Source organism: Paenibacillus puldeungensis (assembly GCF_042678945.1).
GTDB classification, from domain to species: domain Bacteria; phylum Bacillota; class Bacilli; order Paenibacillales; family Paenibacillaceae; genus Fontibacillus; species Fontibacillus puldeungensis.
In genome coordinates, this window is record NZ_JBHTLM010000007.1 from 1 (window position 1) to 57,671 (window position 57,671).

Annotated in this window: 54 protein-coding genes, 1 pseudogene and 1 riboswitch (1 of these 56 running past the window's edge); of the genes and pseudogenes, 11 read left to right on the forward strand and 44 right to left on the reverse strand. The window is 48.6% G+C overall.

Annotated features, from left to right (window positions below):
* On the forward strand, positions 1 to 191 hold a 191-nt coding region (locus ACFQ3W_RS11295; protein ID WP_379319338.1), incomplete at its 5' end, for an IS3 family transposase.
* A gap of 351 nt (positions 192 to 542) precedes the next feature.
* On the opposite strand, the gene ACFQ3W_RS11300 is transcribed toward ACFQ3W_RS11295, so the two are convergent.
* The 5 genes from ACFQ3W_RS11300 to ACFQ3W_RS11320 form a co-directional block, all read right to left on the reverse strand.
* On the reverse strand, positions 543 to 746 hold the full coding sequence (locus ACFQ3W_RS11300; protein ID WP_379319339.1) for a hypothetical protein: 204 nt from the start codon (positions 744 to 746) through the stop codon (positions 543 to 545).
* Positions 747 to 847: 101 nt separating this feature from the next.
* The gene (locus tag ACFQ3W_RS11305; RefSeq protein WP_379319340.1) at positions 848 to 1,189 is read right to left on the reverse strand and encodes a hypothetical protein; all 342 of its coding nucleotides are present in this window, start codon (positions 1,187 to 1,189) and stop codon (positions 848 to 850) included.
* 214 nt (positions 1,190 to 1,403) lie between these two features.
* The gene (locus tag ACFQ3W_RS11310) at positions 1,404 to 1,688 is read right to left on the reverse strand and encodes a holin (protein ID WP_379319341.1); all 285 of its coding nucleotides are present in this window, start codon (positions 1,686 to 1,688) and stop codon (positions 1,404 to 1,406) included.
* Positions 1,689 to 1,706: 18 nt separating this feature from the next.
* Positions 1,707 to 2,627, reverse strand: coding sequence for a peptidoglycan recognition protein family protein (locus ACFQ3W_RS11315; protein ID WP_379319342.1), 921 nt, complete (start codon positions 2,625 to 2,627; stop codon positions 1,707 to 1,709).
* A gap of 25 nt (positions 2,628 to 2,652) precedes the next feature.
* Positions 2,653 to 2,940: a hypothetical protein gene (locus ACFQ3W_RS11320; protein ID WP_379319343.1), complete on the reverse strand. Its 288-nt coding sequence runs from the start codon at positions 2,938 to 2,940 to the stop codon at positions 2,653 to 2,655.
* 192 nt (positions 2,941 to 3,132) lie between these two features.
* On the opposite strand from ACFQ3W_RS11320, the pseudogene ACFQ3W_RS26060 reads away from it, so the two are divergent.
* Positions 3,133 to 3,566 (forward strand): annotated as a pseudogene (locus ACFQ3W_RS26060) (transposase); the annotation flags it as partial.
* Between the two features lie 166 nt (positions 3,567 to 3,732).
* Here ACFQ3W_RS26060 and ACFQ3W_RS11330 read toward each other — a convergent pair.
* From ACFQ3W_RS11330 to ACFQ3W_RS11430, 21 genes are all read right to left on the reverse strand, one after another.
* Positions 3,733 to 3,873: a hypothetical protein gene (locus tag ACFQ3W_RS11330; protein ID WP_379319345.1), complete on the reverse strand. Its 141-nt coding sequence runs from the start codon at positions 3,871 to 3,873 to the stop codon at positions 3,733 to 3,735.
* 21 nt (positions 3,874 to 3,894) lie between these two features.
* A complete protein-coding gene (locus ACFQ3W_RS11335) occupies positions 3,895 to 4,236 on the reverse strand; it encodes a hypothetical protein (protein ID WP_379319346.1) in 342 nt (113 codons plus the stop codon).
* An 18-nt stretch (positions 4,237 to 4,254) separates the two neighbouring features.
* The gene (locus tag ACFQ3W_RS11340) at positions 4,255 to 5,871 is read right to left on the reverse strand and encodes a hypothetical protein (RefSeq protein WP_379319347.1); all 1,617 of its coding nucleotides are present in this window, start codon (positions 5,869 to 5,871) and stop codon (positions 4,255 to 4,257) included.
* An 82-nt stretch (positions 5,872 to 5,953) separates the two neighbouring features.
* Entirely contained in the window at positions 5,954 to 6,130 is a 177-nt protein-coding gene (locus ACFQ3W_RS11345; RefSeq protein WP_379319348.1) for a hypothetical protein, read from the reverse strand.
* A 1-nt stretch (position 6,131) separates the two neighbouring features.
* Positions 6,132 to 6,389 (reverse strand): hypothetical protein, encoded by a 258-nt coding sequence (locus ACFQ3W_RS11350; RefSeq protein WP_379319349.1) that lies wholly within the window; start codon positions 6,387 to 6,389, stop codon positions 6,132 to 6,134.
* A gap of 24 nt (positions 6,390 to 6,413) precedes the next feature.
* On the reverse strand, positions 6,414 to 8,108 hold the full coding sequence (locus ACFQ3W_RS26065; RefSeq protein WP_449290209.1) for a tail fiber protein: 1,695 nt from the start codon (positions 8,106 to 8,108) through the stop codon (positions 6,414 to 6,416).
* Positions 8,098 to 8,700 carry a YmfQ family protein gene (locus tag ACFQ3W_RS11360; RefSeq protein ID WP_379319350.1) on the reverse strand — a complete coding sequence of 201 codons (603 nt, stop codon included), beginning with the start codon at positions 8,698 to 8,700 and terminating at the stop codon, positions 8,098 to 8,100. Before ACFQ3W_RS11360 ends, ACFQ3W_RS26065 begins: the two co-directional genes overlap by 11 nt.
* Entirely contained in the window at positions 8,693 to 9,811 is a 1,119-nt protein-coding gene (locus tag ACFQ3W_RS11365) for a baseplate J/gp47 family protein (protein WP_379319524.1), read from the reverse strand. The genes ACFQ3W_RS11360 and ACFQ3W_RS11365 overlap by 8 nt, the downstream gene beginning before the upstream one ends.
* Complete coding sequence (locus tag ACFQ3W_RS11370; protein ID WP_379319351.1) at positions 9,811 to 10,281, reverse strand: DUF2634 domain-containing protein; 471 nt, start codon at positions 10,279 to 10,281, stop codon at positions 9,811 to 9,813. Before ACFQ3W_RS11370 ends, ACFQ3W_RS11365 begins: the two co-directional genes overlap by 1 nt.
* On the reverse strand, positions 10,274 to 10,675 hold the full coding sequence (locus ACFQ3W_RS11375; RefSeq protein WP_379319352.1) for a hypothetical protein: 402 nt from the start codon (positions 10,673 to 10,675) through the stop codon (positions 10,274 to 10,276). Before ACFQ3W_RS11375 ends, ACFQ3W_RS11370 begins: the two co-directional genes overlap by 8 nt.
* On the reverse strand, positions 10,665 to 11,642 hold the full coding sequence (locus ACFQ3W_RS11380; protein WP_379319353.1) for an XkdQ/YqbQ family protein: 978 nt from the start codon (positions 11,640 to 11,642) through the stop codon (positions 10,665 to 10,667). The genes ACFQ3W_RS11375 and ACFQ3W_RS11380 overlap by 11 nt, the downstream gene beginning before the upstream one ends.
* A complete protein-coding gene (locus ACFQ3W_RS11385) occupies positions 11,639 to 12,274 on the reverse strand; it encodes a LysM peptidoglycan-binding domain-containing protein (protein WP_379319525.1) in 636 nt (211 codons plus the stop codon). The genes ACFQ3W_RS11380 and ACFQ3W_RS11385 overlap by 4 nt, the downstream gene beginning before the upstream one ends.
* A 29-nt stretch (positions 12,275 to 12,303) precedes the next feature.
* Positions 12,304 to 14,367 carry a hypothetical protein gene (locus ACFQ3W_RS11390; RefSeq protein ID WP_379319354.1) on the reverse strand — a complete coding sequence of 688 codons (2,064 nt, stop codon included), beginning with the start codon at positions 14,365 to 14,367 and terminating at the stop codon, positions 12,304 to 12,306.
* Positions 14,368 to 14,433: 66 nt separating this feature from the next.
* Positions 14,434 to 14,556, reverse strand: a complete 123-nt coding sequence (locus ACFQ3W_RS11395) for a hypothetical protein (RefSeq protein ID WP_379319532.1) — start codon at positions 14,554 to 14,556, stop codon at positions 14,434 to 14,436.
* A gap of 14 nt (positions 14,557 to 14,570) precedes the next feature.
* Positions 14,571 to 15,035 (reverse strand): phage tail assembly chaperone, encoded by a 465-nt coding sequence (locus ACFQ3W_RS11400; RefSeq protein WP_379319355.1) that lies wholly within the window; start codon positions 15,033 to 15,035, stop codon positions 14,571 to 14,573.
* 29 nt (positions 15,036 to 15,064) lie between these two features.
* On the reverse strand, positions 15,065 to 15,481 hold the full coding sequence (locus tag ACFQ3W_RS11405) for a phage tail tube protein (protein ID WP_379319356.1): 417 nt from the start codon (positions 15,479 to 15,481) through the stop codon (positions 15,065 to 15,067).
* Positions 15,482 to 15,503: 22 nt separating this feature from the next.
* Positions 15,504 to 16,967 carry a phage tail sheath family protein gene (locus ACFQ3W_RS11410; RefSeq protein ID WP_379319357.1) on the reverse strand — a complete coding sequence of 488 codons (1,464 nt, stop codon included), beginning with the start codon at positions 16,965 to 16,967 and terminating at the stop codon, positions 15,504 to 15,506.
* Between the two features lies 1 nt (position 16,968).
* Positions 16,969 to 17,319, reverse strand: a complete 351-nt coding sequence (locus ACFQ3W_RS11415) for a hypothetical protein (protein WP_379319358.1) — start codon at positions 17,317 to 17,319, stop codon at positions 16,969 to 16,971.
* A 5-nt stretch (positions 17,320 to 17,324) separates the two neighbouring features.
* Positions 17,325 to 18,197 carry a hypothetical protein gene (locus ACFQ3W_RS11420; RefSeq protein WP_379319359.1) on the reverse strand — a complete coding sequence of 291 codons (873 nt, stop codon included), beginning with the start codon at positions 18,195 to 18,197 and terminating at the stop codon, positions 17,325 to 17,327.
* 6 nt (positions 18,198 to 18,203) lie between these two features.
* The gene (locus tag ACFQ3W_RS11425) at positions 18,204 to 18,362 is read right to left on the reverse strand and encodes a hypothetical protein (RefSeq protein WP_379319360.1); all 159 of its coding nucleotides are present in this window, start codon (positions 18,360 to 18,362) and stop codon (positions 18,204 to 18,206) included.
* A gap of 710 nt (positions 18,363 to 19,072) precedes the next feature.
* A complete protein-coding gene (locus ACFQ3W_RS11430; RefSeq protein WP_379319361.1) occupies positions 19,073 to 19,567 on the reverse strand; it encodes an ArpU family phage packaging/lysis transcriptional regulator in 495 nt (164 codons plus the stop codon).
* 291 nt (positions 19,568 to 19,858) lie between these two features.
* Here ACFQ3W_RS11430 and ACFQ3W_RS11435 point away from each other — a divergent pair, with 291 nt between their 5' ends.
* The 3 genes from ACFQ3W_RS11435 to ACFQ3W_RS11445 all read left to right on the forward strand — a co-directional run bounded on the left by ACFQ3W_RS11435 (position 19,859) and on the right by ACFQ3W_RS11445 (position 21,303).
* A complete protein-coding gene (locus tag ACFQ3W_RS11435) occupies positions 19,859 to 20,206 on the forward strand; it encodes a helix-turn-helix domain-containing protein (protein WP_379319362.1) in 348 nt (115 codons plus the stop codon).
* A gap of 137 nt (positions 20,207 to 20,343) precedes the next feature.
* Positions 20,344 to 20,946, forward strand: a complete 603-nt coding sequence (locus ACFQ3W_RS11440; RefSeq protein ID WP_379319363.1) for an ImmA/IrrE family metallo-endopeptidase — start codon at positions 20,344 to 20,346, stop codon at positions 20,944 to 20,946.
* 3 nt (positions 20,947 to 20,949) lie between these two features.
* A complete protein-coding gene (locus ACFQ3W_RS11445) occupies positions 20,950 to 21,303 on the forward strand; it encodes a hypothetical protein (protein ID WP_379319364.1) in 354 nt (117 codons plus the stop codon).
* Between the two features lie 1,104 nt (positions 21,304 to 22,407).
* Here the strand turns inward: ACFQ3W_RS11445 and ACFQ3W_RS11450 are convergent.
* Positions 22,408 to 22,821, reverse strand: a complete 414-nt coding sequence (locus tag ACFQ3W_RS11450) for a hypothetical protein (protein WP_379319365.1) — start codon at positions 22,819 to 22,821, stop codon at positions 22,408 to 22,410.
* A gap of 12 nt (positions 22,822 to 22,833) precedes the next feature.
* A complete protein-coding gene (locus ACFQ3W_RS11455) occupies positions 22,834 to 24,975 on the reverse strand; it encodes an RHS repeat domain-containing protein (protein ID WP_379319366.1) in 2,142 nt (713 codons plus the stop codon).
* On the opposite strand from ACFQ3W_RS11455, the gene ACFQ3W_RS11460 reads away from it, so the two are divergent.
* Positions 24,961 to 25,206 (forward strand): hypothetical protein, encoded by a 246-nt coding sequence (locus tag ACFQ3W_RS11460; RefSeq protein ID WP_379319367.1) that lies wholly within the window; start codon positions 24,961 to 24,963, stop codon positions 25,204 to 25,206. The genes ACFQ3W_RS11455 and ACFQ3W_RS11460 overlap by 15 nt on opposite strands.
* A gap of 30 nt (positions 25,207 to 25,236) precedes the next feature.
* On the opposite strand, the gene ACFQ3W_RS11465 is transcribed toward ACFQ3W_RS11460, so the two are convergent.
* From ACFQ3W_RS11465 to ACFQ3W_RS11480, 4 genes are all read right to left on the reverse strand, one after another.
* The gene (locus ACFQ3W_RS11465) at positions 25,237 to 25,824 is read right to left on the reverse strand and encodes a DUF1349 domain-containing protein (RefSeq protein WP_379319368.1); all 588 of its coding nucleotides are present in this window, start codon (positions 25,822 to 25,824) and stop codon (positions 25,237 to 25,239) included.
* Positions 25,825 to 25,899: 75 nt separating this feature from the next.
* On the reverse strand, positions 25,900 to 27,231 hold the full coding sequence (locus tag ACFQ3W_RS11470) for an MFS transporter (protein WP_379319369.1): 1,332 nt from the start codon (positions 27,229 to 27,231) through the stop codon (positions 25,900 to 25,902).
* Positions 27,232 to 27,306: 75 nt separating this feature from the next.
* Positions 27,307 to 28,473 carry a winged helix-turn-helix domain-containing protein gene (locus tag ACFQ3W_RS11475; RefSeq protein WP_379319370.1) on the reverse strand — a complete coding sequence of 389 codons (1,167 nt, stop codon included), beginning with the start codon at positions 28,471 to 28,473 and terminating at the stop codon, positions 27,307 to 27,309.
* 86 nt (positions 28,474 to 28,559) lie between these two features.
* Positions 28,560 to 29,762 (reverse strand): iron-containing alcohol dehydrogenase, encoded by a 1,203-nt coding sequence (locus ACFQ3W_RS11480; protein WP_379319371.1) that lies wholly within the window; start codon positions 29,760 to 29,762, stop codon positions 28,560 to 28,562.
* Positions 29,763 to 29,918: 156 nt separating this feature from the next.
* A riboswitch (purine riboswitch) is annotated at positions 29,919 to 30,028 on the forward strand.
* A gap of 73 nt (positions 30,029 to 30,101) precedes the next feature.
* Between ACFQ3W_RS11480 and ACFQ3W_RS11485 the strand changes: the two genes are divergently transcribed.
* Positions 30,102 to 31,070, forward strand: a complete 969-nt coding sequence (locus ACFQ3W_RS11485; RefSeq protein WP_379319372.1) for an EamA family transporter — start codon at positions 30,102 to 30,104, stop codon at positions 31,068 to 31,070.
* A gap of 35 nt (positions 31,071 to 31,105) precedes the next feature.
* On the opposite strand, the gene ACFQ3W_RS11490 is transcribed toward ACFQ3W_RS11485, so the two are convergent.
* Positions 31,106 to 35,059 (reverse strand): invasin domain 3-containing protein, encoded by a 3,954-nt coding sequence (locus ACFQ3W_RS11490; protein ID WP_379319373.1) that lies wholly within the window; start codon positions 35,057 to 35,059, stop codon positions 31,106 to 31,108.
* Between the two features lie 59 nt (positions 35,060 to 35,118).
* On the reverse strand, positions 35,119 to 35,292 hold the full coding sequence (locus tag ACFQ3W_RS11495; RefSeq protein ID WP_379319374.1) for a hypothetical protein: 174 nt from the start codon (positions 35,290 to 35,292) through the stop codon (positions 35,119 to 35,121).
* Positions 35,293 to 35,531: 239 nt separating this feature from the next.
* On the opposite strand from ACFQ3W_RS11495, the gene ACFQ3W_RS11500 reads away from it, so the two are divergent.
* Positions 35,532 to 35,870, forward strand: coding sequence for a hypothetical protein (locus ACFQ3W_RS11500; RefSeq protein ID WP_379319375.1), 339 nt, complete (start codon positions 35,532 to 35,534; stop codon positions 35,868 to 35,870).
* A gap of 93 nt (positions 35,871 to 35,963) precedes the next feature.
* Positions 35,964 to 40,412 carry a helix-turn-helix transcriptional regulator gene (locus ACFQ3W_RS11505; protein ID WP_379319376.1) on the forward strand — a complete coding sequence of 1,483 codons (4,449 nt, stop codon included), beginning with the start codon at positions 35,964 to 35,966 and terminating at the stop codon, positions 40,410 to 40,412.
* A 117-nt stretch (positions 40,413 to 40,529) separates the two neighbouring features.
* Here the strand turns inward: ACFQ3W_RS11505 and ACFQ3W_RS11510 are convergent, their stop codons facing one another.
* From ACFQ3W_RS11510 to ACFQ3W_RS11535, 6 genes are all read right to left on the reverse strand, one after another.
* On the reverse strand, positions 40,530 to 42,188 hold the full coding sequence (locus ACFQ3W_RS11510; RefSeq protein WP_379319377.1) for a response regulator transcription factor: 1,659 nt from the start codon (positions 42,186 to 42,188) through the stop codon (positions 40,530 to 40,532).
* Positions 42,166 to 43,932: a sensor histidine kinase gene (locus ACFQ3W_RS11515; protein ID WP_379319378.1), complete on the reverse strand. Its 1,767-nt coding sequence runs from the start codon at positions 43,930 to 43,932 to the stop codon at positions 42,166 to 42,168. Before ACFQ3W_RS11515 ends, ACFQ3W_RS11510 begins: the two co-directional genes overlap by 23 nt.
* A 95-nt stretch (positions 43,933 to 44,027) precedes the next feature.
* Complete coding sequence (locus tag ACFQ3W_RS11520) at positions 44,028 to 44,915, reverse strand: carbohydrate ABC transporter permease (protein WP_379319379.1); 888 nt, start codon at positions 44,913 to 44,915, stop codon at positions 44,028 to 44,030.
* Positions 44,916 to 44,932: 17 nt separating this feature from the next.
* Entirely contained in the window at positions 44,933 to 45,838 is a 906-nt protein-coding gene (locus ACFQ3W_RS11525) for an ABC transporter permease (RefSeq protein ID WP_379319380.1), read from the reverse strand.
* A gap of 207 nt (positions 45,839 to 46,045) precedes the next feature.
* Positions 46,046 to 47,701 carry an extracellular solute-binding protein gene (locus ACFQ3W_RS11530; protein WP_379319381.1) on the reverse strand — a complete coding sequence of 552 codons (1,656 nt, stop codon included), beginning with the start codon at positions 47,699 to 47,701 and terminating at the stop codon, positions 46,046 to 46,048.
* A 397-nt stretch (positions 47,702 to 48,098) separates the two neighbouring features.
* Positions 48,099 to 51,839, reverse strand: a complete 3,741-nt coding sequence (locus tag ACFQ3W_RS11535; RefSeq protein WP_379319382.1) for an alpha-L-arabinofuranosidase C-terminal domain-containing protein — start codon at positions 51,837 to 51,839, stop codon at positions 48,099 to 48,101.
* Positions 51,840 to 52,132: 293 nt separating this feature from the next.
* Here ACFQ3W_RS11535 and ACFQ3W_RS11540 point away from each other — a divergent pair, with 293 nt between their 5' ends.
* A complete protein-coding gene (locus tag ACFQ3W_RS11540; RefSeq protein WP_379319383.1) occupies positions 52,133 to 53,107 on the forward strand; it encodes an aldo/keto reductase family protein in 975 nt (324 codons plus the stop codon).
* Between the two features lie 114 nt (positions 53,108 to 53,221).
* On the opposite strand, the gene ACFQ3W_RS11545 is transcribed toward ACFQ3W_RS11540, so the two are convergent.
* A complete protein-coding gene (locus tag ACFQ3W_RS11545) occupies positions 53,222 to 53,485 on the reverse strand; it encodes a hypothetical protein (protein ID WP_379319384.1) in 264 nt (87 codons plus the stop codon).
* 104 nt (positions 53,486 to 53,589) lie between these two features.
* Between ACFQ3W_RS11545 and ACFQ3W_RS11550 the strand changes: the two genes are divergently transcribed.
* Positions 53,590 to 54,735 (forward strand): copper amine oxidase N-terminal domain-containing protein, encoded by a 1,146-nt coding sequence (locus ACFQ3W_RS11550; RefSeq protein WP_379319385.1) that lies wholly within the window; start codon positions 53,590 to 53,592, stop codon positions 54,733 to 54,735.
* Positions 54,736 to 55,117: 382 nt separating this feature from the next.
* On the opposite strand, the gene ACFQ3W_RS11555 is transcribed toward ACFQ3W_RS11550, so the two are convergent.
* The 3 genes from ACFQ3W_RS11555 to ACFQ3W_RS11565 all read right to left on the reverse strand — a co-directional run.
* On the reverse strand, positions 55,118 to 55,405 hold the full coding sequence (locus ACFQ3W_RS11555; RefSeq protein WP_379319386.1) for a DUF6171 family protein: 288 nt from the start codon (positions 55,403 to 55,405) through the stop codon (positions 55,118 to 55,120).
* A gap of 4 nt (positions 55,406 to 55,409) precedes the next feature.
* Positions 55,410 to 56,897: an alpha-N-arabinofuranosidase gene (locus ACFQ3W_RS11560; protein WP_379319387.1), complete on the reverse strand. Its 1,488-nt coding sequence runs from the start codon at positions 56,895 to 56,897 to the stop codon at positions 55,410 to 55,412.
* Between the two features lie 87 nt (positions 56,898 to 56,984).
* Positions 56,985 to 57,671 carry the 3' portion of a carbohydrate ABC transporter permease gene (locus ACFQ3W_RS11565; RefSeq protein WP_379319388.1) on the reverse strand. 171 nt of this gene lie beyond the right edge of the window, so the window shows 687 of its 858 coding nt (coding positions 172-858); its start codon lies off the right edge, out of view — the gene reads right to left on this strand; it ends in the stop codon at positions 56,985 to 56,987.

Sequence of the window (57,671 nt, forward strand, 5' to 3'; positions counted from 1 at the left end):
GTATCTTGGAACGAGAGTGTTTCGGGCGCCATATCTTTATGAGTTTTGAAGAAGCATTCGATGTACTTGACCGATTCATGGACTTCTACAATAACCGCCGAATTCACATGAGTTTATATGGCTACTCTCCTGCCGAGTTTGCAGCAAAGTTGGAGAGAAACGAAGTAAACGCATTTAAAATTGCCGTATAACTGCGTCTAACTTAGGTTTGATCCTAAAGTGTCCAATATTCGGGGGCCCGGCCGTAATGTTGTACGAAATGCAACATCATTAGAACGTAGAGATCGAAGACTCAGAATGCGTGAACAGCTTCCTACATATAGCCCCTCATTCTACTAAAAAGCACGGACAATCGCCCCGATTGGAAATATATGCTATTACATAAATGTTGTCATGCCAAACCCCAAACCATCATCAAACGCGCCTATGTCCCGATAGAGTCCTAAAAATATAAAAAAGGCTCCCCGCGCTGGCGGAGAGCCCAAAATGCGTTGAATTCAGTTGTTTTGTGTCCAGCCTTTCGCAGCATGCGGATTTACGGATCATGAAACGACGCTTCTTCCGTTTGCAACCGGTACGCAGGCCAGGATGTTTTCCGTCCGAAAAGCCCGCGGCGCCTTTGATTTAAGGCATGTGGCTCGCACCAGATTGTCACGGATTCCGTGGATTTCAATCTGCCTTTGCGTTATATTGCCCGTACGATCGATATAGATGATCTCCACCACTTGGCCGATATATTTTTGCATCAGCACCATCTCCAAATCAGAACGTTTGTTTGTATTATATGCGAACAAACGTTCCTTGTATACCTGTTAACTTTTCCAGAGAGGAGATTCACCTTAAAACGTCAATTTTTCACTCTCGTTAACTTGAAATACTCACCGTTTACGTTGACGGCAATCGCTTCCTGCTGCGGCACGTCACTGATCTTATGAAATTCTGTGCCCACGGGATAAGCATTCGAGTAGGTCTTGCTGCTTTCATAATTTTCGTCATCCGTAAAGGCTTCGACCTGGCCCAATTTCTCCTTGACGTGAAGAACCTGCTCATCCGTTACCCGGTAGCTGCCTCCATTCCATTTGATAAATTGGTGTGCCCAATCCGGGCTTTCCGCATCAACATCGGCCGTACACGCGGAAACGATCAAGCAAAATGCAAAGAGGAGTGTGATGACAAACGTTTTTTTCATATACCTTCCCTTCTTATTTCCTTAAAAATTTTCGGGTCAACTCAAGCCGTTAATCTATAGTATTGTAAATACTGGTTTATTATATTATCGAAACCTTATTATGTATTTTTTGTCATATTCTAAAGTTTAGTTAATCGTTGCGGTGATGTCAAATGATAAAACCCCACCGGCAAAGCCGGCAGGGCGATAAAATCAGTACGCTGTATTTGGCGAATCATTTTTTGGTATTGCCATCATGCTGGTTAAAAGCCAGTTCAAACAATCCGGTAGCCGATAATCCCGCCAGCCCCCCGGCCCATAGCCGAAGAACCAACGCCATATCCGTAAAAGGATAAGCTGCAGCACCTACCAACATTCCGATGACTAGTCCGATAAAAGGAATCCAGTTTTTCGGAATTTCCACCGTCACTTTAACCAACTGGACTAAAGCCAGTACGAACACGGACAATACAGAAGCAAACGCCAGCATATTCGTCAAAATTTCATTTTGCACATGCATCAGGTTTTCCTCCTTTCGTTATTGCTTGGGAATCCCCGCCGCCTGGCGCAATTGATTAGCAAGCCGATGAAAATGCTCAGCCCGCTCTTCATTTCCTTCAGCCTTTGCCTTAAGCCAAGCCGGAGATAACCAGCGGAAAATAATCTCCTGGGCATTGCTTTTTGGCAGCTTTGTTAGCGACTCAGCGGCTTCTTCTGGAGTTAAAGGAATACCGGCGGCAAGGCGCAAGTTATTCGCCAGGTTATGGAAATGCGTCATGCCGGTTCGGTTGCCCGCTTTTTGCTCTGCGAACCAGGCTGGGGATATATACTCGTTGATCATCGCTTGGGCGGAATCGGCGGATAAAGCAGACAATGTCGGTTCTGGCTCTTCAGCTCTTATGGCTTGCATTTCAGCGGATATATCATCTAGCAGATCTTTTAGCGTTTTTCCGCCGGTCGCGAGCGCCTGCTCGCAGTCCCGTTTCCGCGCCGGGTCCAGCTGCTTGTGAGACGGAATGAAGGTGTAAGGATTTTTGCCCCACTTGTGGCAGCAAAGCGCCAAATACCATACAAAGCGCTTGTACGCTTCGGAAAAATTGATTTTTCCTCCATAGCAAAGCTCTACGCCAAGCGCCACATCATTGGCATCGTATCCAAACCGGTCGTTGTCGGTGGTTACATTGTAGAGCACGTGCCAGGCCTTCTCCCCTGGGTCCGATGCGGTGCCAGTAGGAATGATCTCGAGTATCTTGACGTCATCAATAAAAACATGAGCCGAAGCCGACCGATCGGTAAGCGTGTTAAAATACGTGAAATGATTCTCGGCGGTAGCTCCCGGATTTCCCGTATCATGCGCTACAAAAAAATGCGGCGTCCCCGTCGTTAACCGCGTCCCCGGCCGCACATTCGAACGTTTAGCGATGTAGCGGCGTTCAATTGGAAATCTATGAATATCCAATTTGGAACCTCCTTTCTACTATATTCTATTCTTCCAACCGGTCGATCCGCTTGTGCGCTTGCTTGGTTGATTCCTCGACGCGGGTCAGGCGTTCCGAGAACGCTTCAAAGCGCTGCCCTTGAAGCTTTTGCTCCACCTTCATGTCGTCCACGCCACGCTTGATGTACTCGACATCAGCTCGCTGCAACGCTTCCGCTTCGGCGCCCTCTTCCGCCTCCTGCCGCATCGACCTCGTCCGTCCCGCCCACCCCAGCGCAACCCCACTGATCGCAGCCAGTATCGACGTCACCGCCGTCACCACTGTAATATCCATTACCCTCACCCTCTCTCGATATTTTAATTATATAAATGAATAGAAAAAAATAGCCCCCGGTGGGAGGAAACCAGAAAAATAATACAGTTTCTGTAAAATAAATTACCCAGTATCGTTCCGATACTGGGTTTGCTGTATACTGGAAGAAGAGGAAAGGAGTATTGAGTCATTTTGCTGTAACCGGCCAGATAACTAAGCGCATCATTCCATGAGAGCTATATCATCTTGTGCCGGAAGACCACCCGCTTTGCAAGATAGATACCACGATAGATTACGGATTTGTACATGAATTAATGAGCATTCTTACTGTAAGTATTTACGGAAGGTCGGCAAACAAGCCGGAACTGCTGTTTGCAGATCCTGTATAATCTCTTGGATGAGCTATTTATTCAGAAGGACCAAATGAATTTGGCTTACAAGTTGTTTTTCGGGATCAATCCAGAAAATCCGCTACCAGACGCGTCACATCTGTCCCGGTTCCACAATCACCACGAGGAACAAGTCAGGTCAATGGAAAGCTGGTAGGCAGCCCAAAACAAAAGCCATTCGAAGTGTTGCGTGATGCGGCCAAGCATCTGTTTCACATCGTGGTCAAACGCAACCCCAAATTGGAGAAAAAGCAGCCCATCCTCTGGTGAGGCTGAAGCTGCTTTTTCAGTCTCATCATATCCATTTTCCCAGATCCGAGCCCTACCAACTATAAGCGAGATTTTTATGGGACTCTCTGGTGGGATCTAGGGTGAAACGCTCTATTGAGCATTATGGTCCATCACAGTTTCCTCCAAACAGTAGTTAGACATCAGTTCCGTTTACTACTTCTGCGACAACCGTCTTGAGATTGAACAGGTTAGGCACTTGGTCGAGCGTGTAAGCTCCAGATAGCAACAGACCCACCCAAACCTTAACCAATCCGCTGTCTTTTGTATAAGTCATGTCCTATGTCACCCCCTCATGTTATCCTGCCATCACGGCGGCCAATGTCATGGTTAAGTCGGTAATCGCTTGCTTTAAATCCGCGTTTTCCTTTTCGGCGTTTTGTAGCCGTTCCTCCGGTGAAAGTGGTAATGGAATAACTTCATGACGAATGTCGTTAGTCTCCAAGTTGAGATAATATTCAATCGTATCTCTAGGCCCAAACAACGGAGGAATTTGAAAATGCAAGAGAAATCTTATATTTTCTTCCCCTGCATAATTTATCTCGTCAAAATCTGTATCTTTATGCCATGAGATAACTTTTGCTTCATCCCCCTCTGTTGGTGGTTCGTACCTAATTACAAACATCTCCATGCCGTCCATCTAAACCTCTCCTTTTTATTAAGCTGTGATTTTTCTTGAAGGGTACATATAGAATAAGTGCCTTAAATTTGTGTTACTTGCATCTTTCACATGTAGGTAAGTGCCATCACTTCCAAACCAGTAGTCTGAGTTTATTGTTGTTCCGTCTTCCGCTACAAACTGATAGGCATTAGGGTCTGGAATGTAATTACTACCGTCCCAATTATATATACGTACATCGTTTCCCGTGCCGCTTTGACCGTTAGATTTCTGAACTAAAGTTTGTGTTTTGGGGTCAATAGCAACATTTCGAGGATAATTTAACGTCACCATTTGGATATTGCGAGTTGCATTTGTACCGGAAACATCGGGTATAAAGCCGCAACCTGATGAAAAATAAGCAAGCCCCCCAAATTCCGCCCAATCAAAAGAGTAAATAGAACTTCCAGAATTTGATGGGGAGCATCCATAGCATGGCGTACTTACATTATTGTAAGCGATCGAACGTGGTGCGGAACCGTCACGAGCGGCCACGCGGTCATCAGTACGGTTGTTGTCTACGAACCAGCCATGATTCGTGTCTGACCCATAAGACGTAAATCCCATGCTAAAAAGGTCAACTAAGCTAAACCAAGTTGACGCTATGGCAATGCTATACTGGTCAGAATAAGAATCCAAACCCGTGTTACTAATAGGCCCATCACTGGAAAGTAAGTTCATTGTATCCATATTATAAATACGAATGTAACAATTCCACGTACCCGCACCTTCAACGTATGCAAAAATATTTCTCCCTATATGGTGTTGTGTTTGTGCAGCGGATCCTATAAATTGCCCCGATTGTGCCCCCGTCATGCCGTTATACTTACGGATATATTTTGATGTTGTAATAATAGCAAAGTCGTGGCTGTTTGCGCCGCCGATCATGCGAAGTGTTCCGGTCTGATCTGTTACGGTAATGGACCATTGAACATAATTGTCAGACAATCGTACTTTTCTAATGGTATTCGTTGTCACGTTCCATTCAATGAAATGCGTCTTATCATAAGTAGGTAACACGTATGTTGCGCTCGGACTAATAGCCGCAATTTGTCCAAGCACCGTGCCGTCGAATCCTACCCGCTCAATATTTCCAGACTTCCAACGATAATATATCTTTTGCTCTGGTAAGGTTAAAAGATAAGTTGCACCGCTTAAGTCTAACGTAAAGGATTTGTACCACTTTGCCGCTGATAGTTTACTAATAGGTATCGGGTCATTGACGGCGTAGGAAATCCTTGTCCCGACCTGTTCACCATCGTCATTTGTAAACGTCTTTCCTAATTCTACGTCGTCTGTACTAGCGTTTCCCGTCCCCCCTTCACCCAATAAAATAAAAACCGATCCATCAAAAAATAACGTGTAAATACTGGCATAAAGCTTGGCCGCTGATCCGTTTGTTTTTTTGATTGCATATGCCGTACCATTGTTGAACTTGAGTGTCGGTTCGCCCGTACTGGCAACATTAAATTTAACTGTAAATTTTTGATTAGCTAACACAGTTTTTTTGGTTACAACAGTATAATCGTTACCAGAATTTGTCGTAGTTCCTAAATGAGGAAAAAGTTCTGGTGAGATTGATACGTCCAACTCCTGTAATGTAATGCCTTTTGACATTGCAATTCTCCTTTCTTATTTATATTAATAAATACAATTTTGCACCGTTTGCTTGTGTTGCGTATTTTCGTCCAAAAACTCATTAAACTGCAGGAGTAATGTCCGGCCGTTTTGCGTAAATCTCCGCTAGTACAAGGTCGCTATCTTCTTTCACCATGTTATAGCTACCCACAATATGTGCTATTTCCCGTTCGCCACCGTTGTAGCGTGTAATACAAGCATTTGCGATAATTCTGATTTTGTACATTGCCATAGCCATATTAAATAACCCCTCCTGTAAATAAGTCAGCTAACGATAATTCCAAGTCTGAAATGCGACTGTTCAATTCCTCCATATTTATAGCAGGAGTGGTTATTTTTTCTTCCCAGTTTCCGTTTACGTATTTTTTACCCAAGTAACTTGTCATATTACTTGTATTATCAATTTCTATATATATTGGGTCTAATATCTCCATTGTCCCACCAACTAAGCCTACACAAATGTTATCCTGGTTTAACACAGCATAATTATAACTCATACACGAAACGCCTCCCTTTTAGTTTTACCCCATTTCAAAAGGATAATCGCTACTCGAATTAAGTGCGTACTGAATAAGATTTGTTACTGGATTTACAAATTCAACAACAGCATAAGACCATTTACGATAATAACCCTCAGATAGCTGTGAAGCAAAAGCTAGGGTAGTGCTCGATATTAATTTTGGCCGCATAGCACCCCAAGTTTGACCGCTCGCAGAAGAACCAAAAGCAAGCCCCCAAAAAATGATAGTATTTGCTTTAGTAACGGCAGGTATTGTTAAGGGAGTACCTGCATTAGTTGTTGTTTGATACATACCGTAAGTAATAGACTTATAGCTCCCAGCTATAAACATAAACATTTTCAAGTTATACTTAGCATCCAGGGCGCTACTATACATACTTGTCCATACACGAACGGTAGTTGAGTTAAGCCATTCAAATGAACGCATACCGCTATTAAAGGAAGTTCCCATAGACGTATTTACTAATACTGTTCTAGTTGGGTCCCAACCCGTACCAACGTTTATATCTTGATACAAAAAACCGTTATTAGCATCAATAGACTGTGAGTTCCATGTCGAACTGAGCGTAAAGCTGCCTGTTCTCTCAATATAACCAGCCGCTAAATCAGCAAGCGTACCTAAAACGCCATCTACCGTTATACCTTTTTTGATGTACGGCGGAAGTAAATTAGTTAAATCTAATGTACCAGTAATATCACCGCTATCTACTGTTGCGGTCTTTCCGAGTCTCAAATCCCCTGCTATCGCTGTCCCCCCACCCCCTTCACCCTGTAAGATAAAAGCCGATGTACCATCGTATGTGACAGTGTAAATCCCATCTTTTTTAAAAGACGCTGCGTTCCCATTTGCTTTCTTAGCCGCTTTTGCTCCTAGCCCATCGGGGTTTATCGTTGGGTTGGCTCCACTATCTACATGAGCTTTAAATCTAAATGTCATGCCTGCTACTAGTGATGTTGGGGTTGGATTTAACGCAACGGTATAAGCCGTAGACGTTCCTGCTGACACCGCAAACCCGGAATGTTTCACATAATCCGCCAACTGCGCATCTAACTTCTCCTGCAACCCGCTCACGCGATTAATCGGCACGCTGTCCGCCGCCAATACCGCGCCGTTGATGGCGCCATCTTTACCGATCGGCACATTTTTCAAAACGACCATCGTAACCTCGGTCGTGGCGGTCACGCCTGAGAGAAGAGTGATCTTTGCCCGCTGAGTTACTTCTCCAGCTTGATTTCGGACGGTATTCATCACGGTGTACTGAGTAGGGTCGAGAGCAGCGCGGTTAATGGCGACCATCAGCGTGTCGGTGTTTGCGTCGAAGAGATCGAGCGGGATCTCGAAAACGGTTTGATTATCGACTGTTGCTGTTACTTTCAGCGGGTAGCTTACAAGCTTAGGAATTCCTGTTGCTGTGACAAGGTTGATTTGCTGGTCAGTATAGGATTTCGCTTGCAGCGACGCATCCTTTACTGCCTTCGGCGTAGCAGCCATCGTCTCGCTATCACTATCTGTAGCGCTCGAAAGCTGTACTTTTCCTTTGACCGTGGTCGAGGCGTCAGGAATGTTGATATTCCCCACCGCCGCATCAATCTTATCCCAGTTGTCGTTCAGCATCGTTTTGATGTTGAACGTCTCGTTTCCGTCGGTCGCGGGGTCTTTTTTGAGTAGGTTTAAATTCGGTGTATTAGTGGCCAATCGGATCACCTCCTGCAAATTTGGATAATGACAAAGCTTCCATCTGATTGAGGGTCAGCACCCCGTTGATATCCCGGATTAACATGTAGTTAAAAGCAAACTCGACAGCCATATGCGCGGGTTTGATTTCTTCGATCGCGGCTTTGAGGTCGTCGAGGTAAGGGGGGATGCCCACCGTGTCGATGAATTTGACGGTGAAGCTCCATGCTGCGGGCTGGAACGTGACGTCCATGGACCCGCCATCGTAGGCTTCGGCTACGTTTTTGACGAGGCGCCCGGAAAACTTGCCGCTGCCGCGCAGCTTGGATTGGACTACGGCCCGGCGCTGGTCGAGCGGCTTCACCGGGTCCACCGTGATACCAAGCTCGTGCTCCCAGCGGTCTAGTCCCCAGGTGGCCGTGCCGACAAAAAACTGCTGCAGCGTTTCGTCCAATGCCGTAAACAGCGTGTCCAGCTCCGTTCCTTTCGCGTTCATATCGGCCTGAATGACCCGGGAGGTTTCATAGTAACCCGGCAGGTAAGAGAACATCTCCCGCCCCCGGGGACTTGTCAGCAAGGACTCGCTTGAACTCGTCAGCAAAGATTTATTCATACACATCCACCATCCCCAGCACCGCCACCTGGCCCAATGGAATTTCAAAATTCGTATCGGCGCTGCCGTTCACCGTTAAATCCGTAAAGTCGATGATTGGCGGAATATCGAGTAAAATCGCCGCAATCCGGGTATATCTCACCAGGGGATCAACAAAAGCGAGCTGCTTCAAATACGCGCGTACTCCTTTTTCAATCAGCGCCTTAACGTCAGCCATCGTCACCCCGCTAGCTAGCGTGAGCTTCACTTTAATGTTCATTGGCACCTCTTTGGCCGCCATCACGGTGACCACCGGCCCGGCCGGAGCAACGCCCATCCCCTGTCCATCCTGAGTGGGATCGATATACTTTTGCGCCGCAGCAACAATCTCCTCATTCGCGGCGCGTTTCTCGGCATCGAGCAGGTAAACGCCGACGGTGCCCGGCCCTTTCCAGAGCGGATGAACCTGAGCACCGCCAACACCCGGCACCTCCCCGGCCCACTTCATATATTGCGCCTTATTTCCGCTCGTCCCCTGATTCCTGACCTGAGAATAAAAACGCTCCAGCAGCAGCTCATCCGATTCGATATCGGCGCCGCCCCGGGTTTCCTCCGAGTTAGTTACCGCCGATACCCCGCTAACCGGCGTCGCGATCACCTGAATAACGCCCGCAGGAACTACTCCGGCCCGACCGGGAGCGAGCGCACGCACCGCCGCTTTTCCTTCCCCGTTTGCGTCCAGCGTTACCGAAGCCGTAGTCTCATACTCCATGGACGGCTCCTCGGAAAATTCATCCACAGGAGTGGCTACCACAGTCCCGGCTGGAACCGTCACCCCCGGGGTTCCGGTAAACTGAACCGTCCCAGTCGCTGCCACAGCCGGACGCCGGGTCACGCCGTGCTCCTCCGCACGCAAATCCAAATACTCACCGTACGTCGTGCTCGCAAAACCACGCTCCAGCACCTGCTGGGCCCATACGGCCGCCTCGCTCAACATAAAGGCCGCCGGCGCTTCAGCGTCCCAAATAAAAGAGCCCTCAGACTTATCGATATCCGAAGGCACTCTCTCCAGCATACGCTGCATGATTCGCTCTTCCGTCTGTTCCTGCAAATAAAGCGGAAGCTCCGCCATCATGTCACACTCCCTTCCAAAATCACTTCTTCCTCCCGCACGTTGGCGACCCGGCAAGTAAACCGGCACCCGTCCTCCTGCCAGGCAAAAGTAAAGCTGTCTACGCTAGCCGTCCGGGGATCCGCGAGCAGCGTTTCCGCTGCAATGCGCCGGATTTCGCTTTCCTGCAAAGCGCGGCCGTACCCCTTGCCGATCAGGTCATCAAATTCCTGACCATAGGCGCGGGAATAGATCAGATGTCTGTAACGCGGCGTGCGGATGGCCTTTTCACACCATACAATCCAGGCGGTGGTCTCGTCCGCCCGGGCTATTTTTCGCGTGGGTGTCATTACGAATTCTCCGGCATCAAAATCAAATCGCCAACTGCGGCCAAAAGGAACCTCATCGCTCACGATGGTATCCGTCTCCGCCATCAGCGTCTGCTCGTCCGCCCAAGAATCGTTCATCGCTTCCGGAAAAAGATTAGCCATTTCCGCTCACCACCTTGCAGATCACAATCGCATCATTGCCACCGTTGATCGGCAGCGCCAGCACGCGGTCTCCCGGCTGGTATTTCAGCGTGAGCGACGCTTTTTCGGTTTCGGAAGAGTCATAGGCGAAGCTTCCCTTGCCGCTAACAGCACCGCCTCCGCCATCCTTTAATCCAGTCACGCTTCCGGTCATCTCCAGCTTGGGCAGCTTGAGCGTCCCCGGAAACTCAGCTACCAAATAGTCCTTGATTTCATGCTTGAAGCTATCCAGCTTCAGCCCCGACCCGGTAATGCTGCCAAGTTCCGCCGAAACGCCGGTTAACGCCTCCGACGCCTTTTTGGCGGCATTTTCCCGCAGCGAGGCAGCCAGTGCCGTATAAGGATCAATTGTCAAGAAAATACCTCCTTTTTACGTCATCGCTTGATGCCAGCTCCAGCGTCATATGCCCCGGATCGCCCAGCTCGTGGGAGACCGAGGTGACGATGAGATTCAGGCCGTTAAGGTTCACCTTATCGCCCGCCCGAACCGTATTGAGATCGGCGCAGGTGACGGTGTACGTCAGACCTTGTCCCGTCAGCATGGACTGGGCGAATTTTTTCGCGGCGCTCGCGGTTTTGACGTTTTCGTCCTGGACGATTTTCTGAAGAACACCGTATTTTGCCGTCTGCCCCGAGGCTGTCGCCAGCACTTTGGATGGAGCATTTTCCTGCTGATCCTCGGTGCCGATCACCTTCACCCGCGTGACGGTTCCTTCAAGGGTGCGGTTTTGCGTCGTTTCCTCGAGCTGCTCCAGTACCCAAACCTTCTTGTTGCTACCGATTTGGAACAATGTTAGTCCAGCTGGTGTCATTCGGGGAACGTACATCTCCCCGCCGGCCTTCACCGTCTCCTTCAGATCCGCCATAATCATGTTATAGAGCGTTTGCGCGCGGTAGACGGCTTTTTTCAGCTTCGTCTTCGTGTCCGGTAGCGAGGTCAGCTTGATGCTCCAATCCGTCGCATACTTTCTAAGGCGCTGACTAGCGGTTCCACCGGTCGGAAAAAGACATTCATCCTCCGATTTCGCCAAATAAATTGTCCGGTCGTAAACCGTAACCGTCATATGCTTACTCTCCTTGACCTGGGTTTCGCATTCCCATACGACCCCGGGATTCAGCAAGGGGACCATCCCGCTTCCGCCTCCATATGGAACACCGCTGATTCGGATTTCCTGACCTGGCTCAATGCCGGGAAAAGAGGGCGGTACTTTCAGCTGAACCGATCCTTGATACGAAATTTGCTCGAGCGAATCCTTTAGCGAAATACCTTCGATCAGCTCGCGAAGATAATATTTGTTCTGCAGCACCACTTCGTAGCTCACTCAGGCATCACCAGCTTTTGCCCGGGCTGGAGCTTGTTCGGATTTTTGCCGATCGTCTTCTGATTCGTCTTGTACAGAAGCTGCCACTTCGAGCTGTCCCCAAGCTCCAGCTTGGCGATTTTGGATAAGGTGTCGCCGGACTTCACCACGTAGGTTTTACCCGGCTTCTTCGTATCGGGGCGGCTGGCTTTGTGGCTTTTCCCGGCTGCAGCCTTCGTGGTATGCACCTTCATATCCCGCCAGGTTCGCGCGGTCAGGTCAAAATACACATCGCCCGTCTCACCACCCTTAAAGGTGCTGTTATGCGCCGAAATCGTGACGAGGACGTTCACCGCCGTACCGTCGATGACCAGCCGAACCGGGGTTTTGCTGTTCATGAGCTTGGTAAGGTAGTTCATCCCCTCCTGCGGGTCCTTCATCTCGGAAAAGTTGCAATAGCCTTCATCATACTCCGCCGGAAAAAAAGAAGAGAAGGCGATTTCCTTCACCTTCTCTCCTGTCGGGAAATCGTATTCCCCCAGCGCCATAATATTGACCGTTTCAAAAGCTTTGTTCCGGGTGATCGCAATCTCTTCCGGATTGACGGGAAAAGTAAACTTATTGCCGGAACTATCCAGCAAATGAATTTGCATCGTGGCCATCCGATCCAATCTCCTCCCTTCTATTTCAGATTTTGCATCGCAAATCGAACTTCATTGGCAATTTTCAGACCTGCCTTCTTGGCCAGTTCGTCGTAGTTGATTTCGTCTTTGTTGACCGTGAGGTTTACGGCGCCTTGGGATACGGAGACGTTGATTGGAGCAGGGGCGGATTCCTTCCGCGCCTTGCCATCCTCCTTAGCCGTGCGGTTACCTCCGATTGCTGGAACCGGAAAGCTCCCCATCATTGGAAATGCTGGAACCCTGGCTAACGCTGGCATGCGCAGCCCTAAGGCAGGCGCTGATTTCGCTGAAATTTTTGAAGGAGTTTGATTAGCTGCTTTAGCTACCTTCGGTGACTTCTTCTCTTTTCCAAAGAACAAATCAGAAACGAAATTGCCGACTTTACCACCGACATAGTCCCCAGCCGCTGATCCTAACATGGCCCCACCTGCAGTGCCTGCTCCAGGAAGGATGAAAGAACCGGCCGAACCCCCAAGAGTCCCTCCGATTGCAGAAAAAATCCCTGAAGTAATTGCCTTTACTCTATCTCTACCTGATCCGGCTGTTGCCACAGAGACGATATCCGACACCCACTTGGCCGGGCCGGGCAGTTTCACAGATTTTGCAGCTTTCCCGAGAAACTTGGCGCCTTTCCCTAACCAACCGCCTACTTTTCCTAATCCTTTACCAAGCCAGCCTGTTCCCTTGCCTAGCAAATTCGAGCCTTTCTCTCCTAACCAAGATGCGCCTTCCTTCACGGAGGAAACGCCTTTACCTGCCAAGTCCTTGGCGCCTTCCAGCAGTCCAGGACCTTTTTCGCTCACAAAATTGGCTCCGGTTTTGAGTAAGGAAACAGGCGAAAATTTTGCTAATTTTCCTATCCCCTTACCTAACCATCCTGCTCCCTTGCTCAGTAAATTCGAGCCTTTCTCTCCTAACCAAGACGCGCCTTTTTTAACTGAGGATACGCCTTTTCCCGCCAAATCCTTGGCGCCACTCAGCAGATCAGGACCTTCATCGCTCAAAAAATTAACACCGGTGTTCATAAGCAAGCCAAGTCCGATTTTCCCAGCGGCCCCTCTTCCTAACGCCGCTTTACCTGCTGCACCGCCTACACCGCCAAAGCGCATCTTGCCCCCGCCAAAACGTCTTCTCGAGCTATTCCTAGTCTGATTTTTGCCTTTTTTGCCTCTGCCGGTGCCGCCCGAAACATCTCCGCCCATCATGCCGCCGGAGTCGCCTCCGCCGCCTCCGCAATTACAGTTGCAGACGCAGGTACAGTTGCCATTTTTGGCACCATCGTCTTTTTTGCCCATCAGTTTATCAATGAGCGACTTAACCCCATCTTTGGCGTAATCCTTTGCAACATCTTTGCCGACATCCTTGGCAAAAGCACCGGTCTTTTGCAAAAATCCTTCGCTCTTCTTACTCGGCTGAGCAGGACTCGGCTTTTGGGCCACTTCCGAAATATGGCTGTTTATCAAATCCGTCGGATGAAACTTGGGAAACCCCGACGGACCGATTGCCGGGCTTTTGGGCTTTGTAGGAATACCGGGAGTTGGATTTCCTTTTCCATTCCCGGTGGTCCCTTTCGTGATAACACCTACCATGCTTAGGGCCTGCTGTATAGCATTCTGTACCCCGCCGCTAATCGAGCTCGAGATTGCTGCGGAGATGCTCTTCATCGTGCTTTTTCCCGAGGAGCTCATCCAATTGTTAAAAGAGCCCCCTACTACCTGCTGCCAATTCACTCCGGCTACGGAGATGCGCCATGGAGTGGCGGTGAGCGAAGCGAGGGAAGCCCGGATTCTAGTGGCTCCCGCAGACACGCGGTCGTTCAGTATAACGGTCGGCTTAACTGTAGTGCGGCCTAGCTGTTTCAGCCTGTCGGTGATTTTACGCTCCGTGGACGTAAACCGATCGTCCAGGGAGATGACGGGCTTGATGCGAGTTTTGCCCAGCGTAGCCGCCCGGCGCTGCGTTTGCTGCAGCAGTTTGTCCAGGCTGCGCAGCTTTTTATCCGTCTTGTCGATGTCACGGTCGTCAATCTCGATATTCCATTCAAAAATCTTTTTGTCAGACATATGCTACCTCCTTTCCCCGTTACTGTGCCTGGCCCTGAGCGAATGAAAAAGAGGGAGACCCTGGGCTTACATTTCCAGCTCCCTCTCCGAAAAAGCTCTAAGCAGCAGGCGCTCTCCCTTGGGGAGCGACCAAAACACCCCGGGGCGAAGATGATGCCGCGTCCACAAATGGAACAGCAGCGTCGTCATGCCGCCGGAGTCGATCAGTTTTTTACGTCTTCGATGTCGACCCCAAAGCCGGAGATTTCGAGCACCTTATCGCCGACGGCGTCCAGTTCCCCGGCCAAAAGAAGGCGGCGAACCGCCTCTTCCCCGCCGGAGAGCTTGAGGCGGCTGATCAGGCGCTCATCGCCCCAGCCGCTCAGCTTCACGCTGTGCTCCTCCGCGCCATCGCCGCTCTTTTTCACGACTTCCAGCAACGAAGTTGCTTCCTTAATCAAAGCCGCGTTAAACAGCTCGCTGTCGATTTTTTCCGTGACCTGTCCTTTGGTCGTCTTGCGAACCGTGCAGCGCTCGCGAATACCGTCCACTTTGCTCGACGTCAGTCCGCGCAGCGTCACCCGTAAACCCAGCCGGCCAATAAAAACGGCCTCTTCCGGCAGATTGGCTGCCGTCTCGAAGAGACCGTCCAAAATTTCCTGTTCATTAAAAACATCCTGTTGACTCAAGGTTTGTTCCTCCTATTTTGGGGCTCAGATTAAGAAGCTACAATCGGATCGAGCAGCTCGTACGACTCAAACGTAAACGCCGTTTCCTCCGCGATCTCTTCGCCTGCGGTCCAGTTGGCCAATTGGATTTTGTCGACCATACAGTTGTTTAACTGGATCCGTTCAAAACCATAAGCTTCCGGGTCATCAAGCTTGTTGATGATGGAGAACTTAGCAAACCCTCTCGAGATCATGTCCGAGGTGACTTTGTAGCCGCTCATTGTGCCGGTACCTTTTTTCCGGCCCAGCTTGAATACGGTATAATCGGTGCCGACGAGATTCAGCTCCTTCTTCTCCGCTTCTACATTTGCCTCCAGATGGTTTAGGTTGGACTGCCAAGCGCCGTCGATAAAAATCTGGCCGAACGTACCCATAATGACGCGGCCGGGATCAAGATATTGTGCCATAGTTTAATTTCCCCCTTATAAGTTATTGCACGTAAAACGTGCCGAAAATTTGTTCCATGACGTCCGTATCATCCGCGGTCCACGTCAGGAATACCTGGTCATCCTCAGGGACGAACTGCGGTGCGCTGCCATAGAAGCGCGGATCAAGCGTTACATCGAAGCCGGTCGACTCGATCACGCTTTCGGCGGCCAAGGTTTGCAAATACTGCTTCCCGGCGCCGATCAAAGCGAGCCGCCCTTCTTCCGTGTTATTCACCTTGCCGATGTAATAGTCCTCGGCGGTGCGCTGCAAATCGGCATTGATCTGGTCGAGAACACGGATTTTGCGGATTTTTTTCCAGCCTTTGTTCTGGCCTTCCCGAGGTGAAATCAGACTGTTTACGCCGCGCAGCACCTTCACTCTCCGGCCGTCGTGCACGAGGAGGAACACGCCGCCCTGCACTGCCTGCTCCTGCTCGGAGCGGGTCCAACGCCGCGTTACGTCGTCGAAAGGAGAGGACGCGTAGGTCGTCGATTCCTTCAGCGATTGCCCGGCGATCAAACCAGCGACCCAGGAAGCGGCTTGTGCGGAAGTGTACTCCTCGCCGTTTAGCTTGGCACCCGTCCCGACGTTGACGATGCCTTCATGATTCAGGCTTGCGCTGCGGGCAATCGTTTTGCTTACCGCATCGGCCCCGGTATCTTCGGCTTTAGAGCCGCCAAGGACCGCGATAACCCCTTTGCCTTCGCCGCGGACCCGCTTCACCCAAGCGACGATGCTCGTGCGGAGTGCCGGATCCGTTACGCCGTCCAGCGTAAGTACATGGAAGTCCTGCGTTTCAAAAGCGGCCGTCGCCGCGACATAATCGGCGTTCGTGATGCCCGAGATGCCGCTTTCCCCACCGGTCATGCTTGCTGTGGTCAGGTCTGCCACGGTACCGTCGGCGATTTTTTCAGCTGTAATCCATTTGTTGCCGGCATCTTCATTAATAGCCGCTACGACTTGATCCACCGTGCCGTTGCCGAGCGAGATCGTGCGCAGCAGCGCCGCTCCCTCGTACAGCTTCAGTTCCTTGCTGCCAACAGCGACCAGGCTAGGCTGGATTGTTACTTTGAAGCCGTTGCCGCGTTTTCCCGGGTATTTCGCTTTGAGGGCGACGGCATCCGCCGGGGTGGCTGCGGTATTTTTCAGCGTCAATGACGCTTTTGCTGCTGTACTGTCGGCGAGCCGATAGGCAAGCAGCTTCTTGGGGCCGCCAAGCATAGCCAGATACAACGTCGTAAACGCTGTGGCACCGTCCGTTTCATCCTCCGAAAACATCTCTCGGATCGCCGCTTCGTTCGTTACCTCAACAAACTGGCCCACCGGTCCCCAATGAGACTTCACCGGAGCAACAACGACACCGCGCGCCCCCGCCTGAATCGCCGTTCCTGCTGCGCTCACAAAATTCATGTACAAGCCGGGCAATACCGGCTGATCTGTCAAACTCCAATTTCCTCCTGCCATCTTACAGCACCTTCTTTCTCAAAAATTGTTCTACTAATTGCTTGGCTTCCTTGACTTGAAGCGTCTCTTTCGTAGCACCCTCTAATGCTCCGGCAAAAACCTCCGGTTTCACGCCGAGCAGCGCCTCCGATTCCGCCATCAGCTCGTGAATCGGGTAGCTGGGGGAGATGGTAGAAGCGGAAGCTGCAGGCTTGGAGCCTTCTGTGGACCGGGTTGCCGCTTGGGTTTCTGCTTGGTTTGCTGCTTGTTTTGCAACCGAGTTGGCTGCTCCAATTACAGCTTGTTTCTTTGCTTGTGTTGCCGGTGTTGCCGCTTTAGTCGCTTCCTTTGTTGCACCTTTTCTTGCTGCCAAATGAATCACCTCATTTTGGATTGGTATTGAATCGTTTTCATCAGCGGCGCCTCTTCGGCAGGACGCATCGTCCGCCGGATGAGCGTGACGGTCAGCGGCCCTTGGGGCGATGGAGCGGAGGCCAAAACATCCGCTTGCAGGCTCATCTTCGGTTCGCTAACGCGCAGAAACTGCCGTTTGGTGGCGTCGAGCGGGATTTTAACCGAACGGCCCATGCCTTCCAGCAGCTTCAAAATAGCCGCATGCTCTCTGTCCGCATCGCCCGCCCGGAAAAAGGCGCTCATCTTCTTCTGCACTTCGTAGGCCGCCGAGCCTACTGTGCGGACATCGATACCGGTGATCCGCCACAGCACAGCAGGGGTTGCGCCAGACTCCGGCCAGGCTCCGCTGTACGCCGACCACTCCGGTCCAAGCAGACTTTTCGACCAGGCCCCAAGCGCCGTTAACCACGGATCGCTGGTGATCTGAACCGGTTCGGTCAAAGGCTGCGGAGACAACAACGCAAATTGCAGCTCGCGCTTGATCGCATCCCGTGCTTCATCGATCGCATCCGCTTGCCCGGATGTCCCTAAATAGAGCGAGACCCAGGCCTCCCCTCCGTCTGGCTTCAGCAGTCCCTTATCGAGAGCATCGGTCATGATCTTGGCCAGTCGGTCCAGTTCGCCAGTAGCGGATCTCGAAACATAAAGCTCAACCTTTACATTTTCCCTGAGGCCCTTCCATGGGCTCCCGCCACTGTCCTCGCTTCCTGCCAGAACGGCAAAAGGCTTGACGGTGCTTGCTTCGGCAGGTGGCAAGGAAGCGTACACTTCCTTTAAATCCGGCACTGATTCGAGCAGCTTGGCACGAATCGCATTTCGTGCATTCGCGCTAATCATGATGCTTCACCTCCTCTGAGCAGCCAGCTCGTCCACAACACAGCGAGGCAGGCTGCAAAATTGCTTGGTCCCTTCCAGGCGCCCCCAAATGCACCCCTGGCACCGCTCCGGCTGCGTCAGATCGAGCGGGAGCGTCAGCGGCGGTGTTTTGTTCTTCTTACGCAAACAGCTCTTCCCTCCCATAACAAAAAACCGCCGAAGGATTCAGCGGCTTTCGTATATTCGATTTGTGGAATGGGGTGATCTCCCCCTCGATTTCCACAATACAAATTTACCATGCTTAAAATAAAGCGAACGGACGTTCGCAGGACAGGTATCGGACCAAGGTTTTGATGCACGCCTTAATTAAGCGATATTAGATGAAAGGAAATCCAGGAAACCTCAAGAAAATAAACAAATCTCAGCAAACGAGCTAATCTCATTAAACTGAGCAAATCCCAAATAGCTGAACTCCCCATAAAACTGAGCGAATCCCATAAAACTTGTCTAGCTCAACCTACTCCGCGAGCCCAGCAAACTCAACTAGCCAGCTAATTGCAAAAACTACATCTATTTTTGCTTATTAGTTCGTATGATCGACTTTAGTTGTAAAATGTGCAGTTAAACTTTAGACTTTTTCCTTTCACGTGACCATAGAGCACTTTTAACTGCACTTTCTGCATCTAAATTGCCGGAATACGCAAAATTCTGGAAAATAGATGTACTTTTTACAACTAATCGTCAGTGAGCGAGCGATATGCCACCAACCAGCGAGGAAAATCGCCAGTCATACCCTGAAAGCACCAAAAGGTCAGCCGGAATTTTCCGGCTGACCCAAGCAAGTGTCGGTTGACCCAAGCACGAAGGGGGTTGCCCCAAAACAAAAAAAGCCGGCCTCAGCCGACTTCGTGCTTGGTGCTCCTATCCTCTTCCTGAACCTCATATACCTCCAGCCCCATGGCCGCTGCCAAAATTCGGATCGCGCTCGCCTTAATACGGCGGTACGTTCGGTCGCTGATCCCCATCTCCCCGCAGCTAATGAAGTCGAACTCTCCTTTGGTATCTAAGTAGCTCCGCTCGATCACTTCACGCTGGTCCAGCGATAACCCCTCCAGGGCCTTGTCCAGCAATTCCGATTTTCTAATCAGTTCAGCTTCTTTATCCGCATTGCGAATGGCGAGACGTTCCGTTGGCTTGCTAATCACGTTCGTAGCTCCGTGAAAACGAGGTTCATATCCGGGTGTGATCAGCGCCTCCTGACGGACTAAGCCGATCTGCCGAAACCGCTTAACCTCTTCGAGGCGGTTCTCCACAGCCGCCCGGGTCGCCGCTTCATTCACCGGCAGCGAAGTAAATAACGCATGATATACATGAATTTTCTTTCTGCCCATTTATAACCCTCCTAATCATTACGTTCATAATACCAAATTGGTAACTACACATTAAAAGCATTTGCTCGTCCGTTTTCCGCAAGCAGCATCTTACTAATTCTTCCGAAAAAATAAACGATCATGCGTTCTTAATTCTCCTCATTTTTACCAATATGGTAAGTATAGTCCAATTATAAATTACCGTATCGGTAATGTCAATTTCATTTATTGCCACATTGGTAATTTTTATTCTTTGCCAAATCGGTAATATATGATACAATGAATTAAACGGACGGCGAAAGAGGAGTTACTATGCAAAGTCTCGGTGATCGTATCAAATACCTTAGAGAACAGAATAATCTCACGCAGAAAGATCTGGCCTCCAAAGCGGAATTAACCATCGTGCAGTTATCCCGATATGAAACCAACGACCGGAAGCCGGATCCGGAGTCGCTGCGGAAACTGGTCGATGCTCTAGATACGAACGCCGATTACTTGCTCGGCCGTACCCAAGACGCCTCTCCAGACAAAAGCGCGAATATGTCCTTTTTCGGCGGACCGGAGTCGTACACGGATGACGAAATCGCGATGATGGAAGCCGCTCTTAAGGCGTATCGGGAGCAGAAAAAAAAGCTGCTTGATGGAGAGCAAACAAAGTAGCAGCCCGTGGAATCAGCTTTCTTTTTTCAAGGTAACAGCCTGCCGTTCAACAAAACAACGATCGATGCGGCCCTAGCTGAAGGGGCCATTATTTTCACCTATAATCCGAACATACATTCTTATCCGAGGTGGTTTTTATGTTATTCGCCTACTATCAAGAAACCCTTCTGGAACAGTGGATTCATACAAAATACTTAAATTACGGGATAATGTACCCCGGTGACTTGGATATCGAGCGAATTGCCGAGGTTTTTGGAGTAGAGCTCGTTTACGGCCCCCACCCCTCTTTTTGCGATAACGAAGAGAGAGTGATCTTTCTAAACCAGGATGCTGATCAGGTGACAGCCCGGGTTATCTTTTTCCATGAGCTGTGTCATGTACTGAGGCATGCCGGGGACCAGCGCAGGATGACCGAGCTTTTCAAAAACGCCCAGGAAACCGAAGCCGACCAATTTGTGCTATACGCTGCCATCCCGTTTTACATATTCGCCAAGCTGCCGATTCCCGACCAGCGAAACGAAGCGATCCCTTATCTGGCTGAAGTGTTTCAAGTTCCTCTGGAGCTCGCCGAGCAGCGGCTGGATCAAATCCAGCGACGAGTGCTGCATGGCAGTCTGATCGCGGCGGCGCTGGAGGCCGACCGCAGACAACAGCGACAAGCCGACGCAGCTTGGTCCAGCGAAACCCGCCGGGTCCTTTCTCAGTTGGAGCGACAGCTGGGGCAAAAAGGAGGGCGCTAATCTATGCGTATCGCCGCTTTTTGTGATTTTTACGACGACGGTCCCCGCCCTTTGCGGCTCATTATTCAGGCGGAGCCGGGAGAGCTGGATTGGTCCAGAACGCTTTATATTCCCGTATCTGGCCCGTTTCAGCCGTTTGAGGCAGAGGATTACAACGATTTGCCCGGGGCCTCCGTCCTTTTGGAGGACCTGGTAAGACCGAAGGATGCCGCCCTTGATAGCGACACGACCATCGGGATTCTGCTGCCGCAAATTGCAGACCGTCACCGTACCGAAATTCTGCAGCTTATGGTTCAAATGGATGATGTGGAGGAGGTGCTGAAATTCCAATCACCACTATTACATCGGCTTGTTTGATTTTCTGTTTGGGTACCCGCCACCCTATACTCCATCTTATGCTAGCATATCAGCGTTGGAGAATTGACGAATGTCTCAGATATCACTTCTTTTGTTTTAGACCTGTCGGTGATAAGGTAAACACATCCTTGATGTTGTAGGGAATGTTGTATGCGGCATCTCACCGGACAAACAGCTTTTGTCTGAACCTACAACAACCAATCTTTGAAATATACCAATGACTCAAGGCCGATGCTTCCCGTTGTAATAACGAGTTCCTTATTTGAATAGTCGTAGCTTTCACCCTGTCTTAGACATCGTTGTGATGGAGCAGTGATATCATAAGCAACATCACATCGCACGAGCAGTACCTCTTTGCATAGTTTGGGATTTGTTCGAGCCAATGACGGAAGTAGACTAGTGATTTGCGGGTAGACTTCAATTCTTAGCGTATTCTTCTGTGTCCTCAGAGCATAAATCAACTTGTAGGAGATATGCAGGAAGTGTTCTCCCGTATTGATTCTGATGCGGTATGGAATCTCTTTCTCCCACAGTCATTCTGACTCCATACAAGTGACAGATTCGTTTGTAGAATTCATTGAAGTAATCCCAATGAACGCCTATAAAGTCGATAACATTGCGGTCAATGGATATAGTGACCCCTTTCATGTGCCGCCCCCTCCGAATTTTTTGATGAATTTCGGGGGGCAGGTGGCTAGCCTTTAACACATGACCTTCCCGTTGTGGAATGTTCAGTTAAGTCTTTCAGGATAATAGTCGGGGCATCCTACCGATTAGTTGGGATCACATTTTTACAGGTTGCCTTTCCAATGTCCCTATCGTGATGAAACATTGTTCAGTTGCGATGGATTTTAAAGAAAACCGCATAAAACGAAGATAACAAAAAAACAAGCCAATCATGGTGGTATCTGACCATAATCGGCTGTTTGATATATCTGCATAGCGTTATTTAGGGTATAAAAGTAAAGCATTGACGTACGCACAACAAGTTCGAGAAATCTTTATATGGGTATTACATGGGTTAGATGTGTTATTATCGACTCATTCGTCACCCCCCCTCAAAAAAAGACCTTGAAAGGCACGAAGCCAATCAAGGTCTGATAATTATTGATTACTTTCCACAATTCCCCTCTTAATGTTTTCTAATCTAGTCCGAGATAGTCTTGTGTACTTTGTAATCGTGTCTATGTCAATTCCATCTGTAAGCATTGCTGTTGCAACCGCAATTTCTCCACTTAATTCTCCTATTGGTAAAGCGGCAGTCCATCCCTCATCCCTACCTGCCTCTCTATCAGATGTTACAGGAAATTCCTCACCGTCACTAATATCTAGATACCATTCCATTTCTTCAGGATAAGTTTTGTCAAAACCGATAATGCCTTCCCACTCCTGGCTATCTTGAAACCCTATTACCTTTTCACCTAAAAGTAAGTTAAACCGAGAAATCACAAATGGTGAAATTGTTGGTCTTGTCGGACCATGATAATGGAAATTTGTATCAATAGAAATTTTTTTCACACTTGCTCCTCCTTATTTATTTAATGAGGGATTAGGGACTTGAGTAAATTGACTAGATAAATTTGCAGCCTCTGTATCTGTAAGAACTTTCCCTCCAGGTGTATAAATACTAACATGGTAAGGATTGTTGGCAGTAGGTGTCGCAACCACTTTATATCCTACATCATTTAGTTTTCCAACTGATACTATAGATATCTGATTGTTTTTGAGACCGTTTGACAAGGTTTCGTTAGATACACCCATTCCTCCATTTGCAGACAGAGTATTATTTTTTGTATCTAATGCTTGATTTGCTTGTAGATCTTTAGGCTTTGCCACTCCACCTCGTAAAATAACAGCATCTCCAGGCAGTTCCGTACCTACTTTGAACGCTCCATTTGAACCAGGCGTTGCAAGACCAGTACTTCTCTGGGCTCCAACAGTTCCTGGATTACCCGTCCCCTTAGAACCAACATTCGCATATTCATTTTTGGTTAGGGTAACAGGTTCAGCTATGTTTCTACGTGGTCCTACTCTGAAACTTGAAGTCGCAGCATTTAAGCCAAACAGCATAAATGCTTGTTCTGTTTTAGGGTTTACAACTTCCTGGCGATACAAAATCTCTGCTTCAGAAATTGTTAAATCTTTAGTAGCAAAATCATATGCCATCTCAAGGCTGTCAATGGAAGAATTGACATTTAACTTTAGTTTTATCAGGTCTTTCTTCGATAGCTTTCCTCCACTACGTTCCATTGTTTTGGCCAGCATCAATGCTTGTTCTAATGTGACATCTTCGTTTGCAACTGAAACAACAAACTTATATTCCGGCTTAGTTACATTATACGATATATTTAGATTCGCACCGGACTTTTTAGTCTCGGCACTGTGATATGAGGTTACCGCCAAGTTAGTAACCCCTATGTTTGTGGTAGTAACCGTCTGACTTCCTGTTTCCCTTGTTTTCACATATGGTTCTGATTTTGTAGAAGTTGTTATCCCTGCACTCTTCAGCGCTTGGTTCCAATCCGAAACTGTAGCATATCCTTTAGCTGATATCCCCTTGTTTACAATACTAATTATCGTTGCTGCTTGAGCCTGAAGAGGGGTTACAATTCCTGTGTTATGTGCTGCTGCTGAATTTCTTATCGCATCTGCCTGTTTCGAAATTGCAGCTCTTTCATAGGCATTTGTAGCTTTGTAATACGAATTGGTCAATGCAATTATACTGGCTTGCGCTTGCACGTTTAATTTACTATCCCTCTGCTGCCAGTGTCCCGTCGGATCAGAATAAACAAGAGGATTATTGGACACATAGGTGTATAAATTGAGTGATAGTGGGTCGTTTAAGTTACCTTTGTAAGTATCCTCGCTTAAGAACCGCGCGATCTTCGGATCATAGTAACGAGCATTTAAGTAATATAATTGACTCTCCTCATCATATTGATACCCTGAATAGCGAACTGGGTTATTTACTGTACCCTCAGAAGACGCAATGTTTCCAAATGCATCATACTCATAGCTTGCTTTAGTATTTCCAGCATTATCAATAAGAGAGGTGACATCAGCATGACCGTTATACAGGTACATATATTGTTCTGTTCCAATGGTACGAGTAAGTAATGGACCACCATATACATTAAAAGCGATCTGCTTACCACGTTCATCAGTTTCTAGCACAACGTCGTTATTTTCATAAACATATTGAGTACTTTTGCCGTTTGCAATTTTTTTGGTTCGTAACCCTTCCCCATTGTATTGGTAAAGAGTTGTCCCACTGCCGGTGCTGCTGCTTTCTAATTGGTTCCATACATCATAATGATAAGAGGCAACACCAGAAACGATATCAGCAATACGCGGATTCTCGTTAGGCTGTCCATAGATAAACATCCCAAAAGTCGGCTCAATCGGGTTCTCCGGGTCAACTTTTTTCGTTGTTTCCGTACTTTTATTCAGCAGGTTGCCGTTATTGTCATAATGATAAGCTACCTTTTGCTTGGTACCTTCGATCGAATTTTGGCTTGTCGAGGTCAAACGGTTCTGTTCGTCATACTCATAGTTTATTACGGTTTTACTTGACCCGTTTACCAACTTTTCTCTTTCGCGATTTCCGGACGCATCAAAAGCATACGTTGTTATTTTCCCACTAGGTTCTGTGACAGATTGCAGGCGATTCAATGCATCGTAGGTATAGACGGTTTTCCCTTTATCCTCCCCTGCAATCATCTCAGTTTTCCGACGGAAGCCGCTCTTGATAGTGACACAACCATCGGCATTCTGCTGCCGCAAATTGCAGACCGACACCGTACCGAAATTCTGCAGCTTATGGTGCAAATGGATGATGTGGAGGAGGTGTTGAAATACGAGCGAGGACAAAAAACCGCCCGGAGCCAATCCGGACGGCAGTAAATCAAACCTGAACTATCGGAACCATCATTCCTATTGATGCGCTTCCCACATGCATTCCGTCAACTCAAACTCACTAAACACCGCATCAAATGAGGAATTTTCCGGGCTGCAGGCATACACGCCCATTTGAATATCTCCGCTACCCTCAAAAAGGTGAAAAATACGCATTTGCCGATACTCTATCCCATCAGAGGATGCTTCAATCAAAAAATCGCTCTCGCGGCGGCTTAGCCGGTAGTAAATCGACTTGACCTCCGCGCTGATATCCGTGGTGGCCCAATCGGAATATCCGTGATTCGTCACTACGCTACCCAGTCTTTGAAAAGTCTCATTTTCATATTCAATCGAAGCTTTAAACCAATTATCGCTATTCTGATATATCATCACTCCGCATTGATCAAACCGATTTGTACTGTTAAATTCCGTTTTGACCGTAAAGGTGAAGAATGGCTCCGAAATGTTTGTCAGCAAGGCGGGAGCGGAGTCATTTCTAAAACCGTAATAAGTGCGTTGCCAAAAATCGGTGTTCGGCTCGGTTTTTATTGTTATTTTATGTTCTTCCAGCGTAAAGTCCTTCGGTTCATGAATCCAAAACAGCTTATTTACATCAAACTTCAATTTGAGCCCTCCATCCTATCTGATTGTGTTTCTTGCTCTATTCAACAAACAAGATAACTTTCCTGCATTTTTCTGCTAAATTCCTGCTGCGGTTTCCTTTGCTGGATCGCCCTTCTCCTGCGCTTTTGTTACCGGCCAAAGAACGCGGCCGAATAAAATGCCCAGCAAACCGAGCAGGGCTATAGCTGCGCCAAAGCAGAAGAAGATTCGCTCAGGGCCGGCCATTTGTACAAAAAGTCCCCCAAGCAGCGGCGCTCCGATCATGACCACACCCAAGATGGTGGATTGGATGCCAAATACGCGGCCGACCATGGAGGAGGGCGTCTCTTTTTGCAAACAATAATTAAACGTAACCATAAACAAACCATTGCCGAGACCTAAAATGAACCCAAGCAGCAAAATCGGAAGTACGGAAACGCCATGCGGCAGTAAACCAAGGGCTCCCACCGGAACGCCAATTAAGGCATAGCCCATGCCAAACTTCCAGCCGTAGCCTATCGTTCTTTTTATTTTGTTCAGTGCCATAATCATGAGTATGGCTCCCGCCCCGGATGCCGCGACCATCCAACCCAGGTAAGACTCCTGGTTCGGGGAAATCGTTCGAAACAGGCTGGTAAATTGAAAATCGATCATCTGGATGACTAGTGCTCCGATTAAGCCAAACCCCATCGTCGCCAGCAGCAGACGGCTTTGCAGGAGAAGGCCCCAGCCCTCCCTCCACATGGTCCGCAGAGGAATTTTGTTTTCCGACGAAGTCTCTGACGGATGGCCCTTTTCCTTAACCGCCTCAATCGCCCTGTCGGTGCCTGCTGTCTCCGCATTTCTTACCGTCAGCAGCAGGAAGTACGAGCCCATGCGAAAAAAAACATTCAGCAAAATGCACCACTGCGGCGATAGCACGGACAAGGCAAGTCCACCCAGTAAGGGACCGGCAATCTTGGAGCCCTGGTTGACGATGCCGTTCCACGAAGTAGCCTGAAGGAGCTGATCCTCCCTCACAATGCTGCGCGTCAATGACTGCTGGGCCGGTACGATAAAGGTAGAGAGAACCGCACGAAGCATCAGCAGCGGCAGCAGCCACAGCATACTCGGGGCAAATATGACCAGTAAGGTTAGAAGCGCCGTGAGCAAATCACAGATACGCATAAGCTTTAGCTTGTTTAGCCGATCTGCGGCGACCCCCGCAAACGATCCGAGCAGGACGCTTGGCAAAGCGTTGACCACCGGGATTAGCGCCAGCATTAAGGGGCTCACCTGCCAGCGGTACCCCACAAGCACTTGAATCGCTAAGGTGTCGAACCAGTCGCCGAAGGTAGCTGCGGCATAAGCGCAGTAGACCCGCGTGTATATTTTGTTGCGGAAAAGGCTGGTTTTCGTGAGGGGTTGCGATTGTGATAAGGTCGTCATTTCGTTCAATCCTCCAAATTCATTCAAATCATGCAGCTCATGAAATGAATGTACCGAAAGAATGTCAGAGAATGATCAGAGGCGATTCAGTCCTTTTTGGATAAGTGCATTCATCTGTGGAATTAGCTTGTTCAAACCAAGCCGCTCCAGTTCATCGTCATACAGGTTCGCATACTTTTCGCGGATTCGCTCCTTCGGAGGGAACAGCTCGCAAAAATGATTAATCCGATAAAGGGCATACAGATACATCGGAACAAACCCGGAGTTCTCCAGTACCTGGAGTCCTTCATCCAGCAGGTTTTCCGCATCATACCAAGCCTCTTGCCGGAGTCTCCAAAGCCCCTTCACGATTTTGTAGTTTCCGTTTTCCCGAAGAAAAGGCTTCGCCGGCAAAATTTTGCCTTCAATCTCATCAGCCATACTTTGCAGCATCCGTTCCTCTGAACCAGCTACAAGATGTACAAATAACTCGGTTATCTTCGTTTGCGGGATGAAGTTTTCATACTCCGGATCTGTGAGCACGTGGTAACTCAGCTTTAAGCGTTCCAGCGCTTTTTCCGGCATACCGGCCAAGGCATATAAATCCAAAATGTTCAAAATCTCCATTTCTCTATGCTGTACCGGCGACAATAGCTTCTTCTCAAGCACTTGCTCACAAATGACCAGCTTATCTTTGGGATCACCAGAGAACATATAGAACAACAGGGCCCAATAAAAACGCTCTTGCAGCGGAACGTTATCCGTTTGGAGCAGCCACTGCAAATCTCCCTGCACAAAATGAACATAAGAGGAATAAAAACTGTCCAGCTTATATCCGAGCGTATCCTGCTCCCGAGCCAGAACCATCATCGAACGGCCTTGGCCGTACAGGTGATATTTTCGGAGGATGTCGTGCATGCTGTCATGGACCTCTATGTCCTGAGATGTGGGAAAATATTCCTCCGAATCCCTCGGCGCCAAGCCGTACCCGCTCCCCCGGACTGTTTTGATCTCTACCCCGCTAAACAGGGCTAGCTTCTTACGCAGTCTGTAGATATGGTCATCTACGGTTCGCTCCACCGGATATTCCAGCGGCCAAACCTGATCCAGCAGCTGCTCCCTGGTAAAATAATGACCTCGATTACGGTAAAGAAACTGGAAAAGGGCAAATTCCTTAGGCAGCAACTGCACTGTAACGCCATCCATACTCACTTTTAACTCGTTCTTGTTAATATCAAGCCGCATCCGGAACCTCTTTCCCATGAACAAGCTTCATGCTCCATCGTTACTATGTATTTTAAAACACAAAAAAATAAACCTCCAGACAAAAGGAGGCGAATAGAGCAATATTAATCCTTGATGATTTGGTACAATTTTAGCAAGTCCTCTTTCCCTAAAATTTTCGGCACGGGGTAGAGGGGATTCGCTTCCTTAAGCGCGCGGTCAACCATCAATGGAATATCTTCTTCCACGATGACGCCGCTTACTTTTGCAGGAATGTGCATCGCCTTATTAAGGTCCTTGATCCACTTTATAAATTTCTTCGCCTTGATTTCTACAGAATCGGATGCCTGAGTGACACCGATCAAATCGGCTAACTCCGCCAATGGCTTGTAAACCGATTTTCCGTAATACTCCAGGACATGCGGTAAAATAATCGCGTTTGCCTGACCATGAGGAACGTTGTAAAATCCCCCCAGCGTATGGGCAATGGCATGGACGTAACCAACATAGGCCCGCGTAAACGTAATGCCCCCCAAGTAGGAAGCCTTTTGCATGTTTTTTCGCGCGTTCTTATTCGTCCCGTTGGAGTATGCCTCAAATAAATTTTCGAAAATCAGACTTATGGCCTCACGGCTGCACCTAATCGTCTCCTTGGTGTTGCTTCTGCCAATATAAGCCTCCACCGCATGGGTTAGCGCATCCATCCCAGTCGTTGCCGTTATGTGTGGCGGAAGCCCCATCGTAAGCGCCGGATCCAGCACAGCATATTGCGGAATCAATACGGTGTCATTAATGGCAAACTTCTCATGCGTCTTGCTGTTGGAAATGACGGATACCACGGTCGCTTCACTTCCCGTTCCCGAGGTGGTCGGAATCGCAAATAAAGACGGGATCGCCTTTCTGATTTTGAGCTGTCCCTTCATTTGCGGGATCGTCTTGTGAGGTCTAGCTACACGTGCCCCTACCCCCTTCGCGCAATCCATCGGCGAGCCGCCGCCAAAGGCGATAATTCCTTCGCAGCGGTTGGCATGGTATAGATGGAGCGCCTCCTCGACATTTTCAATTGTGGGGTTTGGAACGGTTTGATCGTACACTACATAGCTCACTCCAGCGGCCGTTAGACCGTGAAGTAGTCCATCCATTAAACCGAGCTTCACAATGCCTTGATCCGTTACGATCAGCACATGGTTCAAGCCTTTTCTTCTAATCAATGCTGGCAGCTTACTTAGGCTATGCTCGCCCTCTAACAATTCCGGTTTACGCCATGGAAGAAAATGAGCGGCTATTTTGTAAGTGAGTTGATACATCCGGCAATACACGTGGTACATACCTTGCCCCCCTTTGGTCACTCATCTCATCAGGCCTGAATGAATGCGTTTTCAATAAAGATTATAGTTAAAATTCGCATTATTTCAAATTTAAATTTATTAACTCTCCCCGGTTGACAGCCATTTTGCGTTAGTATAATATGTAACTTGCTGTGACGTTACATTTATTTACTTTCTCGTATAACCCTGTATTCGGCGATAAGCCAAGGACGGGGGTTTCTACAGGGAGCCTTTACTTCCTAACTACGATGACAAGGAATGCAACCCATTCCTATCACGTGGTTAGGATTTTTTGCGTTAAGGGAAAAAAAGCTATAGTGCTATACAGGAGGATGTTCTATGAAGTATTGGATCTCAGTTTTAGCAGGAGCCATGAGTTACGGCATACTGTCAACTATTGTTGTACTGTCTTACGGTGAGGGGTATCAATTAGGGGAAATCGTGGGTGCGCAGCTGTTGGTCGGCTTTATTTTTTCATGGTTAACCGCGATTTACACAAAACGCAAGGAGCTGCGTGAAAAAAGAAAGCAGTCAATTAGTTTTGACGCTGCCACTACGTACCATAGGCTAACTTGGAAGCAAAGAATATTACTAATGCTAGCGGGCACTCCTACGGTTGTCACGGGTCTACTATATTATCAATCTCTTCAGTATATACCTGCCTCGCTGGCGATTATTTTATTGTTTCAGTTCACATGGATCAGCTCGGTGATCCATGCGGTGAGCAATCGACAGCGGCCTAATAAAATTATGCTGCTAACCCTGTTTGTCCTGTTTATAGGTACGCTGCTGGCAGCTGGTTTAAACGGCCAGGCAGCGGCAAACATCAATCGAATGGGCCTCATATTCGGACTTCTTTCCGCGGTAAGTTATTCCATGTTTCTGTTATTTAGCGGAAAAGCGGTGCCTTCCGCCCATCCTGCCTATCGAAGCGCCTGGATGGTTACGGGCGGATTTATCCTGCTGATCGTATTATTCCCGCCGCATTTCTTGTTTAATGGCATGCTCGGGGGGCCGTTGCTTATCTACGGACTTTTACTAGGCCTGTTTGGAGCATTTATCCCGCCTCTGCTGTTTGCCATCGGGATTCCTCATATCGGGGAAGCCATGGGCGGAATTTTGGGGGCGGCCGAATTGCCGGTTGCCGTACTTCTTTCCTCCATTGTCCTTCATGAAAGTGTTGGCATGGTGCAATGGTTCGGCGTTGCGTTAATCCTGGTAGGAGTCACTCTTCCTGAGATGTATAAGATAGGAAAAAGAAAAAGGGGCTACTATCAAAATAGCAGAAGCTTGCAAGCAAAAAACTGAGGAGCCAGATCAAAGCCCCTCAGTTTCATTACTTGCTATCCGTCAATGAGCCCGGATTGCTGCAGCATCCGATGAAGGAGTACGGTGGTCTCGGCCCGGGATAATAAATTTTGCGGACGGAGTTCGTTTCCGTATCCCTTTACCAATCCTTCATAGATCGCCGTCCTCATCGCCGCTCTTGCCCAGTCGCTAATTTGAGCGCTGTCTGTATAGGTGCTTAAATCAGCTTGACCTTCCGTTTGATTAGCTTCCAAAGAAGCTTCCTTAATCATCCGCTGGGCGCGAATCATTGTTGCGATGGCTTCCTGACGCGTTATCTTGTCATTAGGTCCAAATGTCCCATTTGCCAAGCCCTCCATGATGCCGTAGGCTTGAACCGCACTGATCGCACCGCTGTACCAGTCGGAGGCTTTTACATCTTTAGAGGGAGCAGTAGTTTCCCCTTCCGGCAAGCCGAGAGCTCTGGCAAGCATGGCAGCGAATTCCGCACGAGTCATCACCATTTGAGGGTCAAATTGCTGGTTATCGGTGCCTTTTACTATCATTCTGCTGCTCATATCCGCTATTTTGGCTGCGGCCCAGTGGCCCTGAATATCAGAAAATGGTACAGGAGGCTTGAACGCCAGGAAATAGGTTTGGTTTGTCGCAAGACTCTGAATAATAATTGCCGGTCGCCCGTCCACTTGGGTGAATTTCGTTGGAGCCGGACGCAGCCCCAGCTTCTCATCCCAGCTTGCAGCCGTAGAAACCGTACCGATAAAGTCCTTAGGCAGGTAAATAACCTTTTCAACAAAGCGGTTGAGTTTGGTTATGACCTTACTCTCACCTTGTCTTGTCACTTGCAACTCAAAATGGAGCGGATCCGTCACCAGCTGCAAGCCTTCCTTGCTTGCAGCAGCCTGCAAACCGGGTGCGTTATTTTTACGAATGGTGATCGTCATATGATCCTGCTCTGTCCAATCGGTCCCCTGGTCCATAACTTCTGCCAGTGGCAGGCGATATTGTCCATGCTGCGTTCTCATAATAACATCAGCTTTTTTGCTAGAGAGAAGTGCGACAGCATCACCAGCGAGCTGCAAATCCACTTGGTCCGCCTGATCCTCCGCCGAAATGGACAGAGTTGCTGACGTCCCGGAAACCGTATTGTTCACCTTACTCAGCGTGCTCTTATTCAATAGAATTCGGATAGATTTGCCCCCATGATCATTGACCGTATAAGTGGCAACTCCGGATATTTTCATATTATTGATCTGAATTTTAGGCGTGTCGGCATGGTTTACAACCGCCGTATCAGACCCTGAATAGCTTGAAGATGTACCTCCCTGGGAAGGGATGTTTGAGCCTGGGTTCGAGCTGGCATTGGCGCGAAGCACGGTAAGCTTATACGTTTTGAGATTGCCGTTCTGCGCTTTTACGACGACCTCAAATTTGTTCTGGCCGACAGCCAGCGCATATTCCTCCGTCTGCTTTCCTTTCACTACCGGAACCCCGTTTACGGAAATCACCGCGTAGGCATCGGAGGTATCCAGCAGCATTTTTAGTGCCTTAACCGCATGCTCAACTGTAATGGAATATTCGGTTACGGCCGGTTTAAACGGGATTTTTGCCGTACCGCCCGAACCGGTAAGCTGCCAGTTGCTTAGGCTTGCATCCCCGCTCATAGGAACAATGTTTTGAATGTCGATAGAGCGGACATTTTTGTTCCCGGCCATATCAGCCACGTACACGGAATAAACCCCGTTCTCTTGAACGGTAAAATGGTCCGTGAACTCTGTGCCTTCCAAATCAAAATCCAAGACAGAGCGGTTTCCCGCAGCCCACTTCATCTTGGCTATGCTATTGAATTGACCGTAAACCGATGCCGTAGCTGTCACGTTCACGCTTTCAAACGTCGGTCCGGCGGGATCCGCTAACAGTTCGATACTAGGTGGCTGGTTGTAAGAGAATGTAAGTGTTACCTTCTGATCTAAGGTCGTACCGCTTGCTTCCTCCGTTGCTGAATATGTGATATTCTCTGCCGCAACATTGCTTACCGAAAATACAGCAAGCCCATTCTCGGCGGTTGTTCCATATACATTATCGATTACGGAGCTTCCCTCGCTCGCTTGAAGCATTACGCGTTTGCCGGCCAGCGTGTGGTCATAGCCGTCCTTCAAGATTACGGAGATGGACGCCTTACTGATGCCATCAGCCCGGACTACCATATCACTCGCCGTAATAGTTGACTTGGACGAACTTACTGTTCCGGGCAAAAGTTGAACGTTCACTGTCGATTCCAGCGGACTTCCATCAACGCTCGCGGTAATCTTTGCGGAGCCTAATGTCGTTGGCGCTGTCAGCGTCGCCGTGTAGCTCCCGTTCCCTTGGTCGGTAACATCGCTCACCTTCCCCAGCGTCGAGCTGATCGCTACCTTTTCCCCGCCGCTCGTCAATGCATTACCTTGAGCATCTTTCAATTTCACCGTGATCATAGCCTGGCTTGTCCCATCCGCTACCAGCGTCGATTTGTCCACTGCCACTGTACTGTTCGTCAGCGACACCGCTCCGGGCACAAACTTCACACTCACTGTGCTGCTTAACGGGGTGCCGCCTACGCTTGCTCCAATCGTCGCCGTTCCCGCCGTCTTCGGCGCCGTTAACGTCGCCGTGTAGCTGCCATCCACGTGGTCGGCGACCTCGCTCACCGCACCCAGCGTCGAGGTGATCGTCACCTTTTCCCCTCCGCTCGTCAGTGCATTGCCTTGAGCGTCTTTCAATTTCACCGTGATCACGGCCTGGCTTGTCCCGTCCGCTGTCAGCGTCGCTTTGTCTACTGTCACGGTACTGTTCGTCAGTGACACCGCTCCGGGCACAAACTGTACGCTTGCTGTACTGCTTAACGAACTGCCGCCTACACCAGCGCTGATCGTTGCTGTTCCTATCATCTTCGGCGCCGTTAAGGTCGCCGTGTAGCTCCCGTCTCTGTGATCGGTGACCTCGCTCACCGCACCCAGCGTCGAGGCGATCGTCACCTTTTCCCCGCCGCTCGTCAATGCATTGCCTTGAGCATCTTTCAATTTCACAGTGATCACGGCCTGGCTTGTTCCATCCGCTATCAGCGTTGCTTTGTCTAACTCCACGGTACTGTTCGTCAGTGACACCGCTCCGGGCACAAACTGTACGCTCAATGTGCTACTTAACGGGGTGCCGCCTACGCTGGCCCCAATCGTCGCCGTTCCCGTCGTCTTCGGCGCCGTTAAGGTCGCCGTGTAGCTCCCGTTCCCTTGGTCGGTAACATCGCTCACCTTACCCAGCGTCGAGCTGATCGCTACCTTTTCCCCGCCGCTCGTCAGTGCATTGCCTTGGGCGTCTTTCAATTTCACCGTGATCACGGCCTGGCTTGTCCCGTCCGCTGTCAGACTGGATGCATCACTAGATAGTTCACTTTCATCCATAGAAAGGGAATGATCCGGAACCATGTAAGTTCTGAAAGAAAAGTCTCTCCCAAAACCGGATGAAGATCCTCTTGGATATACGTCACTGCTACTCATGTACCACCCAAAGCCAGTCAAATCGTCTCCATGCTCCGTTGAAACAACCATTCTGTACATCGTATTCTTCTTCAGATACGGTCCATTCTCGGTAAAATCCACCATGACCCAACCAGACTGATACCCTGTACCCGAGCTTCCAGTAGCAAGCGGTGTCGATTGATCGCTTTCCCGATAAATACTTACCTTGATGGCCCCGGGTGAACCGTATGTATCAGATAGGTTGAGTTCTATTCCGTTGAGTTTTCCCGTAATCGACGGTGTAAAAGTCTGATAATGGGGCCTCGTTTTATTTGTCCAAACATTCCCGTACTTCGCAGGCTGATCTTGATCGAGGACAGCAGTTTCTTCAGCGGATACACCTCCGACCGGTAATCCAAAAGCAATCACAAATATAAGAAGTGCAGCAATCCATTTCTTGTCTATTTTTAATACTTTCATCCCTAGTTCAATCTCCATTCGCTTCGATGTCATATCCGCCGACTGCATGATCTTCTTCTACCCTTGTTCCCCCCTAATTAAGCGGCAAAAGTGTAGCAAGTCCCAGCAACCAAGGCCGCCACAAAAAAGATGCCGAAATACCAGAGCCAAAATTTCAGGCGCATGTTCGCCCCCTCATCCCACCACAATTTTACGAAGATCACTACCCCTAATAGCATGACGCTAAAGAAAGCAATCAAAAAATCGCCCATTTTTCTCCACCTAATCCTTTCAAAGCCCTTCAAATTTTCATTAATTCATTCATTAAAAATAAAGTAAACCCACTTTTTTCTCCATACCTCCAAAGGAGTATCTTTACAAAATTCCCCGCTGAACCGGGGGATATCTACCTCAAAAGGGGTATGGAGTTTTCTAGCGCAGCGCTTTATGATAATAACGATATTCATATGAAAATAATTGTAATTTGGTTCCCTCAAGAAAGGAGACTCCTATGTTAGCCAGTCAAACTGTAACTGAGACCCGCGGAAACCGGGCTTCTCTCGTGATAAACATCGTCAGCCACAGCCTGTACCTCTTATCGCTACCCGTTATTTATTTTGTGTCCATGTTCTCCGTCATGCTGTTCGACGCCCCGGGTTCCGAGCATTATTGGCCGGCCTTGGTGTTTTATTACGCTTTAAAATGCTATCCCTACATCACCATTGTGATGATCGCTTTAGCATGGATTTTGTTTATAAAAAGGCAATACCGCTGGACTTATATGCTTAACGCCGTTCCCATCGTTTTCATGCTGCTCGGGACCTTGCCTTTTGTGATTCTCAGCGAATAAGTATTGGGCCAAATTTGAAAATTTAAATTGTTAGAAAACCTTTATTCCATTAATATAGGAGGTAAATGTTGTTGAATTTGAGGTGCTAGGGCCATGGAGAACCATCATCATAACGAGAGCGGCTCTGCCGGTGCTGAAACTGGACAAGTTGTCTCCGATATGACGCTTAGAACATATCTGAATAGATTTACATACATAGAACCCGAGGTTTTTGTGAAAATAGCAAGGTCAATGACTGCATGCGTTGGCAAGCTTCATCAGCAGCAAATCCTTCATCTCGATTTACGGCCGGAGCGTATCGCCATACATCCCACTACACTACATGTTGATCTGAAGGACTCAGAGGTTGCCGTATACCGAACTGCCGATGGCTACATCAGGCCTGGTGAAAGCGGTGCTTCCGAAGCCAGCCTCCCCTATTGCTCTCCTGAAAATACCGGGCGAATGCAGCGACCCATAGATGAACGAAGCGACCTCTACTCGTTAGGGGTTATTTTCTATGAAATGCTGGCCGGTGTTCTGCCTTTTCAGTCCGACAACCCGCTGGAATGGATTTATATGCATTTGACGCAAACTCCTCCGCATCTGCGGGACCGAAGTCAACGCCTGCCGGACGGCTTGGAATCCATCGTCATGAAGCTTCTCGAAAAAAATCCCGATAATCGCTACCAAAATACCGGTTATCTTATTGCCGACCTGGACAAAATTGGACAATTTCAGCAGACATTATTTATAGAGCAGGGTTTCTACGGTCGGGAAAATGAGATTTCGATACTCTCGCAGGCCTTTTATTCCACATGTCTGGGTTCTACGGAAATCGTTTATGTATCAGGAGAAGCGGGGATTGGGAAGACGAGCTTGATTGAAGAGGTTTTTCGAAAACAACAGCTTACCCGAAATTTTTTCTATATCACCGGCAAATTCGAACAAATTTCCAGAGAAAGTCCCTATCATGCAATCATCCAGGCTTTTCGCGGGTTGATGCGGCATTTGCTGGGGCAGCGAAAAGACCAAATCGAGCTATGGAGACAGAAGCTGAAGATCGCTTTAGGTATAAATGCGAATGTCATTACAGAAATCATTCCTGAAGCTGGACTGATCCTGGGCGATACATCACCTGCAGAAAAGCTGCAGGCACCTGAAACACAAAAGCGCTTTTTTTATGTTTTTCGCAAATTTGTCCAGGTTCTCGCAACGAAAGAGCACCCTCTCGTCCTCGTCATCGACGATTTGCAGTGGGCGGATTTCTCATCGCTTCAGCTCATCCATGCGTTATTATGCGATCCAGAGTGCCAATATTTGATGTTTGTCTGCGCCTACCGGGATTCAGAGATGGACGGAAGCAAGCTGCCGGGCTACGCTCCGGACGGAAGGGGCATCGATCAAACCACCACCGTTCGCCAGATCTATCTCTACCCGCTCAGCCTTGCACAAATGAATCAAATTGTGATGGAGACGTTAAATAGTTCTGCCGAGGATACTCTACCCCTGACAGAACTGCTGTACCATCAATCCAAAGGTAACCCGTTTCATTTCAAACAGATTTGGCTTCGTCTACAGGATGATCACATTCTTCGATACAACGAAAAGCTCCGTTGCTGGAAGTGGGATTTGGGACGGATCATTGAGCAGATTCCTAGCTATGCCATTGATGATTTGATCGAGCATAAGCTAAGTCGCCTACCTGCTGCATCGCAAGAGCTGCTTCATGTAGCGGCCTGCGTAGGAAGCAGCTTCGAGCCTCATTTAATTGCCTGTGTAATGGACCGCCCCGCTGCCGAAATGTCCGCCGAATGGTCTTATATCGAAGCGGAGGGCCTGTTACTATCTTCTGAAACAGATAAGTTTCATTTTGCCCACGACAATATTCAGAAGCTGGCTTATAGCCGGATCGATGATATTTCAAAACAGGACATTCACATACGTATTGGCAGATGCCTGCTTGAACGGAACGCCCCGGATGGAGACATGTCGTTTGATATCGTTAACCATTTGAATCGGGGCTCGCAAAAAATTGCAGACGACCACGAGCTGATGCGGCTGATTAAGCTAAATCTCGAAGCAGGCAATCGCGCGAAGGCCTCCTCTGCTTACGATGTGGCGCTCGGATTTTTTAATAAGGCTATAGAGCTGCTTGACGTGAAAGCTTGGAACGGGGAGTTTGAACTCACTTTTGAATTGCACGCTCAAAAAGCGGAATGCGAATATTTATGCGGTAATTACGAAGCATCCAACCGGGAAATCGAAGTTTTGCTCGCCCATGCCCGCAGTTCGATAGAACGCAGCCGTGTGCAAATGACCCAGATCATGCAATATGTCAATCAAGGAAAATATTTGGAGAGTACCGCGCTTGGTCTTGAATGCTTACGAGAGCACGAAATATACATATCACCCAACCCGGAAGGTTCCATGCTGGAAATGGAAGAGAAGCGTATCGATATGCTGCTTCAGGACCAGTTTGACAAACTGACTCATTTGGAGGAAATGACCGATCCGGATCAGATAGCCGCGATGAATCTCATATATGCGATTATTGCGTCTACTTTTTTCTCTGATAAAAAGGTCTTCTTTCTGTTAATATGCAGAGCCATCGAGCTTTCTTTAAAGCATGGAAACACGCCTGCCTCCGCAGCAATTTATTCATCTTTCGGGATGCTGCTGGGCATCTCATACGGAAAATACGATAAAGGCACTGAGCTAGCGAAGATCGCTATCGAGCTTTCGGAGCGATACAATGTTACGTCGATCAAAAGCCTTACCTATATGATGTTCGGCGGGGTACTATGCCAATTTGCCGGAGATGCCCGGGAAGGCGACGATGATTTGGTGAAGGCGCTTCGGTTCGGCTTGGATTCGGGGGATTACGTATATGCCAGCTATGCGATGGGAGCGCATGTGAATTCTTTATATACGCGAGCCTCCTTAAGTGATTTGGCCAAAACGATTGCTGAATACCTGACCGTATTGGCCACCACGAAGGATGAATTCGTAAGGCAAAACTTCTTTCTTTATCAGGGATGGATTAAAGCCCTACAGGGCGGGACGTCTGCACCGGACTCCTTTAGCGACGCTGAATTTAATGAAGAAGAGTTTTTGAACCGTGTTAGCCAAGATGATACAGCAGCAACCAGTTTGTTTCAATATTGCACTTACAAAACCCAACTCTGCTATTTACTCGGTCGATTTGAGGAATCGGCACGTTGGGCCGAACAGGCTAAGGGTTATGAGAATTATGCCACCCATCTCCCGCATCTGCCAGAGTGTCTGTTTTATGAATCGCTCGCCGTTTTAGCCGTATATGAACCACTGCAGGATATTTCAGATAAATTGTACGTCAACCTGCGGCGCTTCAAAACATGGGCACAGCTTAGCCCTGCCAATTTCTTGCCCAGACGCTATCTCCTTGAAGCCGAATTCTCACGTGCCATCGGAGATGAAGAAGCAGCGGAAGAAATGTACGACAAAGCCCTTCGCAAAGCGAGAGAATATGACGATATACATACCAAATGTATCGCCAGTGAGCTGGCTGCCAAATATTATGCTGCGCGTAAGCAGAGAAAAACGGCGCTATTTTATCTGCATCAAACCATAGACGGCTATAATGAGTGGGAGCTAAAGCTGAAGACAACTGAGTTAGAGGAACTGCAAAGGGAGTGGCAAACTGAGGAAGAAATCGTTCTGATACCTAAAAGCGAGCCAATTGAAGCGGGTTTAAGTCAGGCAGCACCGGGGAAGGAGACCACCGGTTACGAGCATCAGCCTGCTTTTATTCGTAATGAAGACCAGTCCGTTATTTTAAAAATGACCCAGGCAATAGCGGGCCAGCCCGATACGGACGCCGCCATGGCGGAGATGATGAACATGGTGATGAAATACGCAGGGGCCAGCAAAGGCGCTCTGCTAGTGGGCAGCGACGACGCCCCGATCATCCAGATATACGCAGATCCACAGATTCCGGCGATATCATCACCTTTAGCAATGAACGACCAGACCATGGGGCAATTACCCGAAGGAATTATCCGGTACGTTTTCCGAACCCAGGAGGAAATTTACTATACCAGCGAGGAAGACAGCTGGCTGATTCATAACCCTTATTTTGCGATGCACCACCCGCAATCGGCATTGTGTATCCCTGTAAAGGTGAATAGCACCATGCTGGGTGTCCTCTATCTTGAGAATAGGCACACCAACGGGGTTTTCACCCCCGATCGTATGTCCGTGCTTCAGTCGATGGCATCGCTCGGGATCATGATGTGCGTTCTGCAAAGTGAGCAAAGCCCATCCTTGGCGGAACCAGAGCTCGGCGAAGAAACACAGTCTGAACCGGATGGTATGGAGGAGAACCTCACTGAACGAGAGTTCGAGGTTCTGGCCTTACTCGCGGCGGGATTGTCCAACAAGGAAATCGCCGACCGGTTAATTATTGCCATCGGCACCGTTAAAGTTCACGTCAAAAACATTTTCGCCAAGCTCAAAGTGAACCGCCGAACCAAAGCGATCGCCCAGGCGAAAGAGCTGAAGCTGCTGAAGCGGCGGGTGTAGGGATTTTGTTGTATTGTCAATAGAGTGATATCAAAAGGTTCGAAACAAAAAGCAAGCGAAACATTCCGACTTGGAACGATTCGCTTGCTTTATTTATAGAAACGTTAAAATTTGCCCCTATTTTCCCTTCTCTCGAAATTCCTGCGGCGTGCAGCCGACCGTTTTCTTAAAGAATCGAAAAAAGTAATGCTGGTCGCTGAAACCAAGCCTTGTCGAAATCTCATGCATTTTCAATGCTGTGCTCAACAGCAACTGCTTACTTAGCTCCAGCTTCTTCTCCGCAATATAATCAGAAAGGCTCTTTCCCGTCGCCTTTTTATACCAGCGCGATAGATAGGAGGGATTAAGCGATACTTCCTGGGCAATCCGGGTCAGGGACAGGTCATCGGCTAAATGAAGTGTGATATATTGGTGGATCATGGACAGGATGCAGGATTCATCATGCTTGAAGGTGGCTCTGCGGTTGTCGACAATCCATTCAAAAAAAGAATGGAAGAAAGAGATAACGACAGGCCAGGATGTGTTGACATCAAAATGGAGCATTCGCGACAAGTCCTGTTCGTTTAAAGCCTGCTCAGTCAAGCCCAGTTCCTGCACAACATCCAGTAAAATGTTGCTGATCCCCGACAGCATCCTCCATCTTACAAAAGGGTCTTCCGGGCCATTTTCTCCGGCCAGATCCACCCACTTGTGGAACGAAGCAGTCCAGTCCGTATTTCCTTCCAGCAGCCGCTGCTTGAAATATTCGAGCAGTAATCCCGTAGACGCAAGCCGGATCTGCATTAGACCTTGCAACGGCTCCGGTTCAATCGTATTGACTTTTAACAGCTTTTCCATCCCGAGCCCCAGACTGTCGTAGGCAGACAGCCGCAAGCGGTTGAGGGTATAGTTCAGCTCATGCCAGTCTACAATATGGCTGCTGACAATGATGGATGTGGACAGCCCCAGACAAGTACCGCAGGCCTGCTGGATGGATTCCATCGTACCATGCACGAAGCGGTGTGTCTTCAGCCATTTGTCTTCACCGGGTACTGCTGACAAGCTGTCGAACTTGGGCTGAACGAAGCAGGCAATCGTTACGGGATCGAGATCGAATGCTTTGATTTCGGCCTTGTCACCAAGCAGCTCCTCCGAAATGTTGGCCACAGCATAACGGATCAATGTACGGTCTGAAGGGGTTTCGTAATTGCCCCAGGCTTCAATCCTGATAATTAAGGGCAATATCCGCTGTGAAGCCTGAAACGGCAATTGAATGGTATCGAATTCCTCCTGCAAAGCCCGGTAATCTATCTTCTCCGTACGTCTCAGAATGTCATGCAGCAGCAACTGCTGCAATTGGGGCAACGTACGGGGCAGCTTGTCGCGAAACCATTGCGTCTGGTAATTATATTCCTCCTCCGAAGAAATCTGCTCCAGTGCCATGGCTACAGAGGAACGGATTTTGTCCATTCCTTCGGTTTTTAACAAATAGTCGATGACGCAAGGATTTCTGATGGCCTGGTGGGCATAGTCAAATTCGTTATAACCCGTCAGCAAAATGACCTTGCAGCGTGGCCACCGGTCAACGATTTCCCGAATCAGCTCCATTCCATCCATTCCGGGCATGCAAATATCACTGAGCACAATATCGATCCTGAACGTGTTCAACCATTCTATCGCATGATCCGCCGAATGCACTTTTATAATTTCCAAATCGGCAAATTCAGCCTTTTGAAAAAATTCGTACAGCCCGTCCAAAATGACCGGTTCATCATCAACGATCATCATTCGCCGCATCGTCTGCTCCCCCCTTTCTCGGAATGTTGACTTTTACGCATAATCCGCCTAATGCGCTCCGTTCAACCTGCAGTCCGTAAGAAGGGCCAAACTTGATTCGCAGTCTTTGATTTACATTTAGCAATCCGGTTATCTCTCCTCTAGTAATTTCCTGCTGGGATAGCTGCTGCTGCAAACGGTACAGATCTTCTTCGGTCAATACATCGCCGTTATCTTCAATATGGATCGTAAGCATGTCATTCGTTTTTTCATATTTCATTCTAAGCAGGCCGCCGCTGGCCTTCTGCTGCAGACCGTGCTCGAACACATTTTCGAGTATTGGCTGCAGCAGCACCCGGGGAACAATAATGCTGCTGCAATCCTGGTCCATTTCATCAACCTCGGCCTGAATACGCGGCCCAAAACGGATTCTCTGAATGGCCAGGTAGACCAGCGCGTGGTCAAGTTCTTGCTTGAGCGTCACCTCTTGGGCAAAGTCTCGTGTCATGTATCGGAAATATTGCCCCAGATAGTCGGAGAACTCTTTAATCAGCTCCACATTTTCCACTTCTGCCATCTGCTTGATGCTGAACAGGCTGTTGTACAAAAAGTGAGGGGTGATCTGGGATTGTAGGTGCTTTAATTCCGCTTCCCCGGTGCGGATGCGCTGTACATAATTTTCTTCAATTAATGTGTGCAGACGCCGAAGCATGTCATTAAACCGCGCATACAAATATCCAAACTCATCCTTGCGGGAATGGGTGATATGCAGCCCTGTCTGTCCCTGCTCCGCCTTCTCAAACCCCCTAATCAGTATCGATATTGGACGGTGAATCGCTCTGAACGACCATACCGAGAACAATACAATAGTAATAAGCGACAGCAGCGTCAACAGCCACAGCAGACTCGTAAACACGCGGATCGGCTTCAGCAATACCGAATTGGGAATACTGGCGGTCAGCCTGAAATGATTGTTATGGTCATACAGTGAATAATGGAAAGAATCATCCTGACTGTAGCGCTGCACGCTGACTGTCTTTTCTTCAGATGGCCTTTCCGGGTTTGGAGATAGTTTGGGTGCAGGCCGTGATGTAGAAAGTACATATTCGTTATTGCTTCCGAACTCCAAGGTGATATTACTTCCCCCAGTCACGGCGTATTCCTTCAGCCGCAGCTCGAGCTCAGGTGTGGACAGCTTGATGCCCAGCAAAAAATTGGGCGGCACCTGGTTGTCCAGATTAAACGGACTTCGGCGCAGCACATACAACTCGTTCTGATACACTGAGACAGGACCGCCCAGATTGCCCATAGTGTCGGAGAGGCTCTGCCAATCCTCCTGAGTAACATCCCTGACGCCATCCTGAACACTGACTCTTTTATTGATCACGGGCAGAAAATAAACCACATCGGCGATGTAAGGACTGGTCTCCCTGATTTGCTTGAGTTTGGTGAAAATATTGTTCAGATTATTGTCCACCTCATATTGGTTCATAATCGGCAGCCGAGCGCTGAAGGAGGCTAATGTATCATCAATAGAATATTCCGCAACCAAACGCGTGATTCTTTGAAGCTCAAATTCAAGATGACTGTAGTAAAAGCGCAGCTTCGATTCATTCGCCCTTTCTACTTCCGCCCGCATTTGATTGGAACTGTAAAAAGTAATGGATATTCCAATAATATATAGCGGCAGCACAACCAGCAAAAAGGTAACCAGCAGCTTGTGAACGATGGAGTGGCGGTTCCAACGGAATACACTTGATTTCATTGAACAATATCCTTTGCAGTAAAGTGTGGAACATTTGCTCTCATAAACTTCAAAGAAGGAACCGTCACCGGCTCCCTCCCTGTCATAGTAACACTTTAACCTTTTACGCTGCCCACGACCATCCCATGCACAAAATATCTTTGTAAAAACGGGTAAATGGCCATAATTGGCAGAATGGATAGAAAGATTTGCGCAGCTTGCGTTGTTCGGTCCGAGACCTGGTTCAGCAAGGCCGCTTCTTCAAGCGTAACATTCTGCATCGAAGCCGTTACCTGTTGAAGAATCGACTGCAGATAAGTGGCCAATGGATAATGCTCCGGACTCCGCATAAAGATCATTCCGTCAAACCAGGCATTCCAGTGGCCAACCAATGCGAATAGCGTTACAGTTGCAATGCTGGGCAAGGAAACCGGAAGATATACGCTCCACAAAGTCCGCAGATGGCCGGCACCATCCATCCAGGCGGCTTCCTCCATTTCTTTCGGCAGCACTCTGAAAAAATTCAGCATCAGCAGCACATTGAAGATCGGCACCGCTCCGGGAAGAATAAGCGCCCAGACACTGTCCAGCAGATTCATCTCCTTGACAACCAAATAGCCGGGAATCAAGCCGCCGCTGAACAACATGGTGAACACAAAAATCCATGCATAAACTGTCCGCGAGCGGAACACCGCCGCTTCTTTCGACAACGGATAGGCAACCAGAACAGTAAATATCAAGTTAACGGACACGCCCAGTACCACTCTAAGAAGGCTGGTTCCGAAGGAACGTATGAACTGGGTATCCTCCAACATGTATTTATAAGAAGACAGTGTGAAGTCAACCGGCCAAAAAGTGACCTGTCCGGCGCTGACAGCCTCGCCTGAGCTGAAGGAAATCGCCAGTACATTGACTATTGGAAAAAGGCAAAGGACGGCAAGAAAAGAAAGAAAAACATAATTGAACCGGAGAAACCAGCGATATGGCTTGGATGTAAATTGCATAGGTTGTACTCCTTTCCCTAAAATATCCGATATTTAGCGAACCGGTAAGCCAAGAAATAGCCCAGTCCAATAAACACAAACGAAACGACGGATTTAATTAAGCCAAGGGCCGTGGACACCGAATACTGTGCTTCCTGCAAACCTATCCGGTATATCATCGTATCCAGAATGTCTCCTGAATCGTAAACGAGCGGATTATAGAGATTGAACACTTGATCAAAGCCCCCGTTCAGGACATTGCCCAAGCTGAGCGTCAGCATTAGAATCATAATTGGACGGATGCCAGGCAGCGTAATATGCCATGTCTGCTTCCATCTGCCGGCGCCGTCAATAATGGATGCTTCGTACAACGAGGTGTCAATACTGGTTAGGGCAGCTAAATAAATGATTGTTCCAAAACCGAATTCCTTCCATTGATCTGTAATGACCAAAATATATGGAAACCAGCTATTGTCGGCTAAAAACTGAATCGGCTGCAAGCCCATGGCCTTGAGCAGCATATTGACGATCCCGGAGCTGGGAGAAAGCACGTCAACAACAATGCCGCCAAGAATAACCCATGAGAAAAAGTGCGGCATATATATAATAGTCTGTATTGTACGCTTGAAACCGTTAACGCGGACTTCATTAAGCAGCAAGGCAGTGATTACCGGCACCGTCAATCCGGCTACGATTTTCATAACAGAAATAAATACGGTGTTCCATACAACCTTGCCGAAACCTGGCAACTCGAACAAGTAATGAAAATTGTCCAAACCGTTCCATGTCATATTTTTAAAGCCTGCTATCGGGGAAAAATCCTGAAACGCAATGACGAGTCCCGCCATCGGTACATAGCTGAAGATGATGATGACAATGAGTGCCGGCAATATCATGGCATGCAGCGGGATGTTACGGACAAACTTTTTGGTATTAAAGCGCATCGCTGTCTCCTCCTTATGTTGTAAATTATAGAACACCCCAAAGGGACGCTGACAGTGGAGCCTGTTGACTTTTGGTATCTTTTGTTGACCTATCCGCCGAGACCATTCAAGCCGCAATGAGATGTATCGGCAGACAAATAACGGGACGGCCGCATCGCCATTCTCATGACTATGGGCTGTCCCGTTATTCGTAGCCTAAAGACTTGATTAGTTGCCTTTTACCACATCATTCACTTCTTTAGTAATTTGATCCCCGCCAAGCTTTTTCCAGTCCTCTACAAATTTATCAAAGGCATCAATCGTTACGTTGCCATAGATAATTTTCATAAATGTTTCTGTGCGGAGCTTATCCAGGGTTGCCTGCTTGCTGTTCATCGTTTTGGTTGGTGCGTATATGAACTCGTTCATGACGATCAGGTCATTATCACGATAGTGCTTGATTACCCCCTGCGAGCTGAGCGGTCCAAAGATCCGTTCCATATTCCATTTGTCGAGATTGCCGCTTCGGTAATCCATGATATCCTTGTAGAACAATTTGGCCTCCAGCCCCATTTTGGAAGTATCCTTTGTTTTCAACGCCTGCTCCACTTCGTCCTGAGCCTTCACGTTTTTGTTCGGAGGCAGGTTGGAGACGGTTGCGTTTTGGAACCCGAGACCCGTCTCACCGTTCAGATAGCTGGCCCGTTCCTTGGTCGCTGACTCGCCGAACATTTTCTCAGCCTGAAAGTTAAGCAATTTGATTAAAGCCTCGGGATGCTCATACCCTTTGCGGATTGCGAATACACCGCCGATTCCCAGATGATTCTGTGTTTTGGCCGGCTGATTGTCAATGGATTGCACCGGATAAGGAACCCAGTTCACAGTTTTATCCTTCTTGATCATATTCATGACCTGGAAAGGGGCCCATTGCGGCAGGAACATGATCCCGGCTTTACCGGCGTTGACATCCTCCATAGCTTTGGCGAAATCCTTAACACCGAACTCAGGATCAAGGACGCCTTCCTTGTACAGGTGCTGCAGCTCGGCCAAGCCGGCCTTCACCTCAGGCTGGACCGTGCCGTTAACAATTTCACCCTTGTCATTTTTGATCCAGGTTTCCAGGTAAGCATGGTATCCGAGAAGGAAGGCGTTGATCGGCAGATCCTTGTTCATAAAGATACCGTAAGTGTCGTTTTTCCCATTGCCATCGGGATCTTTAAAGGTAAAATCCTCGGCAATCTTGATAATATCCTGCATCGACTTTGGCTCTGCCAGGCCGAGCTTGTCGAGCCAGTCCTTACGAATCCACACCATATCCGAGGAGTCAAGCGAACCGCCGAAGCTGGTCAGCGCATACAGCTTGCCATCTTTCGTAACTGGCTTTAGACCCGCACCGTCTTCTTCCTTGTAATACCCTTTGACCAGATCGGAAGCATATTTGTCAAAGTACGGGGTTAAATCCTCAAGCATACCCGCCTGATGCAGCTGCTCGAACTGCACCATATTGACCTTCAGAAGGTCGGGCAGGTCTCCACTCGCCATCGTAACATTCATTTTTTCATCATAATTGGCACCGGGGACGATCCAGTCGTAGGATACCTTGATGCCAAGCTCCTTCTCATAACCTCTAGTCCAGATATTGTTGGCAAATGTATCGCCTTTGGCCAGCGTCTCTTTGCCTGTCTCCGCCATCGTGGAACGAAGCTTGATCGGCGGGTCGTATTTGGTCAACGGACCTTCCTGTGTTTGCGCCGCATTTCCCGGTTTGGCAGACGTATTATTTTTGCCGCTGTTAGCACTGTTTCCACCGGAGCATGCGCTGAGAATCAGCGATAATACAATCGCTGTGGCCAGCACCGGCAACGCTTTATGCTTTTTTTTCATCTGATGAACCTCCCTTGTTATTTACAAAACCATTGTACAAAGAAAGCGTTAACACATTCGAGTGTTATCATTTTACTTTCTGTATCTTTTCTTTACTTATTGCTGATACATTTTAAATAAATATATAATTAACAAGGTCGAAGGCCTTCACTTCTAAAACGGGGCGGTATACTGTTAATCTGAAGAATAACATCGATACTAAATGCAATTAGTTAGTTTACGGGAAGCAGTAAGTTTTACGGAACACAGTAAGTCCTGCGGATTCAGTGAGTTTTACGATCGCACATAGCCCCGGCCCATTTGTCGTATTTCGTACCTTTAATCTTAAAAAAACGGAACTGCCCTTCCGCTAAGCTATAGCTTATGGGGCAGTTCCGTCGTTTGCATATATTCACCGTTACGCTTTCAAATTGAGCACAAGTACATTTACCGAATTGGCAGGCAAATTCAGGACGATGGCGTTGTTGCTCATAGATACCTCACGCTCTTGCGGTACAACGCGTTCATCGTTCTTCTTATTCACATTAGGTAGATGCACGAGCGAGGCATCGCCGGTTAAGGTGACCAGCTTCGCAGCTGTCTCTACTTGCAAGTCATGGAAGTTCAGTTGCGTCGTTTTGTCCACATTGTCAGCGTTAACGAGCTTCACATATACATGCTCTGCGCCCTTCGTGACCGAGTTGAAAATCTCTCTGTTGTAGGCCTCCAGCTTGTAATCCAAAATTTTGCTCATCGTCAGGCCATCCGTATAGGAACAGATCAGCCGGTCACCGGTACCGCCGCCGTAATTCAGCGTAATGGTGTAATCCGTGTGATCGGCAATCTTTTCAAAATTGGCTGCTCTCAAGTTGCCTGCTGCAGTGCTGGAAGAGTAGTCTCCCAAGGTGTAGGCTTCCACGCCCTGCTTGTACACCTTGACGCCCGTAGCGTTGCCGCCATAGCCGATGGCATATTCGATAACATCTTTGGTTGCAGGAACGATATCCGTTAGTCCCGCTCCCACGTAGAAGCCGTCTACACCGGCAAGCCTAGAAGCCACAACCTCCACTTTGTAATCGGTCCATTCGTCATTCAGGAGGTATAATCCATTTAGCCCGCCGGACTGGGCCTTAAGCACAAGCCCCTCTCCTGCCCGGACATCATAACCCACAGAACCGGGAATGACTTGCCATGCCGGGTTCAGCTGCTGCGTGAAATCCTGGTCCAAAAGCACGCTGCCATCCTTGTTGGAAATTACGGTCGCCCGCTTCACCACTACCTCGGCGTTGCCCGTCGCGATTTCGATTCCGCCGTGGGGAACAAGCTCGGCCGGCTTGCCGTTTCTGTACGTTGAAAACGAGGTTTTCAGCACCTTGTTGCCCACATGTTTAGCAAAAAGCTGCTGTACATAGTAGTTTGGCGTAAACCATACGGTTTCGTCGTCGAACCAAATGCAGTCCGGGGTCCATCTGTACGTTCCATCCGTCAGCACTTTATTGAAAAGCGGCGCGTAAGCCGCCAGTCGTACAACATCGGCGTTGTTCTCAAACCCGGTCATAACGGCCGCCTCTGCGACCGCACCGGCCAGCGTATTTTTATCCGTGGAAGCATATTCTCCCACAAATACCTTTGAGGTTTCTTTCCAGTTCACGCTTCCATCCGAATTTTCCGCCCGGTAGTAGTAATTGTAACGGTCCACATTGTTCAGTAAATACTCATTGGAGCGGTAGTAGTGCTCATCGGCGATGGTATCCATATAATTATGCTGTTTTTCGTACCAGGTGACGGTTTCTTCAATGACCTCATGCCCGTCGGCGAAAGCTACCTTGGCCGATCCCTGCAAATTGCCGCTTAGAAATTTCCAGCCCTGTTGATAGGCATCGTCATCCGCTTGAGCGCCGACGGTAGATATAATGTGCAGCTCATAACCCGGATAGTTTTGCGCCATATATTCGTCAATGGAGGTTTTGAAAACTTCAAAGTTAGCAAAGAACTCGGTGCCCCAGTTTTCGTTGCCCACGCCTAGATAACGCAGACCAAACGGCGCCTCATGGCCCATTTTTTTGCGCATGGCAGCCCATTCGTTCCCCGCAAAATCCGTGCTGATCGCAAAGTCGATTAAATCCGTAAAGTTCTTGATGTAATACTCTCTCAATTTGCCGCCGGCCGGATGGGCATAGTCTGAGCGGGCCTGGCAGAGTACGCCGCAAGCCATAACCGGAAGCGGAGTCGCGTTCAGGTCCTCGGCCAATTGGAAATATTCCATGTAGCCCAGACCCATCGTCATCATGTAGCCCCAGACATTATAGTTTTCCTTGCGAAGCTCGATGTCGCCCACGGAGTCCTTCCAGTCATATACATTCTCCCAAATGAAGGAGCCTTCGGAGATGCAGCCGCCCGGAAAACGCAAAAATTTCGGATGCATCTCCACAAGCGCGTTGACCAGATCTTTTCTTAACCGGTAGTTCGGGTTGCCCGAATAATTGGCATGTGCCGAAGCCGACTGTGCTTCTTCCTTCGCCCCCCAAACATCCTGCGGCATCAAGGAAACCATGTCAATGCAAATTTCACCGGCAAAAGTGAGCGCCAGCTGGCCCAGAACCGTGGCCGATCCCGTTAGTACCAGCTTCGGATCCACTCCGTACTTCTTCCATGTGCCGCCGCCTTCCACCTGCACGACTACCACGCTGCTTACGGCCTCACCGTCTGGCGCCTGCAATTGCACCGTAATAACGCCCGGCTCCTCGGCTTTAGCCCATATGGTGAAATCATATTTGGCACCTGTCTTGATCGCCATCGCACAGTGCTGATTGGAATCGGCAATACCTCTATTTCGAATCGTCGCCCCGTCTTCCACCTCCACATAATACGAATTGACGTCTTTGTCGCTGCACTTAAAAATTTCGTTAAGACCGCCGCTGTTTTGCGGGATCATCCGATCTACATCTCCGGACCAGGCGAATAATGGGTCCCGGTTTCGACCCGTGGAGCAGCCGCACTCTCCTGAAGCAAGCGAATAAGTGTCAAATGCGAAGGACTCAAATGAGCGGTTCTGCACCATTTCCGCGTAAATCCCGCCATCGGCTGCATTGTTGATATCCTCATAGAACAAGCCGTACAGCACTTCGCTTACGTCCAATACCTCCTTGTTCCCATACACATTCAGGGTGTACGGCGGGATCTTAGGGGGGACGACAGAAACTTCAAAGCTTTTCTGTACAGAGCAGGTTCCTTTGCTCAAAATAGCGGTTAGCGCAATCGCCTGCGCAGCGTCAATAGATTGTATCCGTCCCTCATCCGAGAGGACCTCCGGGTAGCTGGATTCCCAGGCCACTTTGACGGTTCCGCCCAGCAGAGCCGAAGGCAAAGAAAGGTCGTGAGCAACAACCCTTGTTGATAAAAACAGGTATTTGTCGACTGCAATCCTTACGATCTCTTCATCCGTCAATGAATCGCACATCACTTCGATCACTTGATCTGCGGATAACCCCGCTTTATATATTCTAAAATCCGAAATGGAACCGGCAAAATCGTCATCAGCCGCATACTGAGAACGACCGATAAAGTTGCTGCTGTAATTGGATGAATCGGTTAACGTGTCAAACCAACGACGAAGCTGGGCATAGCTGCCGCTGGAGGTCTGGCTGATGGAGCCGTCGGCGACCACTTCACCGTTCAAGTATACAACCGGACCTGCACTGCTTAACTTTCCGCCTTCTGTTCCGATGATGGACAGGGCAATATGCATCCACTCACCGGTGGCAAAGCCCCGTCCCGGATCGACGACCAGGTCCCCACCTGCAGACAGAGTTCCGCGCAATTGGCGGGTCAGGAACATCGCCGGTCCCGTCTCCCCATTGCCAAAATCAAAAATTCGCTCCCATACGCTTGTCCCCTTGCCGAAGTTCACCCAAGCGGTAACCGTTATTCCGGTGCTGTCGTTCACGCCGGCAAGTAGATCGGATGGCAACTGGATAAAAGATGAACCATTACGGCCCCCCGCAAAGGTAACAGCCGGTCTGCCGCTAACCAAAGAGACCTCAGGCGGCAGGCTACCAGCGCCCACCCCGTGGTTATTTTGACCTGAACTGTCTTTACCGATATTCTCTGGGTTATCAAACTTGTAATGGGCAATGATTTGCTCACGAAAAGTAGTCATATGCATTCTCCTATACGTAAATTCGAATGGTGAAGAACCCTGTAGCGACTCATACCATTAAAAAGTAGCACAACAATTGTTTTATGTAAATCTAAATATATTCAAATATATATAAAATTAAACGAGATAGTGAATGAAACTGTCACTTTGCTATAACAATAGTTAGCACACAGTTTTCGCGGCAGGAAAGCAAATAGCAGTCTTATACAACAAACTGCCTCTTGACTTCAAGTTAACTTTATACTCTACAATAAAATATAATAAACGCCTACACAGAGAGGAAGCTATGTATCGTGAGATATCGGAACCTTGGCAAATGGGGATTAAAAGTGAGTGAAATTGCTCTGGGAAGCTGGATGACCGATGTTCAGAGTGCGGAAGCGGTGGAAACCGCTAAGGCGAGCGTCAGACGCGCTTATGACCTTGGTGTTAATTTTTTTGACTGCGCCGATGCTTACAGCGGTGGACAGGCGGAGGTTTTTCTCGGCAAAATATTAAAGGAATTCGATCGAAGCTCGTTTGTCGTTTCCAGCAAAGTGTTTTTCCCAACCGGTAATGGCGCCAACGACAGGGGTCTTTCCCGAAAGCACATGATCGAGCAAATCGACAAGTCCCTTAAAAATCTGCAAGTGGACTATCTGGATATGTATTTTTGTCACAGATATGATGAGAGCACGCCTTTGGAAGAAACCCTGCAAACGCTGAGTGATTTGGTCGCTCAAGGCAAGGTGTTATATTACGGCGTCAGTGAATGGTCGCCAGTACAGCTCACGGAAGCGCTCTATCTCATCAAGGAAATGGGCCTTCGCCCGATGTCGGTCATTCAGCCGCAGTACAATATGATGGACAGATATATTGAGGATGAGATTATCGGAATATGCCAAAAGCATGGCTTAGGAATTGTTCCTTTCAGCCCGCTGGCACAAGGGCTCCTTACGGGGAAATATCGCAAAGGGCGTGCGATTCCCGAAGGATCACGAGCGACGCACCAAGCCGACAAGCAAATTAACAACCTCCTTACCGACGAGAATTTGAATAAGGTGGAAGAGTTGAACGAAATTGCGGAGAGCCTCAATACGAACCTTTCCGTCTTGGCACTGGCCTGGGCGCTACGAAACCCTCAAATCAGCAGCCTGATCACCGGCGCGTCCAGACCGGAGCAAATTGAAAACAACGTCGCTGCAAGCGGCCTTGAACTGCCGGAAGAGGTACTGGAGAAGATAGAACGTATTCTCGACTATAAACCGTTTGTTCGTAGAATAGGATAATGAAAAAAGGGCCTCCTGTCAGACTTTATCTGACAGGGGGCCCTTTAAGTGATAGGTCATATATAGCTCACTACAATCTGCTATTTGTTAAGATTTTTAAGCAACGCTATTGACCTATCCTAGTTGAGGAAGTCCATGAACTGCATAACGGAAAGCAACTGGTACAGGAACTGAGCAGCTTCCGCTCGTGTGGTCGAGCCCTGAGGTGGCTTTGCCTTGGTAACCTTGAAGAGCTCCAGAACGTGTCAGAGACATGATCACGTCTATGGCATAAGGGCTGCTTTTCTTGAAATCGCTAAAGGTGGGCAGCGACTGGAAGCTTCCTTGAACCATCAATCCTTTCGAGACTGCAATGCCCGGTAAATAACACATACTCATAATAAGAACCTGTATGAGTTCAAAAATTAAATAAAATAGTATAAAATTAGGAGAATATCTTAAATATACAATGAATTTAATCATAGTAGATAAGGTGGGAAAAAATGAAAATAATAGTTAAATACAGTTTGATTATTCTATTATTATGTGTCTCGTTAAGTTCTTTGCAGAAGATACAAGCAGATGGCTCAGAGATTCATGTTGTGCTAGACGGCATGGAGATTCAATTTGATGTCCCCCCTGTCCAGGTGAACGGATACACCTATATTCCTTTACGTTCAATACTGCAGACATTGGGGGCAAGTATACAATTTGATCCGCAAACCAATATTATCGTAATTCAGCATCAATCAAATGACATCATTTATGATGTAAACAGTAGTAAGGTTATTATTGATCATGAAACTTATTCCCTGACCCCCAAACCGATTGTTCGGGGAAACCGTACACTCGTCCCTCTACGATTCTTTAGCACCGCCTTTGGATATAGAACGGATTGGGATACAGAAAGCCGCACAGTCACTCTTAACACGGTTCTTCCAACGCAGCATGCCGATTCTTCCGAAGGATCTAAACCTGTAGTTCTTCTACCTCACACTTCCCAACAGCTCTCCCCAGAAAAGTTATCAGGCAATTTATTCGATGTTGATCTTGGACTCAGCATTGAGATCAGAAATTACGCAGTCGTTAATAACAAGTTATATACCTACCTGTATATTAGTAACTCAAGCAAAGACCATTCCTTATTCGTGTCCTTTGATCCAAGCAATAAGAAGGTGATATGGCAGCATAATGAAAAAAAGCCGGAAATGGTCCCATTTATTTCAGAGGATTGTACAACTGTAACCCCCATAACCACCATTGATTCTACTAGTGGACATGTATATACTCTTCCTAAATTTAGTCAGGACCAAGTATGTTTGAGACAGAATGCCGAAAAACTCCAACAACAAATACAGGGGCGCGAGAAATATCAATTTACTGAACTTGGGAGCGACCATGCTGTTTACCAAACCTACATCCAATTGGAAGATGGGTCTGTTCAAGATTTTGAGTTTCCTCCGCAAATGGGATATATTTTCTTTATCTTGGCACCTACTGACGGCAATTCTTCTATGGAAATATCAGGTAAATACAAAGCTTCAAAAGATAACTCATCTGCATTACCTTTTCACTTAACATATATGACTGATAAGCCAGTCGATTTTGGAAAATACAACTTAATTTATACTCTGTTACCTTCAGAATAATTGGATACGTTCCCGAAACAACCGGAGTGGACAGTCCTAATCAAAAATGGGATAGTCGCTTACCACATAAGTCGTCAAAATGAAAACCCACTGGTCCTTGAGACGTTTAGGAAGGCATTTGAAAAGTATAAAGACGTGACTGGATTGATCGTTCATAGCGATCAAGGACCAGTACAAGTCTCATGCTTATCATGACATGTTGCCACAGGTTGGCGCCAAATCAGCATGTCACGTTAGCACAACGTAATTTAAACAAGCTGACTCCGGTTGAATACCGAAGCCAGCTTGTTACCTAGGGCTTTTTCTAATGTCCACTAAATGGGGGCTTGACCGTTACTCTAACAAGAAGCTTTTTAACATGGTCCTTCATTACCGATCCGCTTCAATAAGAATACGGCTCTTTCGGCACGCTCCACTTTGAGCCTCCGGGATGCGGGCAGTCCTTCTCGGCTAGCTTTCCGCGGACCGCGACAAGGCAGCCGCAGTACATGCACGTCGTCTCGTACTCCAGCGATGAGCATGCCTGGCACGCAGTAAGCCGGGCTTCGTACGTGTTATCGTTGACAAAGACAAAGCCCTTACCCTCCATCGCGGCGAGCAGTCGGTCGATTTGTCCGCTCGTTACCCGGACGTCCGCCGAGCAGCCCTTGCAGCCATCATTCGTGCCCATGGCGCTAGAAGCGGAGCGTCAGCACCGTGACGGATATTGGCGGCAGCGTTGCGGACAGCCCTTCCGCGCTAATCTCCGTCACACCGTCAAACGGCTGCGGCGCTACCGTATCCGGCTGCTCGAACGTGTTGTGCGCGTTCATATCCGCATGGGTCAGCACTCGGCCGCTCACCTCCGATGTGCCCGTCAGACCGCGGAGCCGCAGCGCGATTAGCGCCTCGGAGTTCGGATCGACATTGCACAGGCTGATGTCGATCGTCCCATCGGCCCGCTTCGATGCCGATGCGCTCACCTGTGGAATCGCTTCGCCGCCCACGCTGTAATCACCGGTCTCGAGGTGAAGCGCAAGCGCTTCTGCGTCCTGGTGCACCTTAAACATTTCAAAAACATGATACGTTGGCGTCAACAGCATCTTCGCGCCTTCCGTCAGGATCATCGCCTGAAGCACGTTGACCGTCTGGGCGATGTTCGCCATGTGAACCCGATCGCAGTGCCGGTGGAATATGTGAAAATGCAGCCCCGCCACCAATGCGTCCCGGAGCGAGTTCTGCTGGTACAGGAAGCCCGGATTCGTGCCCGGCTCCACCTGGAACCAGGTACCCCACTCATCTACAATCAGACCGACCCGCTTCTTCGGGTCATACTGGTCCATGATCGCCGAGTGGCGCGTAATCAATTCGTCCATGTAAAGCGACATCTGCATCGTCTCGAACCACTCCGCTTCGTCGAAGCCGATGGCCGGACGTTTTACTTCAAAGCCTCCAGGCACTGTGTAATTGTGCAGGCTGAAGCCGTCCATGAGATGGCCCGCCTCCCGCATAACCGTCTCGGTCCAGCGATAATCGTTGGCGTTCGGGCCGCACGCAATTTTATATACCCGGTTCTCACCGTAATTCCGCACGTAAGTCTGGTACCGACGGTACTCATCAACGTAATATTCCGGGCGCATATTGCCGCCGCAGCCCCAGCTCTCGTTGCCGACTCCGAAATACTTCAGCTTCCACGGCTTCTCGCGACCGTTCTCCTTGCGCCAATTTGCCATTGGAGACTCGCCGTCGAAGGTCATATATTCAACCCACTCCTGCATCTCCTGGACCGAACCACTGCCGACGTTGCCGCAGATATACGGCTCTGTCCCAAGCAGTTCACACAGGTCAAAGAACTCGTGCGTGCCGAAGTGGTTGTTCTCCACGACGCCACCCCAGTGTGTGTTCACCATGCGCTTGCGCTGCTCCTTCGGACCAACGCCGTCTTTCCAGTGGTATTCGTCGGCGAAACAGCCGCCCGGCCACCGAAGCACCGGAATACTAAGGTTGCGCAGCGCTTCCAGCACATCGTTACGGATGCCCCGCGTATTTGGGATGGCCGAGTCCTCCCCTACCCAGATGCCTTCATAAATGCAGCGGCCAAGATGCTCGGCAAAATGTCCGTAAATATGACGGCTGATCGTGCCGGATGTTATATCGGTATTGATGGTAATCGTCGTATTCATTACAAGTCTCCCTTCTTTTAAATTACATCTTGCTCTTCTCTCTATAAACAGCAGCAGCCACCATACCCTCAAAGCTGACTTTATCGTTTATCCTTTGACAGCGCCCGCAATCATACTTTTTTGTACCTGTTTGCTAAGCAGTAAATAAATAATAATCGTCGGGATCGTGGAGATCATGAGGCCTGCTCCAATAATTCCCCATTGCGTAATGTAGGTTCCCACCATCGACATCATGCCGACCGTTAGTGTCTGATAAGCCGTGTTATTAATGAATGTTACCGCGAACATCAGCTCGTTCCAGGAAGAAAGGAACGTAAAGATCGCCACCGTTGCCAACGCAGGCTTAACAAGAGGCAATATAATATAAAAGAAAGTTCTGTAAATCCCGCATCCGTCAATGACCGCGGATTCCTCCATTTCACGGGGAACCCCCTTAAAAAAGCTGCCAAGAATAAACACAGCCAGAGGAATGCCAAATGCAACATAAGGGATAATCAGAGACCAATAGGTATTCAGCATTTTCAGGTTCTTCAGTACCATAAACAGGGGTAGCAGAGCTGCATGAATCGGTACCATCATACCGAGAAGAATAACCGTCATCGTAACATTGCTCAGTTTCCATTTCATTCTTGTGATGGCATAACCCGTCATTGAGGCAAGAATTAAAACAATGAAAATGGTTACAACGGTTACCCATACACTGTTTACAAAATAAGTTAAAACATTGCCGTCCGATAATGCCTTGGCATAGTTGCTCCAGAGAAACTTTTTAGG

What these genes read in the sequence shown, in the direction of transcription:
- ACFQ3W_RS11470 (WP_379319369.1), bottom strand. Translation starts at nt 27,231, where the DNA reads ATGACGACCTTATCACAATCGCAACCCCTCACGAAAACCAGCCTTTTC.
- ACFQ3W_RS11440 (WP_379319363.1), top strand. Translation starts at nt 20,344, where the DNA reads ATGTTATTCGCCTACTATCAAGAAACCCTTCTGGAACAGTGGATTCAT.
- ACFQ3W_RS11475 (WP_379319370.1), bottom strand. Translation starts at nt 28,473, where the DNA reads ATGGGAAAGAGGTTCCGGATGCGGCTTGATATTAACAAGAACGAGTTA.
- ACFQ3W_RS11350 (WP_379319349.1), bottom strand. Translation starts at nt 6,389, where the DNA reads ATGAGTTATAATTATGCTGTGTTAAACCAGGATAACATTTGTGTAGGC.
- ACFQ3W_RS11335 (WP_379319346.1), bottom strand. Translation starts at nt 4,236, where the DNA reads ATGGACGGCATGGAGATGTTTGTAATTAGGTACGAACCACCAACAGAG.
- ACFQ3W_RS11495 (WP_379319374.1), bottom strand. Translation starts at nt 35,292, where the DNA reads ATGGGCGATTTTTTGATTGCTTTCTTTAGCGTCATGCTATTAGGGGTA.
- ACFQ3W_RS11300 (WP_379319339.1), bottom strand. Translation starts at nt 746, where the DNA reads ATGCAAAAATATATCGGCCAAGTGGTGGAGATCATCTATATCGATCGT.
- ACFQ3W_RS11555 (WP_379319386.1), bottom strand. Translation starts at nt 55,405, where the DNA reads ATGGGCACGAATGATGGCTGCAAGGGCTGCTCGGCGGACGTCCGGGTA.
- ACFQ3W_RS11420 (WP_379319359.1), bottom strand. Translation starts at nt 18,197, where the DNA reads ATGATTAGCGCGAATGCACGAAATGCGATTCGTGCCAAGCTGCTCGAA.
- ACFQ3W_RS11330 (WP_379319345.1), bottom strand. Translation starts at nt 3,873, where the DNA reads ATGACTTATACAAAAGACAGCGGATTGGTTAAGGTTTGGGTGGGTCTG.
- ACFQ3W_RS11410 (WP_379319357.1), bottom strand. Translation starts at nt 16,967, where the DNA reads ATGGCAGGAGGAAATTGGAGTTTGACAGATCAGCCGGTATTGCCCGGC.
- ACFQ3W_RS11405 (WP_379319356.1), bottom strand. Translation starts at nt 15,481, where the DNA reads ATGGCACAATATCTTGATCCCGGCCGCGTCATTATGGGTACGTTCGGC.
- ACFQ3W_RS11340 (WP_379319347.1), bottom strand. Translation starts at nt 5,871, where the DNA reads ATGTCAAAAGGCATTACATTACAGGAGTTGGACGTATCAATCTCACCA.
- ACFQ3W_RS11485 (WP_379319372.1), top strand. Translation starts at nt 30,102, where the DNA reads ATGAAGTATTGGATCTCAGTTTTAGCAGGAGCCATGAGTTACGGCATA.
- ACFQ3W_RS11365 (WP_379319524.1), bottom strand. Translation starts at nt 9,811, where the DNA reads ATGGCGGAGCTTCCGCTTTATTTGCAGGAACAGACGGAAGAGCGAATC.
- ACFQ3W_RS11430 (WP_379319361.1), bottom strand. Translation starts at nt 19,567, where the DNA reads ATGGGCAGAAAGAAAATTCATGTATATCATGCGTTATTTACTTCGCTG.
- ACFQ3W_RS11560 (WP_379319387.1), bottom strand. Translation starts at nt 56,897, where the DNA reads ATGAATACGACGATTACCATCAATACCGATATAACATCCGGCACGATC.
- ACFQ3W_RS11305 (WP_379319340.1), bottom strand. Translation starts at nt 1,189, where the DNA reads ATGAAAAAAACGTTTGTCATCACACTCCTCTTTGCATTTTGCTTGATC.
- ACFQ3W_RS11370 (WP_379319351.1), bottom strand. Translation starts at nt 10,281, where the DNA reads ATGGCTAATCTTTTTCCGGAAGCGATGAACGATTCTTGGGCGGACGAG.
- ACFQ3W_RS11320 (WP_379319343.1), bottom strand. Translation starts at nt 2,940, where the DNA reads ATGGATATTACAGTGGTGACGGCGGTGACGTCGATACTGGCTGCGATC.
- ACFQ3W_RS11530 (WP_379319381.1), bottom strand. Translation starts at nt 47,701, where the DNA reads ATGAAAAAAAAGCATAAAGCGTTGCCGGTGCTGGCCACAGCGATTGTA.
- ACFQ3W_RS11385 (WP_379319525.1), bottom strand. Translation starts at nt 12,274, where the DNA reads ATGCAAATTCATTTGCTGGATAGTTCCGGCAATAAGTTTACTTTTCCC.
- ACFQ3W_RS11310 (WP_379319341.1), bottom strand. Translation starts at nt 1,688, where the DNA reads ATGCATGTGCAAAATGAAATTTTGACGAATATGCTGGCGTTTGCTTCT.
- ACFQ3W_RS11490 (WP_379319373.1), bottom strand. Translation starts at nt 35,059, where the DNA reads ATGGAGATTGAACTAGGGATGAAAGTATTAAAAATAGACAAGAAATGG.
- ACFQ3W_RS11535 (WP_379319382.1), bottom strand. Translation starts at nt 51,839, where the DNA reads ATGACTACTTTTCGTGAGCAAATCATTGCCCATTACAAGTTTGATAAC.
- ACFQ3W_RS11435 (WP_379319362.1), top strand. Translation starts at nt 19,859, where the DNA reads ATGCAAAGTCTCGGTGATCGTATCAAATACCTTAGAGAACAGAATAAT.
- ACFQ3W_RS11390 (WP_379319354.1), bottom strand. Translation starts at nt 14,367, where the DNA reads ATGTCTGACAAAAAGATTTTTGAATGGAATATCGAGATTGACGACCGT.
- ACFQ3W_RS11445 (WP_379319364.1), top strand. Translation starts at nt 20,950, where the DNA reads ATGCGTATCGCCGCTTTTTGTGATTTTTACGACGACGGTCCCCGCCCT.
- ACFQ3W_RS11520 (WP_379319379.1), bottom strand. Translation starts at nt 44,915, where the DNA reads ATGCAATTTACATCCAAGCCATATCGCTGGTTTCTCCGGTTCAATTAT.
- ACFQ3W_RS11515 (WP_379319378.1), bottom strand. Translation starts at nt 43,932, where the DNA reads ATGAAATCAAGTGTATTCCGTTGGAACCGCCACTCCATCGTTCACAAG.
- ACFQ3W_RS11360 (WP_379319350.1), bottom strand. Translation starts at nt 8,700, where the DNA reads ATGAATAAATCTTTGCTGACGAGTTCAAGCGAGTCCTTGCTGACAAGT.
- ACFQ3W_RS11510 (WP_379319377.1), bottom strand. Translation starts at nt 42,188, where the DNA reads ATGCGGCGAATGATGATCGTTGATGATGAACCGGTCATTTTGGACGGG.
- ACFQ3W_RS11525 (WP_379319380.1), bottom strand. Translation starts at nt 45,838, where the DNA reads ATGCGCTTTAATACCAAAAAGTTTGTCCGTAACATCCCGCTGCATGCC.
- ACFQ3W_RS11480 (WP_379319371.1), bottom strand. Translation starts at nt 29,762, where the DNA reads ATGTACCACGTGTATTGCCGGATGTATCAACTCACTTACAAAATAGCC.
- ACFQ3W_RS11550 (WP_379319385.1), top strand. Translation starts at nt 53,590, where the DNA reads ATGAAAATAATAGTTAAATACAGTTTGATTATTCTATTATTATGTGTC.
- ACFQ3W_RS11545 (WP_379319384.1), bottom strand. Translation starts at nt 53,485, where the DNA reads ATGAGTATGTGTTATTTACCGGGCATTGCAGTCTCGAAAGGATTGATG.
- ACFQ3W_RS11505 (WP_379319376.1), top strand. Translation starts at nt 35,964, where the DNA reads ATGGAGAACCATCATCATAACGAGAGCGGCTCTGCCGGTGCTGAAACT.
- ACFQ3W_RS11345 (WP_379319348.1), bottom strand. Translation starts at nt 6,130, where the DNA reads ATGGCTATGGCAATGTACAAAATCAGAATTATCGCAAATGCTTGTATT.
- ACFQ3W_RS11500 (WP_379319375.1), top strand. Translation starts at nt 35,532, where the DNA reads ATGTTAGCCAGTCAAACTGTAACTGAGACCCGCGGAAACCGGGCTTCT.
- ACFQ3W_RS11395 (WP_379319532.1), bottom strand. Translation starts at nt 14,556, where the DNA reads ATGACGACGCTGCTGTTCCATTTGTGGACGCGGCATCATCTTCGCCCC.